This window comes from Pseudomonas sp. MPR-R2A5 (assembly GCF_058793055.1).
The window spans coordinates 1-56,663 of the sequence record NZ_JBXAFK010000040.1; the positions used below are offsets into that span (position 1 = coordinate 1).

At 57.6% G+C, this 56,663-nt stretch carries 51 protein-coding genes and 9 pseudogenes (1 of these 60 running past the window's edge); 26 read left to right on the forward strand and 34 right to left on the reverse strand.

Features of this window, described 5'->3' with window-relative positions; all coding sequences use genetic code 11:
- Positions 1-182 (reverse strand): annotated as a pseudogene (locus AC1Q6I_RS24680) (hypothetical protein); the annotation flags it as partial.
- Positions 183-351: 169 nt separating this feature from the next.
- On the opposite strand from AC1Q6I_RS24680, the gene AC1Q6I_RS24685 reads away from it, so the two are divergent.
- Positions 352-609, forward strand: coding sequence for a LasR-specific antiactivator QslA (locus tag AC1Q6I_RS24685; protein WP_102624238.1), 258 nt, complete (start codon positions 352-354; stop codon positions 607-609).
- A 41-nt stretch (positions 610-650) separates the two neighbouring features.
- On the opposite strand, the gene AC1Q6I_RS24690 is transcribed toward AC1Q6I_RS24685, so the two are convergent.
- Genes AC1Q6I_RS24690 through AC1Q6I_RS24730 form a run of 9 tightly spaced genes read right to left on the reverse strand, consistent with a single transcriptional unit; the run spans position 651 to position 8,118 of the window.
- Positions 651-3,404, reverse strand: coding sequence for a conjugative transfer ATPase (locus AC1Q6I_RS24690; protein ID WP_102624239.1), 2,754 nt, complete (start codon positions 3,402-3,404; stop codon positions 651-653).
- Positions 3,404-3,820 (reverse strand): TIGR03751 family conjugal transfer lipoprotein, encoded by a 417-nt coding sequence (locus AC1Q6I_RS24695; RefSeq protein ID WP_102624240.1) that lies wholly within the window; start codon positions 3,818-3,820, stop codon positions 3,404-3,406. The genes AC1Q6I_RS24690 and AC1Q6I_RS24695 overlap by 1 nt, the downstream gene beginning before the upstream one ends.
- Positions 3,783-5,300: a TIGR03752 family integrating conjugative element protein gene (locus AC1Q6I_RS24700; RefSeq protein ID WP_102624241.1), complete on the reverse strand. Its 1,518-nt coding sequence runs from the start codon at positions 5,298-5,300 to the stop codon at positions 3,783-3,785. Before AC1Q6I_RS24700 ends, AC1Q6I_RS24695 begins: the two co-directional genes overlap by 38 nt.
- Positions 5,290-6,102 carry a TIGR03749 family integrating conjugative element protein gene (locus AC1Q6I_RS24705; protein ID WP_102624242.1) on the reverse strand — a complete coding sequence of 271 codons (813 nt, stop codon included), beginning with the start codon at positions 6,100-6,102 and terminating at the stop codon, positions 5,290-5,292. The genes AC1Q6I_RS24700 and AC1Q6I_RS24705 overlap by 11 nt, the downstream gene beginning before the upstream one ends.
- Positions 6,099-6,740 (reverse strand): PFL_4703 family integrating conjugative element protein, encoded by a 642-nt coding sequence (locus AC1Q6I_RS24710; protein WP_102624243.1) that lies wholly within the window; start codon positions 6,738-6,740, stop codon positions 6,099-6,101. Before AC1Q6I_RS24710 ends, AC1Q6I_RS24705 begins: the two co-directional genes overlap by 4 nt.
- Positions 6,737-7,150 carry a TIGR03750 family conjugal transfer protein gene (locus AC1Q6I_RS24715; protein WP_102624244.1) on the reverse strand — a complete coding sequence of 138 codons (414 nt, stop codon included), beginning with the start codon at positions 7,148-7,150 and terminating at the stop codon, positions 6,737-6,739. Before AC1Q6I_RS24715 ends, AC1Q6I_RS24710 begins: the two co-directional genes overlap by 4 nt.
- A gap of 7 nt (positions 7,151-7,157) precedes the next feature.
- The gene (locus AC1Q6I_RS24720; protein WP_101270206.1) at positions 7,158-7,529 is read right to left on the reverse strand and encodes a TIGR03745 family integrating conjugative element membrane protein; all 372 of its coding nucleotides are present in this window, start codon (positions 7,527-7,529) and stop codon (positions 7,158-7,160) included.
- Between the two features lie 17 nt (positions 7,530-7,546).
- Positions 7,547-7,786, reverse strand: coding sequence for a TIGR03758 family integrating conjugative element protein (locus AC1Q6I_RS24725; RefSeq protein ID WP_102624245.1), 240 nt, complete (start codon positions 7,784-7,786; stop codon positions 7,547-7,549).
- Positions 7,783-8,118 carry an integrative conjugative element protein, RAQPRD family gene (locus tag AC1Q6I_RS24730; RefSeq protein WP_102624246.1) on the reverse strand — a complete coding sequence of 112 codons (336 nt, stop codon included), beginning with the start codon at positions 8,116-8,118 and terminating at the stop codon, positions 7,783-7,785. Before AC1Q6I_RS24730 ends, AC1Q6I_RS24725 begins: the two co-directional genes overlap by 4 nt.
- A 214-nt stretch (positions 8,119-8,332) precedes the next feature.
- Between AC1Q6I_RS24730 and istB the strand changes: the two genes are divergently transcribed.
- Both istB and AC1Q6I_RS24740 read left to right on the forward strand, forming a co-directional pair.
- The gene (gene istB, locus AC1Q6I_RS24735; protein WP_158244431.1) at positions 8,333-9,049 is read left to right on the forward strand and encodes an IS21-like element helper ATPase IstB; all 717 of its coding nucleotides are present in this window, start codon (positions 8,333-8,335) and stop codon (positions 9,047-9,049) included.
- Between the two features lie 218 nt (positions 9,050-9,267).
- Entirely contained in the window at positions 9,268-9,912 is a 645-nt protein-coding gene (locus AC1Q6I_RS24740) for a TetR/AcrR family transcriptional regulator (RefSeq protein WP_046481818.1), read from the forward strand.
- 73 nt (positions 9,913-9,985) lie between these two features.
- Here the strand turns inward: AC1Q6I_RS24740 and AC1Q6I_RS24745 are convergent, their stop codons facing one another.
- The 8 genes from AC1Q6I_RS24745 to AC1Q6I_RS24780 form a co-directional block, all read right to left on the reverse strand.
- Positions 9,986-10,507 (reverse strand): acyloxyacyl hydrolase, encoded by a 522-nt coding sequence (locus tag AC1Q6I_RS24745; protein WP_102624248.1) that lies wholly within the window; start codon positions 10,505-10,507, stop codon positions 9,986-9,988.
- A gap of 226 nt (positions 10,508-10,733) precedes the next feature.
- Entirely contained in the window at positions 10,734-11,267 is a 534-nt protein-coding gene (gene cysC, locus AC1Q6I_RS24750; protein ID WP_102624249.1) for an adenylyl-sulfate kinase, read from the reverse strand.
- A gap of 11 nt (positions 11,268-11,278) precedes the next feature.
- The gene (locus tag AC1Q6I_RS24755; protein ID WP_102624250.1) at positions 11,279-11,977 is read right to left on the reverse strand and encodes a hypothetical protein; all 699 of its coding nucleotides are present in this window, start codon (positions 11,975-11,977) and stop codon (positions 11,279-11,281) included.
- Complete coding sequence (locus tag AC1Q6I_RS24760; RefSeq protein ID WP_102624251.1) at positions 11,977-12,300, reverse strand: hypothetical protein; 324 nt, start codon at positions 12,298-12,300, stop codon at positions 11,977-11,979. The genes AC1Q6I_RS24755 and AC1Q6I_RS24760 overlap by 1 nt, the downstream gene beginning before the upstream one ends.
- 9 nt (positions 12,301-12,309) lie before the next feature.
- A complete protein-coding gene (locus AC1Q6I_RS24765) occupies positions 12,310-12,447 on the reverse strand; it encodes a hypothetical protein (RefSeq protein ID WP_158244432.1) in 138 nt (45 codons plus the stop codon).
- Between the two features lie 173 nt (positions 12,448-12,620).
- A complete protein-coding gene (locus AC1Q6I_RS24770) occupies positions 12,621-13,292 on the reverse strand; it encodes an aromatic ring-hydroxylating oxygenase subunit alpha (RefSeq protein ID WP_310592860.1) in 672 nt (223 codons plus the stop codon).
- Positions 13,219-13,470 carry a hypothetical protein gene (locus AC1Q6I_RS24775; protein ID WP_256581250.1) on the reverse strand — a complete coding sequence of 84 codons (252 nt, stop codon included), beginning with the start codon at positions 13,468-13,470 and terminating at the stop codon, positions 13,219-13,221. Before AC1Q6I_RS24775 ends, AC1Q6I_RS24770 begins: the two co-directional genes overlap by 74 nt.
- A gap of 41 nt (positions 13,471-13,511) precedes the next feature.
- Positions 13,512-13,946 carry an enolase C-terminal domain-like protein gene (locus AC1Q6I_RS24780; RefSeq protein WP_256581249.1) on the reverse strand — a complete coding sequence of 145 codons (435 nt, stop codon included), beginning with the start codon at positions 13,944-13,946 and terminating at the stop codon, positions 13,512-13,514.
- Positions 13,947-14,389: 443 nt separating this feature from the next.
- Between AC1Q6I_RS24780 and AC1Q6I_RS24785 the strand changes: the two genes are divergently transcribed.
- The 9 genes and pseudogenes from AC1Q6I_RS24785 to AC1Q6I_RS24825 all read left to right on the forward strand — a co-directional run.
- Entirely contained in the window at positions 14,390-14,764 is a 375-nt protein-coding gene (locus tag AC1Q6I_RS24785) for a 2-oxo acid dehydrogenase subunit E2 (protein ID WP_102624252.1), read from the forward strand.
- A gap of 145 nt (positions 14,765-14,909) precedes the next feature.
- Positions 14,910-17,342: a phosphoenolpyruvate synthase gene (gene ppsA, locus AC1Q6I_RS24790; RefSeq protein WP_102624253.1), complete on the forward strand. Its 2,433-nt coding sequence runs from the start codon at positions 14,910-14,912 to the stop codon at positions 17,340-17,342.
- A 19-nt stretch (positions 17,343-17,361) separates the two neighbouring features.
- Positions 17,362-18,713 (forward strand): annotated as a pseudogene (gene eno, locus AC1Q6I_RS24795) (phosphopyruvate hydratase).
- Positions 18,710-19,420, forward strand: a complete 711-nt coding sequence (locus AC1Q6I_RS24800; RefSeq protein ID WP_102624254.1) for a 2,3-bisphosphoglycerate-dependent phosphoglycerate mutase — start codon at positions 18,710-18,712, stop codon at positions 19,418-19,420. Before eno ends, AC1Q6I_RS24800 begins: the two are co-directional and overlap by 4 nt.
- A gap of 36 nt (positions 19,421-19,456) precedes the next feature.
- A complete protein-coding gene (locus tag AC1Q6I_RS24805) occupies positions 19,457-19,804 on the forward strand; it encodes a DUF3417 domain-containing protein (RefSeq protein WP_256581248.1) in 348 nt (115 codons plus the stop codon).
- Positions 19,713-20,729 carry an alpha-glucan family phosphorylase gene (gene glgP, locus AC1Q6I_RS24810; protein WP_256581247.1) on the forward strand — a complete coding sequence of 339 codons (1,017 nt, stop codon included), beginning with the start codon at positions 19,713-19,715 and terminating at the stop codon, positions 20,727-20,729. Before AC1Q6I_RS24805 ends, glgP (AC1Q6I_RS24810) begins: the two co-directional genes overlap by 92 nt.
- A pseudogene (locus AC1Q6I_RS24815) lies at positions 20,653-21,126 on the forward strand (DUF3417 domain-containing protein); the annotation flags it as partial. The gene glgP (AC1Q6I_RS24810) and the pseudogene AC1Q6I_RS24815, both read left to right, overlap by 77 nt.
- A gap of 136 nt (positions 21,127-21,262) precedes the next feature.
- A complete protein-coding gene (locus AC1Q6I_RS24820) occupies positions 21,263-22,087 on the forward strand; it encodes a glycosyltransferase family protein (protein WP_256581253.1) in 825 nt (274 codons plus the stop codon).
- Positions 22,088-22,282: 195 nt separating this feature from the next.
- A pseudogene (locus tag AC1Q6I_RS24825) lies at positions 22,283-22,902 on the forward strand (methyltransferase domain-containing protein); the annotation flags it as partial.
- A 134-nt stretch (positions 22,903-23,036) separates the two neighbouring features.
- Here AC1Q6I_RS24825 and AC1Q6I_RS24830 read toward each other — a convergent pair.
- From AC1Q6I_RS24830 to AC1Q6I_RS24850, 5 genes are all read right to left on the reverse strand, one after another.
- Complete coding sequence (locus tag AC1Q6I_RS24830) at positions 23,037-24,248, reverse strand: acetate/propionate family kinase (RefSeq protein ID WP_102624255.1); 1,212 nt, start codon at positions 24,246-24,248, stop codon at positions 23,037-23,039.
- A complete protein-coding gene (locus tag AC1Q6I_RS24835) occupies positions 24,245-25,672 on the reverse strand; it encodes a bifunctional enoyl-CoA hydratase/phosphate acetyltransferase (RefSeq protein WP_102624256.1) in 1,428 nt (475 codons plus the stop codon). The genes AC1Q6I_RS24830 and AC1Q6I_RS24835 overlap by 4 nt, the downstream gene beginning before the upstream one ends.
- A 41-nt stretch (positions 25,673-25,713) precedes the next feature.
- On the reverse strand, positions 25,714-29,307 hold the full coding sequence (gene nifJ, locus AC1Q6I_RS24840) for a pyruvate:ferredoxin (flavodoxin) oxidoreductase (protein ID WP_207238124.1): 3,594 nt from the start codon (positions 29,305-29,307) through the stop codon (positions 25,714-25,716).
- Positions 29,304-30,950, reverse strand: coding sequence for an NAD(P)-binding protein (locus AC1Q6I_RS24845; protein ID WP_207238123.1), 1,647 nt, complete (start codon positions 30,948-30,950; stop codon positions 29,304-29,306). The genes nifJ and AC1Q6I_RS24845 overlap by 4 nt, the downstream gene beginning before the upstream one ends.
- A 130-nt stretch (positions 30,951-31,080) precedes the next feature.
- The gene (locus AC1Q6I_RS24850) at positions 31,081-31,401 is read right to left on the reverse strand and encodes a hypothetical protein (RefSeq protein ID WP_256581246.1); all 321 of its coding nucleotides are present in this window, start codon (positions 31,399-31,401) and stop codon (positions 31,081-31,083) included.
- Between the two features lie 181 nt (positions 31,402-31,582).
- On the opposite strand from AC1Q6I_RS24850, the gene AC1Q6I_RS24855 reads away from it, so the two are divergent.
- A complete protein-coding gene (locus tag AC1Q6I_RS24855; RefSeq protein ID WP_207238122.1) occupies positions 31,583-31,843 on the forward strand; it encodes a hypothetical protein in 261 nt (86 codons plus the stop codon).
- Between the two features lie 220 nt (positions 31,844-32,063).
- On the forward strand, positions 32,064-32,294 hold the full coding sequence (locus AC1Q6I_RS24860) for a hypothetical protein (protein ID WP_102624257.1): 231 nt from the start codon (positions 32,064-32,066) through the stop codon (positions 32,292-32,294).
- A gap of 145 nt (positions 32,295-32,439) precedes the next feature.
- On the opposite strand, the pseudogene AC1Q6I_RS24865 reads toward AC1Q6I_RS24860, so the two are convergent.
- Positions 32,440-32,643: pseudogene (locus tag AC1Q6I_RS24865) on the reverse strand (IS5/IS1182 family transposase); the annotation flags it as partial.
- Between the two features lie 637 nt (positions 32,644-33,280).
- Between AC1Q6I_RS24865 and AC1Q6I_RS24870 the strand changes: the two are divergent.
- The 4 genes and pseudogenes from AC1Q6I_RS24870 to AC1Q6I_RS24885 all read left to right on the forward strand — a co-directional run bounded on the left by AC1Q6I_RS24870 (position 33,281) and on the right by AC1Q6I_RS24885 (position 35,909).
- The gene (locus AC1Q6I_RS24870; protein ID WP_368773270.1) at positions 33,281-33,565 is read left to right on the forward strand and encodes a transposase; all 285 of its coding nucleotides are present in this window, start codon (positions 33,281-33,283) and stop codon (positions 33,563-33,565) included.
- A gap of 134 nt (positions 33,566-33,699) precedes the next feature.
- Positions 33,700-33,918, forward strand: a pseudogene (locus AC1Q6I_RS24875) (IS3 family transposase); the annotation flags it as partial.
- Between the two features lie 237 nt (positions 33,919-34,155).
- Positions 34,156-35,343, forward strand: coding sequence for an MFS transporter (locus AC1Q6I_RS24880; protein WP_207238120.1), 1,188 nt, complete (start codon positions 34,156-34,158; stop codon positions 35,341-35,343).
- A gap of 134 nt (positions 35,344-35,477) precedes the next feature.
- Positions 35,478-35,909 (forward strand): annotated as a pseudogene (locus AC1Q6I_RS24885) (universal stress protein).
- A gap of 297 nt (positions 35,910-36,206) precedes the next feature.
- Here the strand turns inward: AC1Q6I_RS24885 and glgA are convergent.
- Together glgA and AC1Q6I_RS24895 are read right to left on the reverse strand one after the other, a co-directional pair.
- The gene (glgA, locus tag AC1Q6I_RS24890) at positions 36,207-37,793 is read right to left on the reverse strand and encodes a glycogen synthase GlgA (protein ID WP_258538750.1); all 1,587 of its coding nucleotides are present in this window, start codon (positions 37,791-37,793) and stop codon (positions 36,207-36,209) included.
- 229 nt (positions 37,794-38,022) lie between these two features.
- Entirely contained in the window at positions 38,023-38,364 is a 342-nt protein-coding gene (locus tag AC1Q6I_RS24895) for a c-type cytochrome (RefSeq protein ID WP_102624259.1), read from the reverse strand.
- Positions 38,365-38,738: 374 nt separating this feature from the next.
- On the opposite strand from AC1Q6I_RS24895, the gene AC1Q6I_RS24900 reads away from it, so the two are divergent.
- From AC1Q6I_RS24900 to AC1Q6I_RS24935, 8 genes and pseudogenes are all read left to right on the forward strand, one after another.
- Positions 38,739-39,281, forward strand: a complete 543-nt coding sequence (locus tag AC1Q6I_RS24900; RefSeq protein ID WP_102624260.1) for an Hsp20/alpha crystallin family protein — start codon at positions 38,739-38,741, stop codon at positions 39,279-39,281.
- A gap of 273 nt (positions 39,282-39,554) precedes the next feature.
- On the forward strand, positions 39,555-42,071 hold the full coding sequence (gene glgP, locus AC1Q6I_RS24905) for an alpha-glucan family phosphorylase (RefSeq protein WP_102624261.1): 2,517 nt from the start codon (positions 39,555-39,557) through the stop codon (positions 42,069-42,071).
- A gap of 382 nt (positions 42,072-42,453) precedes the next feature.
- Complete coding sequence (locus AC1Q6I_RS24910) at positions 42,454-43,530, forward strand: HlyD family secretion protein (protein WP_102624262.1); 1,077 nt, start codon at positions 42,454-42,456, stop codon at positions 43,528-43,530.
- Positions 43,527-46,274 (forward strand): ribosome-associated ATPase/putative transporter RbbA, encoded by a 2,748-nt coding sequence (gene rbbA, locus AC1Q6I_RS24915; RefSeq protein ID WP_102624263.1) that lies wholly within the window; start codon positions 43,527-43,529, stop codon positions 46,272-46,274. The genes AC1Q6I_RS24910 and rbbA overlap by 4 nt, the downstream gene beginning before the upstream one ends.
- 1 nt (position 46,275) lies before the next feature.
- Positions 46,276-47,391, forward strand: coding sequence for an ABC transporter permease (locus AC1Q6I_RS24920; RefSeq protein ID WP_102624264.1), 1,116 nt, complete (start codon positions 46,276-46,278; stop codon positions 47,389-47,391).
- A 155-nt stretch (positions 47,392-47,546) separates the two neighbouring features.
- Complete coding sequence (tnpB, locus tag AC1Q6I_RS24925) at positions 47,547-47,882, forward strand: IS66 family insertion sequence element accessory protein TnpB (protein ID WP_146015759.1); 336 nt, start codon at positions 47,547-47,549, stop codon at positions 47,880-47,882.
- Positions 47,883-47,963: 81 nt separating this feature from the next.
- Positions 47,964-49,291 (forward strand): annotated as a pseudogene (gene tnpC, locus AC1Q6I_RS24930) (IS66 family transposase); the annotation flags it as partial.
- Between the two features lie 578 nt (positions 49,292-49,869).
- Complete coding sequence (locus AC1Q6I_RS24935) at positions 49,870-50,496, forward strand: reverse transcriptase N-terminal domain-containing protein (protein ID WP_256581245.1); 627 nt, start codon at positions 49,870-49,872, stop codon at positions 50,494-50,496.
- Here AC1Q6I_RS24935 and AC1Q6I_RS24940 read toward each other — a convergent pair.
- From AC1Q6I_RS24940 to AC1Q6I_RS24975, 8 genes and pseudogenes are all read right to left on the reverse strand, one after another.
- Positions 50,385-51,116, reverse strand: a complete 732-nt coding sequence (locus AC1Q6I_RS24940; RefSeq protein WP_102624265.1) for a TIGR03747 family integrating conjugative element membrane protein — start codon at positions 51,114-51,116, stop codon at positions 50,385-50,387. The genes AC1Q6I_RS24935 and AC1Q6I_RS24940 overlap by 112 nt on opposite strands.
- A gap of 35 nt (positions 51,117-51,151) precedes the next feature.
- Positions 51,152-53,311, reverse strand: coding sequence for a type IV conjugative transfer system coupling protein TraD (traD, locus tag AC1Q6I_RS24945; protein ID WP_102624266.1), 2,160 nt, complete (start codon positions 53,309-53,311; stop codon positions 51,152-51,154).
- 8 nt (positions 53,312-53,319) lie between these two features.
- Positions 53,320-53,835, reverse strand: coding sequence for an integrating conjugative element protein (locus tag AC1Q6I_RS24950; protein ID WP_102624267.1), 516 nt, complete (start codon positions 53,833-53,835; stop codon positions 53,320-53,322).
- Positions 53,832-54,380 carry a lysozyme family protein gene (locus tag AC1Q6I_RS24955; RefSeq protein ID WP_102624268.1) on the reverse strand — a complete coding sequence of 183 codons (549 nt, stop codon included), beginning with the start codon at positions 54,378-54,380 and terminating at the stop codon, positions 53,832-53,834. Before AC1Q6I_RS24955 ends, AC1Q6I_RS24950 begins: the two co-directional genes overlap by 4 nt.
- Complete coding sequence (locus tag AC1Q6I_RS24960; RefSeq protein ID WP_102624269.1) at positions 54,362-55,081, reverse strand: TIGR03759 family integrating conjugative element protein; 720 nt, start codon at positions 55,079-55,081, stop codon at positions 54,362-54,364. Before AC1Q6I_RS24960 ends, AC1Q6I_RS24955 begins: the two co-directional genes overlap by 19 nt.
- 9 nt (positions 55,082-55,090) lie before the next feature.
- Positions 55,091-55,762, reverse strand: coding sequence for a chemotaxis protein (locus tag AC1Q6I_RS24965; protein WP_102624270.1), 672 nt, complete (start codon positions 55,760-55,762; stop codon positions 55,091-55,093).
- Complete coding sequence (pilL2, locus tag AC1Q6I_RS24970; protein WP_102624271.1) at positions 55,759-56,301, reverse strand: PFGI-1 class ICE element type IV pilus protein PilL2; 543 nt, start codon at positions 56,299-56,301, stop codon at positions 55,759-55,761. The genes AC1Q6I_RS24965 and pilL2 overlap by 4 nt, the downstream gene beginning before the upstream one ends.
- 106 nt (positions 56,302-56,407) lie before the next feature.
- Positions 56,408-56,663, reverse strand: a pseudogene (locus AC1Q6I_RS24975) (DUF5983 family protein) (it continues 490 nt past the right edge of the window).

Consider the following 56,663-nt stretch of genomic DNA (forward strand, 5'->3'; position numbering starts at 1 on the left):
AGGCCGACCTGGTAAAAGCACGGCCTGCCTGACGGCAGGCCGTTACCGGCCCGCACACAAAATATCTGACAGTCCCCCTCGGCCATGAGCGCCAGTTGCTCTTGGGTCAGGTTTTTCACGCGTCGCATCAAGCGGATGTTTTCCGACAGATGCAGACGAAGCTGTTCGTAGTTTTGAGTCATGCGCGCAAACTGCGCCTTGAGGGACTCTCAATCCACGGGATATAGTCTACATTGGCATTCAACTAGACCATTTGGTGTTCATGCCTGTTATCGAGCGTTCATTTGGTGTCGTTAAGCTTTTCGAGGTTGGATTCCACATCTAACAATAATTCAGACATCTAGGGTGTGTATGGACGAAAACTACATTTCAATTCCGACGGCGGATGGTTGCCCAAGTCTTCTGACGCCTTGGGGCAGCGAATTTGCCCCGATGATTGAACGTGGCGTGCAATGTGCTCAAGCTTGGCTTGATACGCCCGGGGAGACTCCACTGTGGTGGGCGCTGGCGCAAACCCGCAAGACCTTTCCCGTCGGCGACTGCCAAGATGCTTTTGAAGCCGGATTCTTGTTGAGGATTCAGCAGCGGCTTCGAGGCGCATCACAGTGACCTGTCGCTCGCTTTAGAGCGCGAGACCTGAATAAATTTCTTTATGCGGGTTCTATTCCTCGCGCTCTATCGATCCGATCAGCTACCCGGTAAGCCGCTTCCAACTCTGAACAGCCGTTGTCCTGCATCAATGTCCAACGCTCGGCTTTTTCCTCGGGCTCCGTCATGGCCAGGGCGAGATAGAGGCTAGGCGGTACAGCCCGAAACAGCGTTTCGAGTTTCTTCGACAACACCACTCCTTCAGTGTATTTTCCCGGTTCTTTGTTGGCGGAGAGCAGCAAGGCTTTCTGCGCCGGAGTGAGTTTCTTAAACCGTGCGATTTCTTCGATTTCCGCGGGCGGCATGTTCAAACAAATCCACCATTCGATCATGTTGAGCATGGTCTGCGCGGCCGCGGGAAAGTCGGCAAGGTTTTGCGTCGCCAGCCAGAACCACGCGCCAAGTTTGCGCCACATCTTCGTACCCTTGACCACGAACGGTGCCAATAATGGGTTTTTGGTGACGATATGGCCTTCGTCGGTGACCATGATGATCGGCCGCCCCAGGTACTGGTCGCGCTCGGCAAGATTGTTCACGGTGTTCATCAGGCTAATGTAGCTGATGGACATCTGGGCCTCATAGCCTTCGCGAGCGTAAGTGGCCAGGTCGACAATGGTCACATCGCTCTCGGGCCAAGGCGTGCCCTCGCGATCGAACAGTTCACCCTCGAACCCCTGGCAAAACAGGTCGATGGATTCGCCCATTTCCTGGGCACGCTCGCGACGCTTCTCCGGCAAGTGCGGGTCGGCGGCGACGCGCAGCAAGGCGTCGCGCACGTCGCGGGTCAGCACCTGACTGCCCGAGGTGACGCAGGTTTGCGCCGCATCGAGAATGCACTCGCGAATCAGGCTGCGATCGGCCCGGCTCAGGCGTGCTTCTTCCTTAGCCTCGCCGCCAGTGATCATCAGGCGCGCGGTGATTTCCAGTTCTCCGAGAATATCTCGCTGGTCTTCGCGACTCGCTACGGCTTCATCATCCCACTCATCGATCGATAGATTTGCCACCTGATCTGGTTGCTCTACCAGGCGGTAGGCATCGGCGAAGGGTGCAAGACTGACCGAGGCGCCAGGTTTTAACTGAACCTTGTTGACCGACAGACCCTGTGTCGCGAAGTAGTCACCCTGCAAGCCAAACGAATTGCCGGCCTCGACAATAACCAGCCGCGGGCGGTACACGGCCATGACCTGCATCAGCAGGGTGACCAGGGTGGCCGACTTGCCTGCGCCGGTCGGGCCGAACAACAGCAGATGACCGTTCATAGCCCGGTCCAGGCGTGACAACGGATCAAAGCTCAACGGCGAACCGCCACGATTGAACAGGGTGATACCCGGATGTCCTGTTCCTGTGCTTCGGCCCCAGACCGGAACGAGGTTCGCTAGGTGTTGAACAAACATCAGGCGGGTGTACCAGTTGCGCGTGTCGCGGGCCGGGTTGTAAGCCATCGGTAACCAACGCAGGTAGCTGTTGCAGGCGGCGATCTCATCGCCTTCGCGTACCGGTTGCAAGCCCGCACCCAGCAGCGCATTGGCTAGGCTGACCGAGCGCTGGTGCAGTTGCTGTTCATCGTCACCGCGCACGTAAAACGCCAGCGTGCCGCGGTACAGCTTGTGCTGACGGCCGATGATCGCGCGGGCTTCTTCGACATCCTGACGGGTCTGGGTCGAGGCCAGGTTTTCACCGATGGCTTTGCGCGCCAGGCGGTTCAACTGATCCTCAAGTACATCTTGGGGCTTGACCACCAAGGTCAGACTCATCACCGTACCTTCGGGTAACTGGTCGAACAGGGCATTCACCGCGTCGCCCTTGCGGTTTTCTCCGGTGAGTTGACCAATCAAGGGCGCCCGGCGCAGCTTATCCACTACCATGACCCGGTGTGGCTGATCGTCAAAAAACCAGAGTCCGTGCTGCACATCCGAACGCGGTTCGTTGAAGAACAGCCGCTCGGCAAAGTCATGATCGAAGGGCAGATCCAGCGACTCACCGTCACCCGACTCCGGATAGGCCACACGGCGGTAGAAATCCTCGGGGGCTTCATTGGTGAGCGTGGGCGCAGGATTGAACCAGGGCAATAACCAGGCATACAGACCTCGGCCATCGACTCGTGTTGATTGCACCCCGCACGCCTGCAACGAAGCACGGATACGTTCGCAAGCCTGTTGCAGCGATTGCACTGGGGTGAGTCCCGTCTCCTCAGCGTCAGACTCAAGCCAGCGATAGACCACCAGGCGCACCCTCCGGTTATTGCCACGCCAGGGTAGGCGGGTAACCACCTTATCTTCAAACAGACCACCGGGCTTGGCGATGGCCTTCAGATGGCGGCGAGTCAGTTCCAGGTACGCTTCGGTGAAGACAGTGCCTCGCGCGCTGTCCTGAATATAGTCGGTGAACCGGTTCAAGTAGAGGGTGAAGTCGTTGTCGTCCTGGCAGAAAAATTGCGCCACCCAAGGCGCTTGATCCAGCTCATCGAAACTGTCCTGCAGGGCATCTTCGAGGGCATCGCGAGCCGCCATCAGCCAATCAGGTTCGCGCCCTTCGGTGCCGATGGGCAGTAACTCGAACACCGCACCCACCGAGCGGTTGTCATCGAGCAGAAAACACTGTTCGGTGTCGAGGTATTCCACCCAAGGCTGGTGATCGGTGAAGCTGGGGTTGTGCGCATACAGTGCAGCTTCATCGGCCAAGGTGGCGCGAGGGCGCAATGGGTGGCGCCAGGCTTTCCACGCAGAAGTGCGATTGCCCGAATCGCCGGTACGCACTACAAGTCTTCCTGACGTTCACCAGGCAACGCGTACTGCACCTGTTGGTAGAACGGAAAGACGGTCGAGTAACCCGGGACTGGTGCCTGCTCGGTACCACTCAAATGCGGATACACGTAAAGCACTAGATCGGGATTGGGCAAGCGAGGGAACAGGTTGCGGATCTCGTTCGCCGCTGTACGCGTGTACGGTTCCTGGAGAACAACGGAGAAATCTGCTTGAGCCAACGGGCGGCGTAACTGCTGCCGAGCATCCAGCAGTTGCTGCTGAGTGCCTTGCGAACCGGCGCCGTTCCAGATGTCCAGCATGGTTTGCTCGCCATGGGGCAAAAGCGTGTCCTTGTCGGTGGAACACCCCGTCAGGACCCAGCAGATCAAGCTAATCCAGGTCAGGCAGGGAGGCATGGTCTTTTTCATGGCGAACGCTCCGGCCCTTGGGCTCGTAGTCGATGGTGATCTCATGGTCGAGGTGCAGTGCGACCTGGGCGGCCGGTGGCACGTACACTGCAGCGAAGGCTTCGCCATACAGTTTGTTGACCCACTCGCGGATGTCGCTGACCCCACCACTGAGAATTGAATTCAGCGCGCTATTGCCACTGCTATTGGTGACCCCGAGCGTACTGCCTCCCGAACTGATCATGCTGCTGTTGTTCCGCTCATCCCCGAGCAAGGCAGCGACACCCGCGCCGGCCGCGGTGATCAAGCTCTGGCTGCCGAGGTATTGTTGGGCGTTCGAGCGGCGCTCGCCGGCAATGCAAGGAATACCATACGGGTCGGACAGGTAGCCGAGTCCGCCACGGATCTTGTCGGAGTTCGAACTCTGGGTGGTGGAGGCATTGCGGCTGGCGACCGCCTTCGGCTGAGGCACCGTGCGGATGGTGCCATCGGTAAACACAAAGGTGATCGACTCGACCTGTCCGCGTACGCAAGACAGGGTCCAGTCACCGGACGCTGTGCCGCTCATCACGGCCCCCGCGACGTCCGGTAGGTCGATGCCGTTGGCCGTCAGGTTCTCGGGGCCGACCAGTACCTTGAAGGGATAGGGATCATTCACTGTGCCGTCCACCGGGACTCGGCCGATCAGCGCGGTCATGGCGACCGAGCCCATCAATGTCGCGTTTTCGGGAATGGTGTAAGCCGGCTTCGCGCCTTCGGTACGATCAGCGGAACGTGTCGGGTCACGCGCACCCTGGGTGACTTTACGTAGCTGTTTCTGGCTGCGATCAATCGCGTTATCGTTCAAGCCCTCCAGTGAGTTGAAGGCGGTAGGCAAGCGCAGTGCGGAGGAGGTCTTGGTTTTGCCTCGGGCGTCGGTGGACGGAGCATCCGAGGGTTCAATCCACTGCAGCGCATCATTAGTAGAATGCTGCCCTTCGAACTGAGCACCGTCGCCTGGCTCAAGCCCCAATCCGATTGGCATATCCTTGCCTTTGCCGCTCAGCCCCGACAACTGATCCTGCAATTGCGTCAGCAGACTGCGCGCCTGACGACTGTCTTGTTCCGCTTTGAGTCGGGCCTCGTTGGCTTGTCGACGGCCTTCGTCGACCTGCTGGGTCACGCTGCCAAGCGCCGTCTGGATACGCGAATCGACACTGTTCTCCCGTTCGCGCAGGCGGTTGTTTTCCGTCTGCAGCGAATCGTTGTGTTTCTTCAAACCGAGCATGTCGCTGCGCATGGCCTTCACCTGCCCGACTAGGGTGGCGACCGTGTCGCGTGGGGTATCGCCAGCAATGCCGAGCGACTTGGCTTGCTCGGCGGATAACTGAAGGTTGCCCTGATCCACTGGGTGCTCTGGAGAGGGCGTGCTGCCACCCGCGACCCAGCTTTTCAGGATGATCAACACCACGGCCAGCAGCGCCGCCGGTACCAGCCATTTGAGCAATGCGTTAGCGTTCATCGCCAGCACCTCGCGCAACGGGCGGAAGCAGCACGGCGTGTTCGAGGCCGGCACTGCGGGTGACGAGGTAGGCAATCGTGGTGTCTTCTGCGCTGCCGACAGGCCCGAGGAAAGCATGCTGGAAGGCCGCGGCGAACAGCTTGACCTGAAGCCGACGCGGATCGAGTTGCACCGTCTCTGGACCACGATTGCGCAGTTTCACCGCCGTCACCCAGTAATCACCAAGTCGCCAGGCGCCGATGGGTGTGCTGGACACGTTTTCGGTCGGCAGTAGGGTCGGCAGTTCGGTGCCCAGCTTGAGCGGCACGCGGCGTACACCGGGTAGGGACTCTACGGTGCGCAGCGGCGCGTACAGGCTCTGTGCGGCGTAGCGCGTCAAAGCGACCGGAATCGGCGTCCGCTCTGGAGCAGGGGCGGTGCTAAATTCTGCCTCAGCAGCCTGCGCCTGAGCATTCTTGAGAATACGCACGGGCTCCAGCGGTTGATCACCGGGCGTGGCCGCGATGTCCAGCAGGATGATCTCGTCCGTCGCGACCGATTGCAGTTGCAGGCGGGTCGGTGCAATGGCTTCCGACGCGCGCAGGTACAACGTGCCACCGGTTGATTGCACGCGTAGCTTGTCCGTCAAGGTTGAGGGCACGCCGACTCGAACAGCCTCATCGACAAAGACCACCCGCTCCTGATTGATCACCAGTGGGACCGCGAGGGGTAGGCGTTCCCAGTGCATCAGCTCGACGGCCTGCGCTGCAACTCCCCATAGCATCAGTGCGACGGTGAGTCCCAGGGTAGACATCCTCTTCATGGCTCACCTCCAGGCAGGGAGATTTTTTGCGGAGTGCCCTGATAGCAATCCAGCGCCAGCCCCCACTTGTTGCGTTCGGGATCCAGGTCAAAACGCACCACGCGTAGTGGATAACGCACCACCACCCGTTTCACCGGTTCGGCGGCGTAATACTCATCGGCGTTGAGGTCGAGCTTGACCAGCCAGCTGTCGCGATCGAGTTGCTTGACCCTGAGTTCCGGATCTTCGCTGTAGCCTCGGCCCAGAATTTCGTAGACGCCACGCACTCGCTGGCGCAGTTCACCAGCGGCCTTGCGGTACTCGTAGTCGCCGTCGAGGAAGGCCTTGCAGGAGGGTGTCAGGTAGGACTGCAAGCCATAGATAGCGCGGCGATAATCCTGCTCACCATCCGAGGGCCAGCGGTTGAGTTGGCCAAAGATGTACAGGGCAAAGGCATAGACATTCTCTGAGGGGATATCCCACCACTTGCGCGTGCTGCCCGAGCGCAGATCGGGGGGGACATGCACAGTCAGATCGGTCGGTGCCGAACGCCAGCCATACCAGAGTCCGGCACAGACCAGGGCGAGGACCATTACCGCCAGGCGTAGGCTGAAGATGTGGGCCTGCTGGGCATCCACCTTGTTCCGAAAACGACTCATGGCTGCCACCGGGGCAGGGCCGGGCGCAGTCGACGCGAACGGCGAACCGTCCAGGCGCCAGAGTGGAGAATCAAACTTCCGCGCCTCAGGCGCCAACGGCTGGCGAGTATCCATTCGAGCTTGCGGTACAACCAGGTCTCGGGGCGAGCCCGTTTGGCTCGACGCAGTAGCGTGCCACCGGCAAATAGCACCATTGCCATGCCTGCGATCATGCTGGTGGGCGCTACGGCAATGGAAGCGGTGGCGATCGCCAGAGGAACACCCAGCACCAGGCCGACGAGTGCGCCGGCGCCGAGCGCCACCCACATCTCATCATTGGTCAGACCACGCAATACGGCAGGGTCACGATTGAGTCGCTCCGGCAGAAAGACCAAGGTGCCGTCAGTAAGACGTTCGATAGTGTCGTTCATCCCGTCCTCACAAAATCGCGGCAGCCTTAGTCAGGAACCAGATGATGATCACCACCAGAAGGGCACCGATGCCAACCACCGCGCCGAGGTCTTTCCAGGTCTTGCGCTGGTTCTGCACGTCGGCATAGACCGTCAGGGAATGCCACGCCACACCCAAGAACGCGAGAAGGGCGATCAGCAGGCCGAGCAGGATGCCGCCGTCGTAGGCGTAGTTTTTAATCGTTTCGATCAACCCGGAACCTTCACCCCGCGAAGGTGCCTCCATGGTCGGTAGTTCGGCAAAAGCCAGGCTTGGACCGAGCACCAACAACAGACCGATCAGGCGCTGACTGGCGCGATCACGTAGGTTATTTTTTAGGGGGACAAGGTACTTGAGCATGATGGTGATCTCCGGTGTTAGGACAGGGTGAAGAACATCAGAACCAGCAATGTGAGCAGCACGCGCGCGGCGCTGCCGCCAAACGCGCCGAAGCGCACACTGCCTGTTGCCCATCCCCGGTATGCCGTCCACATCACCCAGGCACACCACAGCAAAACCAGGACGAGAACCAGGGACAGCCAGAGTGTCGAACTGCTTTGCGGTGAGAAGCCGGCGGCGTTTTGGAAGGCAGTGGTCTGGGCGTCGGTCATGCTCATGGCGAGGACTCTGCGGGCATAGTGTCGAGGCGGTAATCGCCGACCAATTCAGTGGGATCGCGAGGTTGAGCGCGGGAAGGGGACAGGTAACCCTGTATCCCTTGGCGGATACGCTGAATGTCCTGGATCAGTCGGGGGTAGTCGAAGCGATAGCGTTCGTTAGGTCCAGACGTGCTGGCTGCCTCAGCTTGCATTGCAAGGCGTTCGATAATGTTGAGCTGCTGCTGGATCAGGCTGAGCTGTTCCTGCTCATGAGCCGAGGCGGCATAGCTGCTGCCATCGACGATAGCCAGCGAGAACAGTAAAAAACAGCGAAAGACGGTAGTTGGCATGATTCTGGTCCATATGGATCTGGGAGCAGAATCAAGTCAGAAGTCGAATTATTCAGTAAAAAACATGAGGTCTGATAAATCGCTTTTTCTGGGGAGGTACCCCTGCCGAAATCCAAGGGGTTGCGAGCAGCATGATTTCGATCGTCCAACCCATGCCGGCGGAAAGCTTGCAGCATCCGCTATCGGTCTATCAGGCACTGCTCGAGGTGCGTCCATGAACCTTCAATATCTGCGCATCGAGTCTCTTTGCCAACAGTTCAAGCTGGACACTTTTGCGACGGACTGGCCGGCACTGGCCCAGCAAACCGCCGAAAAAGAAACGAGCTATGCCGACTTCCCGGAACAACTTCTACTGAGCGAGGATAGCGCTCGAAACGAACGGAGACGGCAAGCGCTGCTGCAACAGTCCGGGCTGCCGGCGGTGAAAACGGTTGAACAATACGACTTCAAATTCGCCAGCGGCGCACCGCAAAGTCAGATCATGGAATTGGCCGGTCTGGCCTTCATCGAGCGTAAGGAAAACGTCGTGCTGCTAGGGCCATCGGGTGTTGGCAAAACACACTTGGCTAGTGCGCTGGCTCATCGGGCAATCATGGCAGGCATTTCCACCCGATTCATTTCCGCCGCCGACCTGACGTTGCAACTGGTCGCCGCGCACCATCAAGGGCGCCTGGCTCAGCACTTCAGTCGCGTTATTCAACGCTCGAAACTGCTGGTAATCGATGAGATCGGCTATCTGCCGTTCGGACGTGACGAAGCCAACCTGTTCTTCAATGTCATCGTCAAACGGTACGAGCATGGCAGCGGGGTGTTGACCAGCAATTTGCCATTTAGTCAGTGGGCAACGACCTTCGCCGACGACTCGACACCGACCGCTGCGCTGCTGGATCTGACGGTGCTGTTTGAAAGTAACTCCCAGAAATCTCGCTAGAAGCGCGCTCTCAAAGTGAACCCATGGGCACTGCTTGGGTGCAGACGGTGCGCCGAGCATGGATGACTGTTCGTGGGCTTTCCACCTTGAGGTGCGGCTATATCTCCTTGAGGTTCAAAGGGGGTAAGTGCGAGCTACTAGACGGTAGGTCTAGTATTAAGCTTTAGGGGTAGACGGGTAAATGAGGCATACTGAATCGTCTACAGCGCAATCATCTTATGACCGAAAGAAAAAGCCCTCCATCCCCACGTCCGCCCCAGCAAGCAAGGGGGCGAGAGCGTGTAACAGCTATACTCGATGCCTGTGCTCGTATGATCGTTGACCAGAGTGTTACTCAGTTGACCATGCATGGTTTAGCACGTGAAGCGGGCACGTCCATCGGCTCGCTCTATCACTTCTTTCCTGACAAACAAAGGGTGCTTGAGGCTCTGGCCGAGCGACATGAGGAAGCCCTCTCTGCCATCACAACTCAAATAAGTGAACTAGATGACAGTGTGTGGGTAAAAGAAAGCGCAGAGGGGGTAATCGCTCACCTGATTGTTCCGATATTTGAGTACGTCGAAAAGCATAGAGATCTCGTTTCTATGATCTATCCGGTCGATGGCTCTTACCGCTTCAACAAGCCGGAACTGCGCATGAGAATCGAGGGCACGTATGCACACATGCTAGGACTGCGCTTGCCTAAGGTTGACGCTGATACCCGTCACGCATACGTACAGGCCCTAATGGCGTTACCAATGGGGATATTTCAAGTAGCGTGCGAAAACAGTCTTATGTCCAGACGGTTATTAGTTGAAGAACTGCCTAGAGCCCTGACCGCTTACTTAAAAGCGCTGGAAGAAATCCATACGAGTACGGGGTAAGCGTTCCGCTGATTATTCGGTCTTGCTCGGCCGCGTAGCAACTCAAGCAAGATCGGTCAAGTGTTGGCTTTTACTAAATATCGTGAGCGTAAAATAGCGAAAAGGATTCGATGCCATCGTTGGGTTCCTTAATGCCCACATTTGAGTAGTGGACAGCGCGGACGCCGATTTTCTGACCGCCCTTGAATTTCAGGCCGGCACCGATACGGTCTTCGAAATTGAACGAGGATCCCAGGTTCTGTTCACCAATTACAGTACTTGAAAAAACAGCAACGCCGATTCCCGCTTCTATGAATGGTTTGACCGATTCGCCTTGGAACTCGTAGACGAATACCGGAGCGAAGGATAACGAATGTCCAGCTGAACCGTTACTCCCAGCAGACCAGTACGTATATCCAGCGTCCCAATAGCCAGTCAGACGCCCGGTAGATGACTGCATCCATGATTGATCCCATTCCTGCCCGAGCGCGGCCCGATACGTTAAACCGCCTTGGCTAGTAGCTCCACCCGCAGCGGACAGCTCAGTGCCATTTGAGGAGGCCGCGAAAGTAGCCACGAAAAGCGCCGCCAGTGATGCTAAGAGGGTAGTTCTCATGTCTTGTCCTTGTGGTTCGTAGTAGTTATTTACAGGCCGGATTAGGCCTCATGGCCGTTATGGATGGTCATTCAGGTACTAGAACGACCAGTACATACGACTTTGATTTTCGCTCACGAGAGCCTTCTACCTCATAGAAGGCATCGTCCCACCCTTCTAAGCAGGTATTCTGACGCAGATTAGACGGGATCGTCTAGTTTTGTGGTGCGACAGTCTGATACGTATGTTATAGAGATGCAGTACCAATCCCCCAAACCCTACCCGCAGAGCCTCGGAGGGCTGTGATAAAGCCATAGACAGCGTTAAACGAGTAGGATATGGCAGTTGAGGAGGTGGTGCTGTCAATTACAATGTTGGGGGTCACCGGGCGTTCATAGGGCGAGTCAATGCCGGTGAAATTCTTGATCAGGCCTTTGCGTGCCTTGGCGTAAAGACCCTTGGGGTCGCGCCGCTCCAGGACATGCAGCGGCGCATCGATAAATATTTCAATAAAGTCGTCGGCGGCGAACGGCGCCCTGGCCATGCGGCGTTCCTGTTCGAAGGGCGAGATCAGGCAGAATAGGGTGATGACCCCGGCATCCACCATCAGCCTGCCGACTTCGGCCGTGCGCCGGATGTTTTCCTTGCGGTCGCTATCGGCAAAGCCCAGGTCGGCGGTTAAGCCTTGGCGCAGCCGGTCGTCGTCGAGCAGGCAGGTGTGCAACCGCTTACCGTGCAGGCCGGCCTGCACGCGGTTGGCAATGCACGACTTGCCACCCAGCCGCTATGGGCTCAAACTTTCGACAGACGTTCGGCCAGCCTGACGGCATGGGCATGCAGTTGCCTGGCATTCAATTGTCTATGCGGTGTCATCGCGACCAGGCTTTCAGGGGCTTGGTCCAGTAAGCGAAAGAAGTGTTGCTGCCATGATAGGCCCGGCGCGGTGGCAGTACTGGCGCGGCGGTTGCTGGCGATTTGATGCGTGCGGTTGCGCAGGCTCGCATTTCGCGCAAGGGTTGCCAGTTGCGCACCGATTTGCGGGGCCTGAGCGCCAGGGTTGGACGGATCGATGGCAATCAGGGGCAAGTCAAGGGCCCTGGCCGATGGCGTGTCAGGTGCCATCAGGCACAGGAACCGCTGACGCGCCTGCGCGGGGGAGCAATAGGCGATATTCTCGTCGGTCGTCAGCAGCACCAGTGGCCCGTCCCGTCGTGGTCGGTCATGCAGGCACTTGAGGTGATCCGCTGCATCAGCCAGCCGTTGCCAGGTGGCGGATAGCTGGAAAAACCGATAAATCGCCTGCTTGTCCCGCGCCGTTTGTTCCACGATCTTAGGGAACTCCATGGCCGAGTGTGTTACCAGGGCGAACCCGGGTGAGCGCTCGGCCTCATCATGCCAACCTTTGAAAAACTGCCATTGCGCAATCTGTTCCGGCTCCCATGACAGCAGTCGTGGGGAAAAGTCGATATCGGCAAAATCGCAGAAACGCATCAGGGTGCCGTGGGTATCCCCATTAAGTCGGCGTCACTGTCCAGGTACAGCACTTGGTCGCTGGGGCAATGCTCCAGTACTAGATGATGGGGACGCGCCAGCTCATCGAAACCCGACTCAGCGGCATCGAAGTAAGTGGTGCCGCCGCCCTGGCTGACGCGATAAAGTGACTGCATGACATCCAGTGGCTGGCGTACCAGAAAGACATGCTTGAAACCCGTCAACCAGGCGCCATCAATGGCCTGGAAGTCGAAGAAATAGGCGATCTCTTTGGAAAATTGCCGTTGCTGGGGCAATGCGGGGCGTTGGCACAGCAGGGCCATCGCTTGGCTTTAACGGGTGATGCCCACGGAGCCTTGTTCGGCCTGCCGGGTGCGCTCGACCAGCGCATGCTTTGCGGGAAAGTGCTGCAACAGGAAGAGTTCCGACAGCTGTTCATGCAGCACCCTCACGTCTGGGTGTTGCATCACGGCCCGCTCGAAGGCGGTCGAACAGCTCCTGGAAACGGCCCAGAGAATTACGTGGGCAGATGAGATGACGTCAGCATAAACAGCTCCTGGGCAGAGCCTGTACACGTGAGGTGTCTAGAGCTCGCCTGCGGGGTTTTTCAGCGCAATGAAACCCGACAGCAGAATAAGGACATTCATATAGCCCCCGGGTACACCTCCAGGCAAAAGTTTGGCCAAAGGTACCAGGCACCAAACTGACGGGACTGCAGTGATGTTTCCTTCGTCATATACCCTTGATTCGCTCCACTGTCGTGGCTGACTTGGGCGTGGTAATGCTCATGGATCGCCAAGTGGTAACTCTTGAGATCAAGGGTGGCCATGGACAGTGTCGGATGGCGCATCGGGCAGTGATAACACTCCGAGTAGTTTTCCACCGAAACTTTCCAGTTGGACTGCACGCTATAGTCCTTGGAGTAGGCGTGGGTCAATTTTTCCGGCTCCGAGGCAAAAGACCTTATGGAGTCTTCCAGACCGGGAAGCAGGGTTTGCATGGATGCGCAGTTACTGTCGAAGTTGATAAAGATAAACCCGCAAAACACCTCAAGCCGGATGGGTGCGGGTTGCGCCTGCTCGGTACAGAAGTCGTTGAGATGTTCGGACTTTCGCGCGCGGACCAACTGGCCCTGGGTGTTATAGGTCCAGGCATGGTAAGGACAGGTCAATAGCCCGGGCACATGGCCACGCCCCTCCACGAGCCGGTGTGCACGCTGCTGGCACACATTGTGGCATGCCTTAAAGTCGCCCGCCGTCCTTGTCTTTGACCACCAGGGCACTCTGGCGGCCCAGGTCCCGGACGTAATAGTCACCGGCCTTGGCCAAGGCTGAAACGTGGCAAACGTACTGCCAGGTCTTATAGTAAATCAGCTCCTTTTCCTGCTCGAAGAGCCGGCTATCCACATAGTGTTCGCTGGGCAAGGTGAAGGATGCAAAGGGATCGGCGTCGAAGCTGCGAGCCAGATGCAAGGATGATGGGGCGCTGGACATGGAGCCTCCATGGATCAACATGGTGGATAGAACCGGGGCGCTCAACTGTACTGGGCGACCGGAGATTTGAAATGCCGGGGCTCTAGTTCGAGCCCCGGCCCCGGGTTGTCCAGTACATACGCGCGGCCCTGGCGAATATCGAACCCACCCGTGGCCAGTTGCACATCATGGTGCCGGTAGCAGTTCCAACTCGCACGATGAAAGCGTGCCGGCGTCGCGGTGGCCAGGTGCATGACGGCGCGGTCCGAAACCAGGGTGCCGCCGACGTCCTCGATGTTCATCTGGATACCGTGATGGATGCAGAAGTCACGCAGTTGCCGGGCCTTGATCAAGCCACCGACCCGGGCGATTTTCAGCCCAATGACCTGGGTGATGTTATGGCGTTGGGCATACACAAGGTCTGCCAGGGTTACGATAGACTCATCGAGGATAATTGGGTTGCGAGTCAGCTCGCGCACGGCGCGGCACTGATCCATGGACTCACAGGGCTGTTCGAAACATACTTAGGATCCTGCGCGCTGTTCATCACCGCCACAGCATCGTCCACCGTCCAGACGCGATTGACATCGAACGTAATCACCTCGCCTGACAGGCGTTGCGCAATCAGGCTGTATCGCTTGAGCGGTAGGACGTCAAGCCTTAACGTATGCCCGGGGACTGGTACGCGAACTGGGCATTGAATTGCATCAGGTCACTGCCGCCAGCGATGGTGTTATCCGTGCGTCGCAGGTTCTCGCGGCTGCCCTGTTCCCAATCTGGATGCCGGCCCTGTCTAGAGCTATAAGCTATTTACCTCCGCGTACAGGACAGTGGCGTGAATAACATGATCGCCCCGCTTGGCACACCCACCTTCCGCGTCAGCCCGCTTGCCGATAGCGCTCTAAAGGCGATGGCCCATGCGTAACAGCAATCACTCACTCTGCTCCTGGCTAGGGCCTGTGTTCTGTGTGTACGGAAGCAACCTCATTTCAATTCTGTCTATACTCCGTTCACGCTGGTAGTGCGCAAGCAGGTAGACGTTGGGATTGCAGTGGATGTTCCCGGCGGGCGGCTCAGGCCGGTGTTGCTAGACGCCGCCAGACGTCCCTTCGATGAACTGGGCGAGGACGGGCGTATCCTGAGTAACAAGATTAAAAGAAATCGCCTGGGTCCAGACGATTATTGGGGCGCCACCTTCTATCTCTCCAACCTCGGGGTCTTTGAAATGATCACCCATTTTGATGCCATCATTCCGCCGGGGCCTCCGCGATTCTGGTGCTTGGGGTGGAGGAAGCAAACGGCAAGGCCGAGTTGACCCTGAGCTGCGACCATCGGGTGGTATTTGGCGCCGATGCAGCGCGTTCTCTGGGAACACTGTCGGGCTAACTTTCCAATCCAGAATCCATGGCTACAGAAGCGGCCGACAAAGCTGACCCCCCTATCAAAGGAGAAGCATCGTGATGCATTCACACCTCCATATCCGCTGGTTCAAAGAGCTGGGTATCAACGATGTACCGCTGGTCGGTGGCAAAAACGCATCGTTGGGAGAGATGTACCAAAACCAAACGGCTGAGGGTGTACGCATCCCCAACGGTTTTGCCGTTACCGCTGAGGCATATCGTTATGTGCTTGAACACAATAGGGCCTGGCAACCCCTGCATGAGGTACTTGATGGACTCGATCCTGACAACATCAAGGATTTGCAGGCGCGGGGGGAAAAGGCGAGGGCAATTGTATACGGCTGTGCAGTGCCGGAAGATCTAAAGACGGCGATATTGCAAAGCTATGCCCAACTTAAACAGGAATACGGCGAAAACATTTCATTGGCGGTGCGTTCCTCGGCGACCGCCGAGGATTCGCCGGAGGCGTCATTTGCCGGGCAGAACGACACCTATCTCAACATCGACAGTGACGATGATTTGCTTGATGCCTACAAACGTTGCCTGGCTTCCAACTTTACCGACCGCTCCATCCACTACAAATACGACAATGGCTTTGATTACTACAAGGTCTATCTCGCCGTCGTGGTCATGAAAATGGTGCGTAGCGATATCGGAGCCAGTGGCGTGATGTTTTCGCTGGATACGGAAACAGGCTTCAGGGATGTCGTCTTCATCAATGCCGCGCTGGGGCTTGGCGAGAATGTCGTGCAGGGTACGATCGATCCCGACAGTTTCTATGTGCACAAACCCAGCTTTCTTGAGGGTTATCGTGCCGTCTTGAAGCGCAGCCTGGGTAGCAAAGAAAAGAAGATGATTTTTACCGACACGCTCAATACCGGTAATATCGCGGTGGAATACACCGAGAATATTGACACACCCAGCGAAGAACGAACCCGCTTTTGCATCTCTGATGCGGATGTCATTGTGCTGGCCGACTATGCCATCAAAGTTGAAAACCACTATTCGAGCAAAGCCGGTTTTTACAAACCCATGGATATGGAATGGGCCAAAGACGGGATCGACGGCCTGTTATATATGGTGCAGGCGCGACCGGAAACGGTGGCGTCGCAAAAGAAAGGTAGCGTGCTTGAAATTTACCATCTCAAGCAAAGATCGACAGTCCTGCTGAGGGGCAAAGCGGTCGGCACCAGAATTGGCGCTGGCAAGGCGCGTGTCATCAACGATGCCAAACATCTAAGTGATTTTCAACCGGGCGAGGTGCTGGTCTCAGATACCACGACACCGGACTGGGAACCTGTAATGAAGACCGCCGCGGCTATTGTGACGAGCCGGGGCGGCCGTACCTGCCATGCCGCCATCGTGTCGCGTGAACTGGGCATTCCCGCCATCGTGGGAGCCGGAAACGCGGCAGAGGAGATCAAAGCCGGCACGCTGATCACCATCAGTTGCGCCGAAGGCGAAACTGGAAATGTCTATGAAGGCATTCTGGGTTTTGAAATTCAGCAAACCGATCTCAGCCAGTTGGGACATCCCAAAACAAAGATCATGATGAACCTGGGCAATCCCGATCAGGCCTTCAGTCTTGCCTCGCTACCAGTGGATGGCATTGGCTTGGCGCGTATGGAATTCATTATCAATGAATATATCAAGGTACATCCGATGGCGCTCGTACACCCGGAAAAGGTGGATGACGCAACACGTGAAAAGATCGCCGCCCTGAGTATCGCTTACAATGATCCTACGGATTTCTTCGTCAAGACCTTGGCCGAAGGCGTCGCCACAATTGCTGCGGCGGTGTATCCAAGACCCTGCGTAGTGCGCATGAGCGACTTCAAAAGCAATGAATACGCGACCCTGCTGGGCGGTAAGTATTTCGAGCCGGAAGAAGACAACCCGATGATCGGTTTTCGTGGAGCTTCCCGTTATACCCATCCTGCTTATGCCGAAGGTTTTGCGCTGGAGTGTGCGGCAATGAAACGGGTGCGCGACGAGATAGGCCTGACTAACGTCAAGTTGATGATCCCTTTTTGCCGCAGAGTGGAGGAGGGCGAAAAGGTGTTGGCGGCGATGGCCAGTCATGGCCTCAAGCGCGGAGAAAACGGACTGGAGGTCTACGTCATGTGCGAGATCCCCAACAACGTCATCCTGATCGACGCCTTCGCCAAACTGTTCGACGGGTTCTCCATAGGCTCCAACGACCTGACCCAATTGACGCTCGGCGTGGATCGCGATTCGGAAATCGTCGCCTTCGATTTCGATGAACGCGATCCGGGTGTGAAACAGATGATTCGCCTGGCGGTGGAGGGCGCAAAACGCAATGGCCGCCACACCAGTATCTGTGGACAGGCGCCGTCTGACTATCCCGAGATGGCGGAATATCTGGTGGAGATTGGCATCGACTCGATAAGCCTCAATCCGGACGCAGTGCTCGCCACGACTCGGCATGTTCTGGCGGTGGAAAAGCGTCTGTCACTCAATCGCAAATCGTAAATCCATTTTGCTGAGGAAAATGCATCATGAATCAGCAGGCTATTACGAAAAGGAGTCAGAATTGAGCAGTAGATTTGCCATCGGTTCGCTCATGGCACGCGAGATTCTCGATTCCCGAGGCAATCCCACTGTGGAGGTGAAGTGTGAGCTTCAGGACGGTAGCTTCGCCCGCGCTGCCGTGCCTATCGGGGCCTCGACCGGAAACCGGGGGGCGGTGGAACTGCGCGACGGCGATGCCAAATGTTATCGCGGCAAGGGCGTTTTGCAGGCGGTGGCCAATGTGAATGAGATCATCATGCTGGCGCTCATGGGGCTGGATGCGCGCCAGCAGGCAGTGATCGATCAGACCATGATCGAACTGGACGGGACACCTAACAAAGCGCGCCTGGGAGCCAATGCCATCCTTGGTGTCTCGCTGGCCGTGGCGCGCGCAGCCGCTACTGCAGTGGTTTTCTGTTGTATCAGTACCTCGGTGGCCCGGGTGCCACGCGTCTGCCGGTGCCGCACATGAATATCCTCAACGGCGTTCTTCACGCTCATTGGCAGGGTGTGGACTTTCAGGAATTCATGATTGCCCCCTACGGCGCAGACAGTTTCAGCCAGGCACTCGAATGGGGCAGCGAGATCTATCACGCGTTACAGGTACTGCTGGAAAAGAAGGGCTTGTCCGTCGGCGTTGCTGATGAAGGTGGTTTCGCCCCGAGGATGTCTTCCAACGAGGAGCCCTTCGAGCTGATCGTGCAGGCGATTCGCAGTGCGGGTCTAAGGCCGGGGCAGGATGTCGGCATTGCTTGCGATCCAGCCTTCAGCGAGTTTTATGAGGATGGCCAATATCATTTGTGCAGCGAGGACCGAAGAGAGGACTCCACTGCGATGGTCGCGTATTACGCCAAGCTGATCGACAGCTATCCGCTGGTGTTGCTGGAAGATGGTATGGCTCAGGACGACTGGTCGGGCTGGCAGCAGCTTAATCAAGCTTTGGGGGATCGCATCCAACTGGTGGGCGACGATGTGTTCTGCACCAACCCGGAAATCATCGCCCGTGGTATCGAAGAGAATATAGCTAACGCCGTTCTCATCAAACTCAACCAGATCGACACCCTGATGGAAACCATCGCCGCCACCCGCCTGGCTCGTAACCACGGTTGGGGGGCGTTTGTCTCGCACCGCTCGGGAGAAACGGTAGACAGCTTTATCGCCGATATGACTGTAGCGTTGGACACCAGCCATCTCAAAACTGGAGCGCCTGCGCGCGGTGAACGGGTAGAGAACTATAACCAACTGCTGCGCATCGAACAGCAGTTGGGCGTAGCAGCCACCTATGCTGGCACTGAGGCCTATGTGCTTAAACCGCAGTGGCAAGCATCGTGAGCCGATTGTTTCTGGTCAGGCACGGCCAGTCGATCTGGAACCTGCAAAACCGTTTTACCGGTTGGGTGGATGTTTCGCTCAGCCAACAGGGCGTGATTGAAGCGCAACAGGCGGCGGCATTGCTGACCAACGAACATTTTGATGTGGCCTTTACCTCCACCCTGTTGCGGGCGCAGGACAGCCTGTATGAGATACTCAGGCAGAACCACCATTGCGCGCAATATGTGCGGGTGCATGAACAGAGCAGTGAATGGTATGAATACTTCAGGCCGACCGAAGGCGATGCGAATGAACTGAAAATCCACGTCTCGGAAAAACTCAACGAACGTTACTACGGTGATTTACAAGGCCTGAAAAAAGACTGGGCCAACCAACATTACGGCGCAGAACAGGTGCATCTGTGGCGCCGCAGTTACGATATTCCACCCCCCAATGGCGAGAGTCTGCAAATGACCGCGGCAAGAACCCTGCCTTACTACCAGGAGCGAATTGTCCCGCATCTTCAGAACGGTGAGAACGTGCTGATTTCCGCCCACGGAAATTCCCTGCGTTCCATCATTATGCACATCGAGCAGATGACGCCGCAGCAGATTGTCGACTACGAGTTGGCGACCGGCGTCCCCCACCTGTATACATTCGATGATGATTTACGACTCATCAATAAACTGATTATTTCTAATCATGTGCCTCATGGCACGAATGATTAAGATCCGCAAAACTGCCGATTGCATCGAGGTGTCGACGTGTATGCGTTCTTGCCACGCGAGTTGCCGGAGCAACTCTCCACATTAACCGAGCTCGCGCTTAACCTGCGCTGGACTTGGAATCATGCACTCGACGGCCTGTGGAAAGCGATTGACCCAGAACTATGGGAACGTACCCATAATCCATGGATGATTCTGCAGAACGCTTCGCAGCAGCGTCTTGACGAATTCTGCCGAGATGCCACTTTCTCGCAGAAGCATGCGCGCGCCATCGAAGAACATAGGCGTTATCTCGATGACTCAGGCTGGTATGCACAGCGGCAAGCGGCAAGCGGCAAGCGATTCGGCGCGGATCGCTTACTTCAGCATGGAGTTCGGTCTGAGTGAGGCCGTTCCGCTCTACGCTGGCGGACTCGGTGTGCTTGCAGGGGATTACTTTAAGACGGCGAGCGATATGGGCGTTCCGATACTTGGGGTGGGTTTGCTATATCAGGAAGGTTATTTTCGGCAAAACATCGACGCGGAAGGCAGGCAGCATGAGGCCTATCCTTACAACGAACCGACCAGTCTGCCGATTCAGCCTACTATCGGAAATGAAGGCGCATGGCTGAAAATCGCGCTGGAACTTCCCGGTCGCACTTTGTATTTGCGTGTATGGCAGGCCATCGTAGGACGTACGCGCCTGTACCTGCTGGACAGTAACGATCTGCGTAATGGTGCCAACGACCGCGGTATCACCTCTAAGTTGTACGGCGGCGGTTCGGAAATGCGTTTGCTCCAAGAAGTGGTGCTTGGCATCGGCGGCTGGGCGGTACTTGACGCACTTGGTATCAACGTAGACGTGTGCCACCTTAACGAAGGTCATGCCGCACTGCTTGTGCTGGAGCGTGCCTGTCGCTTTATGCCCAAGATGGGAATATCGTTTTGGGAGGCATGGTGGGCAACGCGTGCAGGTAATGTATTCACAACGCATACGCCCGTAGCTGCAGGTTTCGACGCATTTTCACCCTCGCTTATTTATAAGTATGCGCGCGAGTATCTCGAAGACTGTCACATTTCATTGCGCGAATTTCTTGCGCTGGGCCGGCGTGATCCAGCGAACGACGATGAGCCGTTCAACATGGCTTTTCTTGCATTGCGTGGGTGCGCTCAGTGCAATGCAGTGAGTCGTTTGCATGGCGAGGTCAGCCGTCGACTGTTCAGTCGATCTCTATCCACGCTGGCCGCTTCAAGAGATACCTGTAGGGCATGTTACCAATGGTGTCCATGTGCCATCCTGGGACTCAGTGTGGTCCGATCACCTGTGGACTAGCACCTGTGGTAAGGAACGTTGGCTTGGCACGGTGGAGTCTCTCCCAGCGGCGGTCTCCAACAGTGACGATATGGCCTTGTGGACGATGGCCTCCGAGCAACGCCGCGATCTGGTGCATTACACGCGTAGCCGCTTGGCATGGCACCTTGGACAGCGTAGTGAGTCACCGCCGCAGGTTGAAGAAGCCGCGCAGGTGCTCGATTCCAATTGCCTCACGCTCGGTTTCGCACGGCGATTTACCGACTATAAGCGACCGAATCTGCTGCTGCGTGACCCGGAACGCCTGAGGCGTCTGCTAACCGATGAGCATCGTCCGGTACAACTGATCATCGCCGGTAAAGCCCATCCCAATGACGAGCAGGGCAAGCAACTGATCCAGGCATGGATGGAGTTTGTTCATCGTCTGAATCTACGAAGGCATGTCGTGTTCCTGGAGGATTACGACATCGAACTGGCACCAACATTTGGTGCAAGGCGTCGATGTCTGGATCAATACACCGCGGCGACCATGGGAAGCCTGCGGAACCAGTGGTATGAAAGTACTGGTCAATGGCGGACTGAACCTGTCCGAATTGGACGGCTGGTGGGCGGAGGCGTACCAGCCTGCCTGCGGATGGGCGATCGGCGACGACTCCCCCAGCGACGATGTAGCCGACGCCGAGCGCTTGTACAGCCTGCTCGAAGAAGTAGTACCTACCTTCTACACACGTGACACGCAGGGAATTCCACGTGGTTGGGTGCAACGCATGCGCGCCAGCATGTCGCAGTTGGGGCCGCAATTCAGTAGCAATCGCATGTTACTCGAATACCTTGATCGTTTTTACCAACCGGCGATCCAGGCTTTCCGATGCCGCAGCAAGGACAAGGCCGCGCTCGCACCTGCGCTTCATGCGTGGCAGAAGGCGGTTACCTCTGGATGGGACAAAATACATTTCGGCACGGTCGATGCGAAACACGACGGCGACCAGTTGCACATCAGCGTGCCGGTCTATCTGGGGGAGATCGCACCGGAATGGGTAAGGGAGGAACTCTATGCCGCCTTGTGCGATGAACACCCGGCAGAATGCCTGCCGATGAACTCCGTCGGCCCCATTCCCGGTGCCATTCAGGGTTTATCTTTTCCATCACGGTCGCTGCAACGCGACCTGCGGATCATTACACCCCACGGGTGCGCGCCTGGCACTCAGACGCCTTTCTGCCTGCGGAAAATGCACTTATTGCATGGCAACGTTGAGGCTGACTCGCATTCACTTGAGCGATCTCAATATAGATTACCCACGAAGGCCTTTTTTAATTCACCGCATAAGTCGCTGCCTGCACTAATTCCATACCTGGCCTTTGATCTAAGCAGCACATAAGAAGGCATCGGTATGAGTTTTTTAGCCGGTATGATCTTGATGTTCGTCAACTCCCTAGGTGGTCTTTGGCCACAGAAGCTCATGAAAAACATAAGCAAATGTGGTGTATAAATTACTTACGACCATGAAACCGACAGCCACCCGCAGCGTCCCCGTAAATATAAAAATTGTCACGAAGTCCAGGCACATAATTAGGTCCTTAAAAACCGATACCCAGACGCCACCGTGAGTGGCATCGACAGTTCCGAAGACATGATCACGGCAGCCAGAAAACGCCTGCCGGACCTGCATGAGGTCGACGATATCGAAGCCTGGGAGCCCAATCAGCGCTACGACGCCATCCTTGCCAATGCTTCCTTGCAAATGGGCGCCCAACCATGAAGTGCTGTATCCCCATCTGGTGAACCAACTGACACCGGGTGGGAGCATTGCCATCCAGACCCCTGATAACCTGGAAGAGCCAGCCCACCGCATGGCCCGCGAAATTGCGGCGAACGGACCTTAGGCTGACAAGATTGGCGAGATAAAGCCCCCCACGCCTTAGCGCGGGTTACTACTACGATCTGCTGACGCAGTATTGTCGCCGGGTCGATGTATGGCGCACGACCTATTTCCATCCGCTGGCCGGAGCAGAAGCTGTGGTCGAGTGGTTCAAAGGCTCGGCGCTGCGCCCGTATCTCGGGCCGTTGAATGAGGATGAGAAAAAGGGATTTTTGGATCGGTGTTTAAATGCGATGGAGGCTGCGTATCCAGCGGCTTCCGATGGCGTTGTTCTGCTGCCGTTTCCTCGATTGTTTACTGTGACGGACAGGTGAGAGCGACGTTTAATCCTCGCCTGTCGCAAAGTCAGGAACGCAGGTTGCTGGCATATCTGTTATTCCACCCAAAGGAATGGGCACCAAAAATCTGTCTATAAAGCCCTGGCGTCATCTAAGCCTCCCTCTGTTACTTACTGTTGCGGGTTGGCTGGCTCGGTCAGGCGGAGGGCATCGAGCGCCGTGACCCATTCTTCGTTGGTGGGCTCGACCACCACCTTGACTCGGCTGGCCGGGGTCGAGATCACTGAGGCATTGGCCTGGTTGGCGGTTTCGTCCAGTTCGACGCCCAGATACTGCAGGCCCGCACACATCCGGGAGCGAATCGCCACGTTGTGTTCGCCAATACCTGCCGTGAACACCAGCATGTCCAGGCCACCCAGGGCCGCGATAAGGGCACCGGCTTCGTGGATGAAGCGGCGCAGGTACAATGCAAGGGCCATGGCCGCTCGAGGCTCAGTGGCTTCGACTTCGAGCAATGTGCGCGGGTCGCTGGAAATGCCGGAAACGCCCAGCAGACCAGACTCGTGATACAGAATATGGCTGACCCGCTCCAGGCTCAGTTTCCAGATTTCCATCAGGAAAATCACCGCGCCAGGGTCCATAGCCCCGCAGCGTGAGCCCATCATCAAACCGTCCAGCGCTGAGAAACCCATGGTGGTGGCGACGCTTCTCAAGTCCCGCATGCCGCACAGGCTGGCACCGCTGCCCAGGTGCGCGACCAGTGTCCGGCCACGCGCTTGATCGCCATAGCGTTCGGCCAGGGCGATGGATTGGTAGCAATAGGAAAGCCCGTGAAACCCATAACGACACAGGCCGTTCTCCCATGCCGACCAGGGCAGTGGCAGGATTTTCTCCACGTCCGGCAAGGTCTGATGGAATGCGGTATCGAAGCACACCACTTGTGGCAGGTCGGGGCGGGTTTGCAGCAGGGATTCGATGGCTTCCAGGGCGAAGGGCTGATGCAGCGGGGCTAGCGGGATGTAGCTTTTAAGGTCGGCCAGCACCTGTGCGTCGATCAACACCGGGTTTGAATATTTGACCCCTCCATGCACGACGCGGTGGGCGATGGCCCTGATCGAACGGCCTCCCAGTTGAGTTCGCACCCGATCACGAATATGCCCAAGGGCATCGTGATACGGCTGTTTTTCATCGAGGCTCAGTGGCTGATCGTCGCCACCGTTTTCGCTGATCACCGGGTTTGGCCCCGTGATGCCGTCGACCTTGCCGCGCCATAGTGGTGTGCGAGCCAAAGGGCTGCGGGTCGCGTCGAACAGGGCGAACTTGATGCTCGACGAGCCCGCATTGAGGACCAGAATCACTTCACCGTTATCCGTGTCGCTCATGGCGGGGTTACCCGATAGTGATGGGCGACCAGCGCGGTAATGGCACAGGACGCGATGCGCGCTTCCCCGGAGTCGGCGCGACTGGTCAGGACAATCGGCACTTTGGCGCCAAGCACGATACCGGCGCTGGAGGCACCACCCAGGTACTCCAGTTGCTTGACGAGCATATTGCCGCTTTCCAGATCAGGCACGACGAGAATGTCGGCTTTACCGGAAACCGGTGAGTGAATACCCTTGATGCGCGCCGCCGCCAAGGAGATGGCGTTGTCGAACGCTAGCGGCCCGTCAAGGACCGCGCCAGTGATCTGGCCGCGATCAGCCATCTTGCACAGCGCTGCTGCATCGAGCGTGGCGGGCATGTTGGCGTTTACTGTTTCCACGGCAGCCAGGATCGCCACATGGGGATTGCTCACGCCGAGGATATGCGCCAGATCGATGGCGTTGCGCACGATGTCCACTTTGTCGACCAGGGCCGGCACGATGTTGATCGCTGCATCGGTGATGATGAAGGGGCGCGGATAAAAAGGCGTTTGCATCACGAAGCAGTGGGTGATTCGCCGCTTGGTACGCAGTTGCGCCGCCGACGGCACCACGGCGGACATCAATTCGTCGGTGTGCAGGCTGCCTTTCATCAAGGCTTCGACCTGACCGTCACGGGCCATTTCCGCGCCACGCAGGGCGGCTGCGTGGCTGTGGGGCACGTCTTCGATGGTGAGACCGGAAAGGTCGTGGTTGCCCTTGGCCGCCAACGCTTCGAGCTTAGCTCTTGGGCCAATCAGGATCGGATCGATCAACCCAGCATCGCGGGCATCAAGGGCCGCCTCGAAACTCACTTCGTCGCAAGGATGCACCACCGCGACGCGGATCGGTTCCAGTTCTTCGCAGGCCTGTAACAAACGATTCAGGCCGTCGGCGCTGTGGCGCAGTTCGATGCCCGGCAGACTGGCCCGATGCACATCGATATGCTCGCTGGCCGCGCGGACCAGGGACTCACCTTCCAGCACTACCACGCAGTCCTGATTAATGCCGGTGCAGGCCAACGTGAGCAGCTGCCGCGCTTCGTCGCGAGCAGTAACCATCACCGAGACCCTCAGCGTGTCGCCGATGCGTACCGGGGCGAGGAACTTGAGGGATTGCCCCACGGGCACCGACCCCGGCCCTGGCAACCGCGTACCAATTAACGCCGAAATCAACGCACCCCCCCACATGCCATGGGCGAAAACAGTGTTGAAGTGGGTGGTAGCGGCAAACTCCGGATCGACATACAGCGGGTTCACATCACCGGAGACCAGTGCGAACAGCTGGATGTCCTGAGCGGTCAGGGTGCGCTCCAGAGAGGCTGACTCGCCGATGACGATTTCCTCGAAGGATCGATTATGTATTCGTTCCAGATCGTTGGCGTTGATGGGCATGGAGCTGGTCATGGATTTGATCCTGAATACGGGGGGTTGGCAGATATCTACAGTCAACCCACAATCACTGGTTCAACCGGCGTATGTGACCAGAACCGGCTGCCGTCGCGGGCGGCGAGGTCTTCGTATTGGCGATACTTCTCGTCGACCCAGCGCTGCGCGGCATCGAGCAAGTCGACGGCGGTCTTGGCGTCGGTACCGGCCAGGGAACTGTAGCGGGTTTCGTTATACGCGTAGTCCTTGAGGGTGATAGTCGGACGTGGCGAGTCGAGCTGGAACGGGTTGGCGCCGACCTTGCGCATTTCCGGGTTGTAGCGGAACAGCGGCCAATAACCGCTGGCGGTGGCCAACTCCTGCTGATGCATACCCTGGCGCATGTCGATGCCGTGGGCGATGCAGTGACTGTAGGCGAGGATCAGCGAAGGCCCGTCGTAGGCCTCGGCCTCACGGAACGCTTGCAACGCATGCTGTGGATTGGCGCCCATGGCGATTTGCGCGACATAGACGTTGCCATAGGCAATCGCCAGCATGGCCAGGTCCTTGCGCGGCACTCGTTTGCCGGCCGTGGCGAATTTTGCCACCGCGGCCAAGGGCGTGGCTTTGGAGGACTGGCCGCCCGTGTTGGAATACACCTCGGTGTCGAGCACCAGCACATTCACGTCGCGACCTTGTGCAAGCACATGGTCAAGGCCGCCGTAGCCAATGTCGTAGGCCCAGCCATCGCCGCCCACCAACCAGATGCTTCGGCGCACCAAATGATCGACCACAGACAACAGATCCGCTGCGCGCTCGTCCTTGCCTTCAAGCTTGAGCAGCTTGACCTTGAGTTCAGCGACACGCTCGCGTTGAGTGCGAATTTCTGACTCCTGAATCTGTGGCGCGTTGGTGATGGCCTTGGCCAGTTCTTCTCCCACCAGCGGTGCCAGTTCGGCGACCCGGCGCAGGGCCAGGGCGACGTGCTGGTCCGCCGCAAGCCGGTAACCCAGGCCGAATTCGGCGTTGTCCTCGAACAGTGAGTTGGACCACGCCGGACCACGGCCTTCGTGGTTTTTAGTCCAAGGCGTGACCGGCAGGTTACCGCCATAGATCGATGAGCAGCCGGTGGCGTTGGCTATTTGCAGCCGGTCACCGAACAGCTGGCTGAGCAGCCGCAGGTACGGCGTCTCGCCACAACCGGCGCAGGCACCCGGGAACTCGAACAGCGGTTGCAGGAATTGCACGCCGCGAATGTTGGAGAAATCCACCAGCGAACGATCGTTGACCGGCAGGGTTTCGAAGAAACGGATATTGTTGCGTTCGCGCTCCAAAATCGGCAGCTTGTCGACGATATTCAGCGCCTTGACCGCAGGATCGGTGGGGCTGATTGCCGGGCAGGCTTCGACGCACAGGCCGCACCCGGTGCAGTCTTCCAGATAGATCTGCAACGAGAAGCGCGCTTCCGGGTAGCCACGGGCATTGATCGGTGCCGAAGGGAAGCCCTCGGGTGCGCGGGTCAGCCGGTCTTCATGGAAATAGCGGGAGCGAATCACCGCATGGGGACAGACGAAGCTGCATTGTCCGCACTGAATGCACAGGTTTTCGTCCCACTCGGGCACGGCATCGGCGATATTGCGCTTTTCGTAGGCGCTGGTCCCGGAAGGGAAGGTGCCATCCACCGGCAACTGGCTGACCGGGATGTAATCGCCACGGCTGGCGAACATTTTCGCGGTGAAGGTCTGTACGAAAGCGGGCGCAGCCTCGGGCACCAGCGCCGACAGTTCAGTGACGCTGCTGATGCTGGCCGGCACCTTGACTTGATGCAGGCGCTCCAAGGCGCCATCCACTGCGGTGAAGTTCATCTGCACCACGTCTTCGCCTTTGCGACCGTAGCTTTTGCGGATGGCTTTCTTGATCTGGGCGATCGCATCTTCCCTGGGCAGCACCCCGGACAGGGCGAAGAAGCAGGTTTGCAATAAGGTGTTGGTGCGCGTGCCCAGACCCAAGTCGCGGGCTGCTGCTGAAGCATCGATGACGTAGAAGTCGAGTTTCTTTTCGATAATGCTGGCTTGCACCGGCCGTGGCAGATGCGCCCACACCGTCTCGGCGGTGTACGGCGCATTGAGCAGGAAGGTCGCTCCTGGCGCGGCCAGGACCAGCAGATCCTGACGCTCCAGAAAATCGAACTTGTGGCAGGCGACGAATCCAGCCTGTGCAATCAGGTAGGGTGCATGGATCGGCTCCGGGCCGAAGCGCAGGTGGGAGATGGTTTGCGCGCCGGACTTGTGCGAGTCGTAGACAAAATAACCCTGGGCATACAGGTCAGTGTCTTCACCGATGATCTTCACGCTGTTCTTGTTCGCGCCCACTGTGCCATCGGCGCCCAGGCCGTAGAACACCGCGCGGGTGACGTTGGGTTTCTCGATGCTGAAGGTCGCATCCCACGGCAGGCTCAGGTGGGTGACGTCATCGTTGATACCAATGGTGAAACTGTGCAGCGGCTGCGGATTAAGCAGGGCGTCATAGACGGCCTTGACCATCGCCGGAGTGAAGTCCTTGTTGGAAATGCCGTAGCGACCGCCGACCACCAACGGCAAGCTTTGCCGCTCACCGCGGGAAAACGCGTTGGCGAGACTGGCGACTACGTCCAGATACAACGGCTCGCCGGTGGCGCCAGGTTCCTTGGTTTGCTCCAGTACTGCGACACGCTGCACCGAAACCGGCAGCGCAGCGAGCAGGTGCTCGGCGGAAAATGGGCGGTAAAGGCGCACTTGCACGACGCCGACTTTTTCGCCCGAGGCGTTCAATACCTTGACCGTTTCGCGAACTGTTTCCGCCCCGGCACCCATCAGGATGATCACTCGGGTGGCGTCTTGCGCACCCTCGTATTCGAACAACTGATAGTGGCGGCCGGTAAGTTTCTCGAAGCGCTGCATGAGGGTTTCGACAATGCCGGGGACCGCCTGGTAATAGGGGTTGCTGGCTTCCCGGGCCTGGAAATAGGTATCGGTGTTGTGCGCGGTACCACGGATGAACGGGTGTTCGGGGTTCAAGGCGCGATCGCGGTGGGCGCGAATCAGTGACTCGTCGATCAGATCGCGCAACACACTATCATCTAGCAACTCCACGGTGTTGAGTTCGTGAGAGGTGCGAAAGCCGTCGAAGAAATTGAGGAATGGCACTCGCGATTGCAAGGTCGCGGCGTGAGCGATCAAGGCGCAGTCATGGGCTTCTTGAACCGACGCGGCGCTGAGCAGGGCGAAGCCGGTCATGCGCGCGGCCATGACATCAGAGTGGTCGCCAAAGATCGACAGTGCCGAAGTTGCCAGGGAACGGGCTGCGACGTGAAACACCGTCGAGGTCAACTCGCCGGCGATCTTGTACATGTTGGGCAGCATCAACAGCAGGCCCTGGGACGCGGTGAACGTGGTGGTCAGCGCCCCGGATTGCAATGCACCATGCACCGCTCCCGCAGCGCCGCCTTCGGCTTGCATCTCCTGAACCAGCGGCAGGTTGCCCCAGAGGTTGAGCTTACCGGCGGCCATCCATTCATCGGCCAGTTCGGCCATGGTCGAGGACGGGGTGATCGGGAAGATCGCGCACACTTCGCTGAGTTTGTAGGCGACCAGGGCCACGGCGGTATTGGCGTCCATCGTGCTGCGCTTGTTCATTGGGGACTCTCCACAACTGCAGCGGCATCGGCCGCCATGTCAATGGCGTGGCAGGGGCATTGATCGAAACACACTGCACAACCTGTGCAGAGGCTCATATTCACCTCGTAGCCGGCTTGTGGCCCGAGCTTGATGATAGCGTCCTCGGGACAGGCAGCGAAGCAGTTGTCGCATTCGTAGCAATTGCCGCATGACAAGCAGCGACGTGCTTCATGCTGTGCCTGGGTGGCGCTGAGCCCACCGACTACCTCGGCAAAGTCGACACGATCATCCAGCCCCAGGGATTTCTGCTGCGAGGGCAAGGCATCAGTGTAGATCGGCAGGTGCAGGTCTTCGAAATGCACCAGACGATGACGTTCGGGGGCCGCCCAGGTCTGGCCGTTGAACCAGGCGTCGATATGCCGTGCAGCGTGTTTGCCATGGCCGGTGGCCGTGGTCACGGTGCGATTGCCGGGGGTGACGTCTCCACCGGCAAATAATCCGGCATGGCCGGTCTGCATGTCTGGACCAACGATCAGCGTGCCGTCTGCTGCGAAAACCAGGTCAGGGACCGAGCGCAGAAAGTCGGTGTCGCTGGTCTGGCCCAAGGCCAATATCAACGCATCGGCTGGCAACGTTTCGAACTCGCCGGTGGGACGGGCTTTGCCATCCGCATCCAGCGACATTTTTTCAACTTCGATGCTTTGCCCGTCGATGCCCTTAATGCTCGACAGCCAGCGGATCTTGATGCCTTCTTCCAGCGCTTCTTCGGTTTCGAAGGGTAGGGCCGACATGTGCGCGCGGTCGCGGTGATAAATGATCATCGCGTCCTCGGCACCCAGGCGACGAGCGGTACGTGCCGCGTCGATGGCGGTATTACCGCCGCCATAAACCACCACCCGACGGCCCAGCAGCGGCTTTTCCCCGGTACCGGCGGCGTGTAGCAGATTGACAGCGTCATACACCTTGGCTGCGTCACGGGCCGGGATGTCGATGTGTCGCCCGACTTGCGCGCCAATCGACAGCAGCACGGCATCGAAACGACCGTTGGCTTGTTCAAGCAGCACATCCTCGACCTTGCGGTTGAGCAAGATGCGGATGTCAAGGGTTTCCAGGCGAGCAATCTCCTGATGCAATACATCGCGCGGCAGACGATAGGCCGGGATACCGAAATGCAGCATGCCGCCTGCTACCGGGCCTGCCTCGTGAATTTCCACCGCATGACCGCGCATCGCCAGATGCCAGGCAGCGGACAGTCCGCACGGCCCGGCGCCGACGATCAGCATGCGCTTGCCACTGGGGGGGGCGGCCTTGGCGGTCCAGCCGTGTTCCAAGGCCAGGTCGCCGAGGAAGCGCTCGACCGCATGGATGCTGACGCTGCTGTCCAGTTCATTGCGATTGCAGGACGTCTCGCAGGGGTGGTAGCAGACCCTGCCGTGGATGGCGGGGAACGGATTATCAGCGATCAGGCTTTGCCACGCAGCCTGATAGTCGCCCGCCTGAGCTAGAGCCAGCCACGCCTGAACGTTTTCCCCGGCCGGACAGGCATCGTTACAGGGAGGCAGCAGGTCGTGATAGATAGGATGGCTGATACGCACGGCACCTGTGACCTGACGCTTGGTCAGGTCGACGCCGGGACTCATGTCATGGTTCAAGGATTTCATGGTGGGCCTCTAATCGGCTAAACGGACTGGCCAGATCGTTCTAGTTTTAGGGGGTGTCGATTACAGTCGGGCTTGCTTTTACGTGGCTTTTGGCCGGTTTCGATAAAGAATACGGCCAGGACGATGGCGATCACGATACCCCCAGTAACCAGACGCCTGCTTCCTGGAACACCAGCAGGGTCAAGGCGTTTCCGGCGGCGATACGTGCCAGCAGATGGCCGAATACCGGAGTGAGCAATACGCTGAAGGTGAACACCAGAAAGTTGATGGCGCCGGTGGCGCTGCCTTTGACGTTGTCTGGATTGACTTTCTTGATGATCGAGTAGGGAATCATCGCTGCGCCCGAGCCAATGCCGAGCAGCAGGCCAAGCAGGTAGTGGGGCGCAATGCCAGTCGGCAGATAGAGAATCGCGGCACTGGCAGCGAGCGTCAGCAGCTCGCCGCCGATCAATACCGGTTTGCGACGTCCGAGGTGATCGGAGATATAGCCCAGCAGCGGACAACAGAGGGATCATGCTGCTGACCACCGGTCTGGTGTCGTGGCATTTGGCGGACACACACATGACCCAGATGGCAATGATGAACAGGCAGACGGTGGCTATGAACCAGAACTGCTGCCAAGGGATCGTACCGTGGATGATCGGGCCTACCGCGAACTGACCAACCAAGCCCCCCAGCATGCCGAAGCACTGAGTGAAATCTGCTGCAGTGGCCAGATCGCGGGGTGGGGGGCTGTGGGGCGCCAGGTAGACCGCGCCGGTGAAGGCGCAGGCCGAGCCGGCACCCTGCAGCAGACGCCCGAATTGCGCGATCTGCAACTCGCCCAAGCCAAACAGTGCCGCGCCGATGGCAACCAATGCACTGACCGCCACGACATCGCGGCCGAATGCTGACGTCAGCTCCGGCATCATCACGCCGGGAGCAGAGCGTAACGTGTACTGCACGAAGTAGAAAAGGGCGCAGAACAACCATGTAATGACGAAACCCATATGCAGTTGCTCGGACCGCGCAGGGACAGTTCCTGATAGAATAGGAGCATGATGATGGCCTTAATGGCAGTGATAACGAAACCTAGTCCTGCCATATGAGCGGTAATTTGCTCTAGATCAAGAAATGCGCAAGTCAGGGCTGGTAACGCTGTTCCTGAACGGTTATTTGTGGTTTTACCGATCAGTTGGAATAGTAGATACCGCCTTGACCTTGCCCTGGACTTCGGTGGGTGACGGGCCGGAAGATGTACACACACTTGATGGTCGACTCGCGGAAGGTTTCGATGCCTTTTCTGCGGCTCTTGAGGACTGCACCCGCTACGCCGGGCAGTTCGTCGGTCTGGCCTGGACCTAGGAAACGGGAACGGCCTGACCGTAGGCGCTCAATCCATCCGCAACCCACTGGCCTTCTCAAAACGTGTACCTGCTTGCAGCGCCCGTGCAACATGATCTGATCACCCAGTGCCAGGCCGTCGCGACGCGACAACGAGGCCACCCTATTTATTCTTGGTCGAAGTCGATGCGTGAATAATCGTCGCGTCAACAATAGTGCCTTGACGAAGTATCAGGCCCCGATCACCCAGATAGCCGTTAATGACTTCCAGGATGCCTCCTGCACGATGGTTTTTCTCCAGCAGACGGCGAAAGTTGAGGATCGTGGTTTCGTCGGGAACGCGCTCCAGGCTCAGCCCGCAAATTGGCCTGGGCGTTGATACGCATCTGGATATCCATGTTGGTGTCCTGATCAACGTAAACGGACAGCTTTTAGGTACGCTCGCCGTGAAACTCAGGTGAGTGGATACCTTAAGTTGCTGGCTTGGGCTAAATCGTTCGGGGCGTTCCAGCGAGCAGGTGTCAAAAGCACTGGCACTGGCACTGGCACTGGCACTTGCGGTGCTGGATTGGCGCAGGTACTTCGCAACCACGATATTGCTGTTTTAGAAGTCAATCGTCCTGATTGAACCAAACGCAGACTGGAGGGAAAATCCGATCCTACCGATGCGGAAAGTGCGGCTCGTTCAGTGTTATCGGGTAGCGCCACGGCTGTTGTTAAAACCCATTCAGGAGCGGCTGAGGCAATGAGAGAAATTTTCGTTGTCCGCCGAAGTACGGCGAAAGCCAAAACACAGGCGATCAACCAGATCAGATCGTTGTTGGTCAGTGCACCACAAGAGATCAGGGAACAGCTCTGGGATACTAAAGCTGCCGACTGCGTCGGTAACTGCCTGCATCTTGGTTCGTTGGGGGTGACCCCATTTTCTGGTCGCTTTGACTACGTCACTTAGGCTTTTGGCGAGGCGCTGGACGGCCCTCGCGGTGGAGCTGAAAGAACTCGATGACATGCTGAACTCTCTGGCTCAGCAGTACGCACATCATCTTCGTAATCAATTCGGTGTGGATCCCCAGTCGGCGGCAACCCTGATCTCCGGTGCCGGCGATAATCCTGAACGCCTGAAGAGTGAGCCAGCGCTGGCTGCGCTTTGCGGTGTCAGTCCGCTACCGGCGTCATCCGGAAAGACCGTTCGCCACCGCCTGAACCGTGGCGGGGTCGATCCGCCAACAATACGTTGTGGACGATCGTCATGGGGCGTATGCGCAGTGATCCACAAACCAGGGCCTACGTAGCGCGTAGAACGGCTGAGGGACTGTCATCCAAGGAAATTCAAAGATGTGTGAAGCGCTACATCATTCGAGATTTGTACCCCCTGATTTTGGCCGATTTGAATGAGTCGAGGCACGTTGGTTGGCATGGTGGTGTCAATGCTGCTATCGAGCATTTCTTACTGAATCTCAAAATGGAGCGCGTATGGCAGTGTGACTATGCGAACCATGCCGAAGCCGTCAGAGATATCACTGACTACATTGTCGGGTTCTACAACAGCGAACGGCTGCACTCAACGCTGGGATACATGCAACCCACCGTCTACGAAAGGAATAAGGCCGAGGAACGACCTATCGCGGTGTCCAGAATTTGTTGATCACTACATTTTGATCACCACGCAGGTCTGGATTAGCTTCAAAATAGCGCTCACCCAGAGCAAATATTGGGCAAAACAATCTCAAATGATTCTCTCGTTTTTTCTGAACCTGGAATGCTCCCGTTCGGGCCAAGGGCAACCTCTTTGCCCCCCTTCCTGATGGGTTCCGCTGCTATACGCTAATGCGCCTGCATGTGTGCATACTCCCAGAGAGACCCGAACCGAGAGAACTTCCTCGTGACACGACCTTCCAGTGACAAGCGCCAGCGACTCCATCCAGATGTGCTCAAGCTTGGCTTGGTCAGTTTTCTCACCGACATCAGCTCTGAAATGATTTTCTCAGTCTTTGCAATTTTCTTCACCACCGTGGCGGGCGCATCTAGTGCTTTGCTGGGGTTGATCGAGGGCCTTGCAGATTTTTCGGCTTCATCACTTAACTACTTAGCTGGCTGGCTGTCGGACCGTAGTGGCAGACGCAAATGGTTCGCCTCTGCCGGTTATTGCTTATCTACGCTGGCCAAACTCATCTTGCTGATGTCGTCATCCATTGTTGGGTTAAGCATTTTTCGCGTCATCGAGCGGCTGGGGAAGGGCTTTCGCGGTCCGCCGCGCGATGCTTGGCTGTCATCCATCGCGGAAAAGGGCACACGAGGTTATGCGTTCGGCGTGCACAAGGCTCTCGATAAATCAGGAGCCGTGCTGGGGCCTCTCGTTGCCTATGCTCTGCTGTCGTGGCAGGGGGAGTCTGCGAACACCTACAGGATGCTATTTCTGGTGGCTATGGTGCCCGCAATAATCAGCGTAGTAGTGCTTGCGCGCATCCCGGATCACCCCGTCGTCGCCCATGAACGCGAAAGCGTGCTCAAGAATTGGCACCTGCTCAGTTCCGGATTTAAGCGTTTTTTGTTGCCCGCAGGTGTGTTTGCGCTGGCATATTTCAGCCTCGGGTTCATTTTACTCAAGGCGCATGCCGTTGGTTTCAGCGTGACTGAAATCGTGCTGCTCTATGCCCTTTTCAATACCATCTGCGTGTTGACGGCTCCTCTGGTGGGCCGGTTGGGTGACAGGGTGGGGCGCAGCCTGATCGTTATGTTGGGGTATGCGGTCTACGCGGTTATCAACCTGTGGCTGGCACTGGCCGATAGCCGTTGGGAGGTAGTGGTGGTGCTCGCCATCTACGGTTTTTTTTATGCGATTGACGAGTCGCAGAGCAAGGCATTTATCGCTGACCTAGAACCTGAACGGCGAGCTACTGCAGTGGGAATTTACAACTTTGCAACCGGTGTGTTGTACCTGCCGGCCTCTCTAATGGCGGGCGCCTTCTGGAGTATTACACCGAGTCTGGCGTTTGCCGTGGCTGCAGCACTGTCTTTAGCTGCCATGATGATTTTTGCTGTGGTACGACCAGAAGAGCGCCGGTCCTGATTCATCACATGGTCGGTGAGATTGTGGGCGCAAAAATGATGAGAACTTGAGCTAGATCAATTCATCTCCCCTCCATGGTGTCTATCGCTGTACGAGTGGGCTATGTTGGTTAAACACATTGGCGGAGATCTGAAATGCGCAAGGTTCTGGTTGCTTTTGATGGCTCGGAACATTCGATACGTGCTTTGCAGTACGTCATTGATTCTGCTGGCGAAAGTGCGCGGCCCATAGAGGTTCATGTTCTCAATGTCCAGCATGGACCAGTCATCTACGGGGACTACACAACGGCCAGCATGATTGAGGACATCAACGATAGTCTTCGGGTCAAGGCTGGGAGTGTGCTTGAGTAGGCAGTGGCTTTGCTGCAGGCTGCCAGCATCACCCATGAGACTCATGTGGCGCTCGGCAATGCGGCGGAGCAAGTCAGTGAGGCGGTCAAGCGACTGGCTTGCGATACCGTGGTCATGGGCACTCGTGGCCTGGGTAGTTTCGGCGGGTTGCTGTTGGGCTCGGTTGCGAACCGGGTCATTCAAGAGGTAGCGGTGCCGGTGATACTGGTGAAGTAATCGAAATAAGCGGCAGGAGTCATAACAGTGATGAAAGAGCTTTCTCTCTGCAAGGTATACCAGTTGCTTGAACCGGCCCCGGTTGTCCTGCTGACGACCTTCAGCGGAGGAGGCGTAGCTACCTTGTGGCGCATGATGGTCGAGTTTGCGCCGCCATGTGTAGCTTAGTTGTAAGCAGCGCTGATTAGAGCTTTAGGGCGTTACGTAAGGCTAAGGAATGCATCATCGCCATTAGGTAGGAACATGGTTGCATTGTACGAATGTATGCGTGATCTCTCTGTGCGTCGCCCTCATTGTTCAATAACGGAGCGACAAATCCGTGCCAAGCCTCAACAATTCCAGATAGAGCTCTGCATAGGGTTTTATGGCTTGATGCCAATTGAACGGTGCGACCATGGCTCGGCAACGCATGGCATTGAGCAGCTCGGGATTGGCGAAGACCTTGATCGCCCGCGTCAGCGCTTCGGCGTAGCTTTCCACGGTCGACTCCTCGAACAGAAAACCGGTCACGCCATCCTCAATGGTGTCAGCCAGCCCCCCTGTTTTTCGGGCCACCGGCAAGGAGCCGAAACGTTGGGCGTACATCTGGCTCAAGCCACAAGGCTCATAACGCGAAGGCATCAGCAGGAAATCGCTGGCGGCAAACATGCGCCGGGCATCCGTCTCGTTGAACCCGATGCGCACACCGATCTGGCCAGGGAAACGCAGGGCCAGCTCGCGCATGGCGTCCTCTTCCTCCGGTTCGCCGCGACCAATGATCGCAATTTGCCCGCTTTGATTGACGATATGCTCGGCAACACCGATGGTCAGGTCCAGGCCTTTCTGGAAGACCAGGCGCGATACCACGGCGAACAAAGGGCCCGTGGAAGGCTCAAGTTCAAACAGCTCGCGCACATGGTCGGCATTGATTTCCTTGCGCTGCCATTCGTTCGGAGCAAACCGGCAAATCAAGTGCTCATCGGTTTCCGAATCCCAGCTGGCGTCGATGCCATTGGGAATCCCGCTGAGCAGCCCTTGGCTGGCCTTGCTTTGCAGAAAGCCTTCCAGGCCACAGCCAAAGGCCGGCGTGGTGATTTCCTTGGCGTAGGTCGCGCTCACGGTGGTGATGTGGCTGGCATACGCTATGCCTGCCTTGATGAATGAGAGCTTGCCGTAAAACTCTATGCCGTCGGCGCCCAGCGCCTGGTCAGGAATCCCCAGTTCGCGGCTGGAGCCGGTGCTGACCGTGCCTTGATACGCCAGGTTGTGGATGGTGAAGATGCTCGGTGTGGTCTGACCCCGCCAACGCATATACGCCGGGGCCAATCCGGCAGGCCAATCGTGGGCGTGTACCAGTTCCGGGCACCACTGGGTTTTTACCGCCCCGGCGGCGAAGTCGGCGGCGGCCAGGCCGAGGCGGGCGAAGCGGATATGGTTATCAGGCCAGTCACGGCCGTTGTTATCACCGTAAGGTGTGCCTTCACGTTCGTACAGATCAGGGCAGATCAGCACGTAAATGACCAGACCGTCTTTCATGTCCATCCGCCCGATCTTGCACGGTGGCAGGGCTGCATGACCGCCCAGCTCGCTGATGACATGGATCGGGTTACCGCTATTGAGTACTTGCGGGTAGCCGGGAATCAGCACGCGTACATCGTGCAGGTGGCGCATGGCTCGCGGCAGTGCGGCAGACACATCGCCCAAACCTCCGGTTTTCACCAGATCAGCCAACTCTGAGGTCACGAACAGAATTTTTCTTCTGTTGGTCAGGATAATACTTGGCTGCTGTGAAGTCGGCAGTTGCAGCAGTGAAATACCCTTCGAAGGGAAGGCCTGCGGAGGGATCGGCTCGCTGGCCGGCGGGTTAAAACGCCCTCTCTTCTGGGGAGTGGCTGCAACGCCCATAATTTTTTCCTTTCAATATCATCAAGAAACCGAGGGAGCATGGATGCTCTTTTGTTAATGATGCGAACGCTTGATAGTAAACAGGACGTTCAACGGGTCTCTTTGTTCGAAAACCGTCACTGTGTATTTTTCAATCAAGCAGCATAAAAGAGCGTGCATTGGTTATTAGGTGATCGCAGAAAAACATTGATATCTATAGATAATTAACAAATAGCCTCATCCGCAAGCCTCAGCGAATGCTCAATACATAATCGATCAACTGCTCAGCTTCTTCCTGACTAACGGGAGTGCGCGCATTGGCGGAGGGCATTTTTATGGATCCCCAATGGTAGGGAACAGAGGCGGTGTCTGTGCCGGTTTGGACGACACGAACAAGCATGGGCCTGGCATTTTTAAGCCCATGGAAACGGCGGGAAATATCGCGAAAAGATGGCCCTATCGTTTCAGTCTTCACGCTGTGACAGGCAGTGCACCCCTTGGCGTCTGCCAACGCCGCCCCTTCCGTAGCGTATGCGGTACCGACCTGGGCAAAAATGATAATTGACGCTATGCACAACGGCTTATTTATCATTATTAGTTCCTCTATTGTGCGCACTCGCGCTTTGCACTACCCCTGCCTACCGCTGCTATGAAAGGAGTACCCGATTGCAGGCAGACTTGCATGGGCCTGTTCTGCGAGTGTTGATCTGGATCAATGAGCGCCCTTTGAATACTGATACCCGTAAATCGGGGCGTGTACGTGCGCCGTCTGTGGTATCGGGCCAGGGTCGCGGCGCCGCATGGAGGCCATCCAAATCGTCCATAAACGCCATCTTTGACTTCGATCAAGCGCCGTTCGCGAGCAGGGGCAACAGTATTGATGTGACGCGGCATGGGTACTGTCACGCAACGTCAAAAGATACCTTTGTTTATCAACGTAATAACAGTCTAAAGAGGAGTTCTGTCATGGCTCATTCCCTTAAAAAAATGCCTTCCCAGGTCAATGAACAGAACCGGGATGTAGCGATCAATACGGACGCATGGCATCCGTTTGAACAGCTTCGTCGTCAATTCGACCATCTGTTCCAGGACTTCAATAATCTGCCTTCGTTGTTGTCCTCGAAGCGTGGTGGATTTGACCTTGAGCCTCTTTTCTCGGGTGATTTTGTCGGACTGCAATCGCCAGCTGTCGACATTGTTGAAAACGAAAAAAGCTTTGAAATCACGGCCGAAGTACTTGGCGTGGACGAAAAAAATCTGACGGTGAAAGTCGTCAGTGGCGATTTGCAGATCAAAGGCGAAAAAAGAGAGAACAAGGAAGACAAGTCCGGGAACTATCACCTGACCGAGCGCCGCTATGGGTATTTTGAACGGACCTTCAGCCTGCCCAAAGGGGTGGACGCGGATAAAATCCAGACGCGCTTCAGCAAGGGTGTATTGACCGTCAATCTGCCGAAGAAACCTGAAGCGATGAAGCCTGAGAAAAACATCAATATTGAGCTGGGCTGACGTTTCCGGCGCTGGTCCATGATCCGGCTGGCGGGCGATGCCTGTGCTTTTACGGCATTAAGTTTCGTTCCGCCAGTGATCCTCGACGTTAACAGGGCTCCGCCCATTGAGGTGTGCAATGGCACTGCGTCAACGGTTACTGATGATTGCGCCTTGCAAAATGACTCACAGTCCGGCGTTTGAAAGAGCTGCTGCCTTGGTCGGGGCAATGGATGCATCACTCTAAATCGTCGCTTTTGCCTATTTCGATACGATTTACTCAAGGGTCTACCCATGCCGTCTCATAGTAATCCTCCTGATTCAAACCTCGAAATCTTGCGCCAACTGGCGTTTGACCAATCCATTCGCTGGTCGAGCTTGAATGACGATATCTGGCGTAGTTTGGACAACGAGTTATGGGAACTGACCCACAACCCGTGTCTGGTGCTCAATGCCATTTCTGAACAGAAGCTCAACGTTCTGTTGGCCGATAGTCATTTTCATGCGCGGGTCACCAGCGTTGTCAAGATCCACCGCAGTATCCTTGCTCAGCCCACGTGGTTTGAACGCGAACACGCGGACACGGATTTGCATCAAGTGGCTTACTTCTCCATGGAGTACATGCTCAGCGAGGCGCTGCCGATTTATTCGGGCGGCCTGGGCAATGTCGCGGGTGACCAGTTGAAAGCAGCCAGCGATCTGGGTGTTCCGGTGGTGGCTGTCGGCATGCTCTGGCAGCATGGGTATTTCCGCCAGGAAATCGGTATTCAGGGTGACCAGCAAGCCTTGTACCCGGTCAATGACACGCGCCAATTGCCGGTGGCGCCCTTGTTGCGCCCGGATGGCAGCTTGTTACGTCTGTCTGTGCAATTGCCAGGTCTGACGGTCTGGGTACGGGGTTGGCAGGCAACGGTGGGACACAATAAATTGTTGTTGCTCGACTGTAACGACCCCGCCAATCCATCTCCGATGCGGTTGATCACGGCTGAGCTGTATGGTGGCGATGCGGAGATGCGTCTGCGCCAGGAGATGGTGTTGGGTATTGGTGGATGGCGTTTACTAGAGGCGGCGGGTTACACGCCGGATGTCTGTCATCTCAACGATGGGCACGCCGCTTTCGCGGTGCTTGAACGGGCCCGCAGCTACATGCAAGCGAACAAGGTCGGTTTCGATGTCGCGATGACCGCCACCCGGGCCGGTAATGTATTCACCACCCATACACCGGTCGAGGCCGGTTTCGACCGTTTTCCCCCGGAGTTGATTGGCAAATACCTGGGGCGTTATGTCGAAACTGAACTGGGCCAGCCTTTGTCGGCCATTCTGGCGCTGGGACGGCAGAATGCTGACGATGCGCAAGAACCGTTCAATATGGCGTTTTTGGCCGCGCGTTGTGCGGGGGCGGTCAATGCAGTAAGCCGCCTGCATGGGGCAACCAGCCGCCATATTTTTCAGAATCTATTTCCGCGCTGGCCCAGCGACGCCGTGCCGATCGGGCATGTGACCAATGGCGTCCACTTGCCGACGTGGGTGTCACTGGAAGCCGAGGCGCACTGGCAAGTCTTGCACGGCGGTGATTTGCCTTGGCGCGGCACTAGTGAATCGCAGGTCAGCGAGCTGTTGGGGCAGGTCGATGATGCGTACCTCTGGCGTTTTCGCGAGCAGGCCAGGACGCTGCTGTTCGAATTTGTCCGCACGAATCTGGCGCGCAGCGAAGCCATCCATGGCGCCTCGCTGGAGGCCATCGAATCGGCGGGCGCCTTGTTCGATCCACGGGTATTGACGCTGGGCTTTGCCAGACGTTTCGCCACGTATAAACGGCCCAATCTGCTGCTGCAAGACCCCGACCGCCTGCTGCGTATTCTCAACCATCCAACCCGGCCGGTGCAGTTGCTTATCGCCGGCAAGGCGCATCCGGCCGACATCGTCGGGCAGCAGATGATTCGTGACTGGCATGCGTTTATTCGCCGTCCGGAGGTCAACGGGCGTGTGGCGTTCCTCGAAGACTACGATATGCGTGTGGCGCGCCATCTGGTGCAGGGGGTCGACGTTTGGGTCAATACCCCGCGCCGTCCATGGGAGGCCAGCGGCACCAGTGGGATGAAAGTTTTGGCCAACGGCGGGTTGAACCTGTCCCAGCTCGATGGCTGGTGGGCCGAAGCGTGTGCGGAGGAGGTGGGCTGGGGGATCGGCGATGGCGCCGAGCATGCTGACGATTACGACAGTGTCGACGCTACTCAGCTCTATACGTTGCTTGAGGATCAGGTGGTGCCCGCGTTTTATGAGCGTGATGCAGAGGGCATTCCCAAGCAATGGATCAAGCGCATGCGTTGCAGCATGGGAACGCTGGTGGCACAGTTTTCTGCCGATCGGGCCGTACGCGACTATGCCCAGGATTATTATTTACCCGCCGCGAGGAGTTACCGGGCGCGTATGGCCCATGAGAGCAAACTGGCTGCCCAACTCACTCGCATGCGCGAGGAGTTGAATGCTCGCTGGGGCAATATTCGCTTTTTGCAATTGCAGCTGCAAAGGCAAGCGGGGCGTTACAGTGTCACGCTGTACTTAGATCTTGCAGGCCTGACTCCAGACCATCTGCGTGTGCAGCTATACGCCGAAGGCCCGAATGGCGGTGACGCTGAAGTTCAAGACATGGTGATCGATTCTGCGGTACTGCCTGATGGTGTTTTGATCTACCGTGCTGATATGCCCGACAATCGCCCGGCAGAGGCTTACACCGCGCGGGTGATCACCAACGTCTCTTCGGGCTTGATGGTTCCCTTGGAGAGCAACCTTATTGCTTGGCAAAAATAATGGTTCACGTGTACCAAAAAGAGGTAGGAAGCTGGATTTGAAGTAAATCAAGCTTCGGCCAAGAAGCTCTTTAAAGTTGCTCGTCTCCGGTTTCTCTATCGATCATTTCTAAGCGCCAAGTCAACAGAGCTTAGCCCTACGTCAAATGTCCTCACGACAACGACAACGACAACGACAACGACAACGTCTACTCTGGTTGCGGGGAGGGTAGAGACTTTGATTACTTAGGCTTTCCATGATCTGAGCCCAATGCAGAGCTGGCGAAGCAGTGGTATGTTTCCTCACTATACAATAGCTACACGCAGATCCATTCTGCGCATTTTTGCTGAATTCAGCTATAACCCCGTAACCAGTTGGCGTACTCACAAGTAAGGGTTAATTGATGAAGCTGGAACTCAACAAACGACTGATCAAGTATGCGATTGGGGGTGTCGTTGTCGTCGGCGTGGGCCTATTGGTCTGGATGCTGCTGCGCCCGACGGGCTTGGGGGAGGGGTTTGCCAGTGGCAATGGCCGCATCGAGGCCACCGAAATCGATGCGGCGGCCAAGTTGGCCGGTCGAATTCTGACCATCAGCGTCGATGAAGGCGATTTCGTTCAACCGGGGCAGGTCATTGCGATGATGGACACGCAAGTGCTGCAAGCCGAGATCAAGCAGGCCGAGGCGCAAGTGCGCCAAGCTGAAAACGCGGTGCTGACTGCCCAGGCGATAGTGGAGCAACGCAAGAGCGAAAAACAGGCCGCCGAGGCTGGCGTCAATCAGCGGGTCGCCGAACTGACGGCGGCCCAGAAGCATTACGGGCGAACCGACGAACTGGTCAAGTTCAACGCCGTCGCGCGCCAACAACTGGATGACGATCTGGCTTCCCAGCAAAGCAAGGAAGCAGCCTTGGCCTCGGCTCGTGCGCAAGTGTGGTCAGCTCAGGCGGCCATCATTGCGGCCAAGTCCCTGGTCATCGAGGCCGAGTCCTCCGTGGAGGCGCTCAAGGCCGGGGTCGATAGCTTGCATGCCGATCTCGTTGACAGTGAGCTCAAGACTGACCGTCAGGCTCGCGTGCAATACCGCGTGGCCCAGCCAGGTGAAGTGTTGGCTGCCGGTGGCAAAGTGCTCAATCTGGTGGACCTCAACGACGTCTACATGACCTTCTTTCTGCCTACTGCACAGGCCGGGCGCGTGGCGATGGATGCCGATGTCCGGTTGATTCTGGATGCGGCGCCGCAGTATGTGATCCCGGCGAAAGTCAGTTATGTTGCTAGCGTTGCGCAATTCACCCCCAAGACAGTGGAAACCTCCAGCGAGCGGGAAAAGCTGATGTTTCGGGTCAAGGCGCGCATCGATCCAAAACTGCTGGAAAAACACCTCGATCAGATCAAGACCGGCTTACCCGGCGTGGCGTATCTGAAGCTTGATGCTAATGCCCAGTGGCCAGACACACTTCAGGTCAATGTGCCGCAATGACCGAAGCCAATCCGATGGTGGCGCAGCTCGATAAGGTGAGCTTGCACTACGGTAAAGTCTGCGCGCTGGATGATGTGACCCTGCACATCCCGGCCAACCGTATGATTGGCCTGATCGGTCCGGATGGCGTTGGCAAGTCCAGCTTGCTGGCCTTGATCTCGGGGGCCAGAAAGCTCCAGCAAGGTACGGTGCAGGTGTTGGACGGCGATATGGCCAGTGCCGAGCATCGACGTCAGGTTTGCCCGCGCATTGCCTACATGCCTCAGGGCTTGGGCAAGAACCTGTACCCCACCTTGACCGTCTTCGAAAATCTGGATTTTTTCGGTCGCCTGTTTGGCCAGGACGCCGCCGAACGCAAGCGGCGGATCGACGATCTGGTGCAAAGCACCGGGCTTAAAAGCTTTACCGATCGCCCGGCCGGCAAGCTCTCTGGCGGCATGAAGCAGAAGCTGGGGCTGTGCTGCGCGTTGATTCACGACCCGGATCTGTTGATTCTCGATGAGCCCACCACTGGCGTCGATCCCTTGGCCCGTAATCAGTTCTGGGAGCTGATTGCCCGCATTCGTGGCAATCGCCCCGGCATGAGCGTGTTGGTGTCCACCGCGTATATGGACGAAGCCCAGCGTTTCGACTGGCTGGTGGCCATGGACGCAGGGAAAATTCTGGACACTGGTACCCCTGACGACCTGCTGAAACAGACTCACAGCCAAAACCTGGAGGAAGCCTTTATTGCGTTGCTTCCGGAAGAAAAGCGCCGTGGCCACCATACGCTGGTGATACCGCCCCGGACCACGAGCGGTAGCGAAGCCGCAGTGGCCATCGAGGCTCACGGCCTGACGTGCCGCTTCGGCGATTTCGTGGCCGTCGATCATGTGGATTTTCGTATCGAGCGTGGTGAGATATTCGGCTTCCTCGGCTCCAATGGCTGTGGCAAGTCGACCACGATGAAAATGCTCACCGGCTTGCAACCGACCACCGAAGGGCAAGCGTTGCTGTTCGGTCAGCCGGTCGACCCGAAAGACATCGAAACCCGGCGCCGTGTGGGCTATATGTCCCAGGCGTTTTCGTTGTATGGCGAACTGACGGTGCGACAGAACCTTGAGCTGCACGCGCGGCTGTTTCACATCCCGGCCGACAAAAAAGGCCCGCGCATCGAGGAAATGCTCAAGCGTTTCGACCTAGATTCGGTCGTCGACAGCTTCCCCAATGACTTGCCGCTGGGTGTGCGTCAGCGTCTATCGCTGGCGGTCGCCGTCATCCATAACCCGGAAATACTGATCCTCGACGAGCCCACTTCCGGTGTCGATCCGGTGGCGCGCGACAATTTTTGGGAGTTTCTGATTCAGTTGTCGCGTGAGGAAGGGGTGACGATTTTCATCTCGACCCACTTCATGAACGAAGCGATGCGCTGCGACCGTATTTCCATGATGCATGCCGGTCGTGTGCTGGACAGTGACACGCCCCAGGCGCTGATGACCAAGCGCGGCCTGCCGACCCTTGAAGAGACGTTCATCGCTTATCTGCAGGACGTCGCTGATCCACAGGCGCCGGCACCCGCGCCCGTCGATACCCCGCAGGCAGCGGCCGACCCCCTTAGCGACAGCAAGGCGGCGTTCAAGTCCCGCTTCAGCCTGCAGCGCCTGCTCAGCTACAGCCAGCGTGAGTCCATGGAGCTGCGCCGCGATCCGTTTCGCGCGACGTTGGCCCTGTTGGGCACCGGGCTGTTGATGCTGATCATGGGTTACGGCATCAACCTGGACGTGGAGAACCTGAGATATGCCGTGCTCGATCGCGACCAGACCGGTGCCAGCCAGGAGTACGCGCTCAACCTCTCCGGTTCGCGTTACTTCTCCGAGAAAACCGCGCTGCGCGACTACACAGACCTCGATAAGCGGTTGCGTAGCGGCGAGATCAGCCTAGCGGTGGAAATCCCGCCCAATTTCGGTCGCGATCTTGCGCGCGGCAGCAGCCCCGAGATCGGTTTCTGGGTTGACGGTGCCATGCCGACCCGCGCGGAAACCATCAAGGGCTATGTGGCCGGCATCCATAACAGTTACTTGCAGCAGCACTTGCTGGAGACAGGCAAGGTCAGTAGCAGCCCGGTGAATATTGCCTTGCGCTATCGCTATAACCCCGATGTCCAGAGCCTGCCGGCGATGGTGCCAGCGGTGATTCCGCTGTTGCTGATGTTGATCCCGGCCATGCTCACGGCCTTGGGCGTGGTCCGTGAAAAAGAATTGGGGTCGATCACTAACCTCTACGTGACGCCCGTGACCCGCCTGGAGTTTCTGCTGGGCAAGCAATTGCCTTATATCGCCTTGGGGATGATCAACTTTTTCATGCTGGTGCTGCTGGCCGTGCTGGTGTTCGGCGTTCAGGTCAAGGGCAGTATGTTGACCCTGACCGTTGGCGCGTTGCTGTATTCGATCTGCTCGACGGGCCTGGGTTTATTGATGTCCTCGATTATTTCGAGCCAGATGGCGGCCATCTTTGGCACCGCTATCGTGACCCTGTTACCGGCGATCCAGTTCTCCGGGCTGATCAATTCGGTTTCGTCGCTGGAAGGGGTGGGCGCCTTTATCGGCAATATTTATCCCACCACGCACTTCCTTACAATCAGTCGCGGTGTGTTCTCCAAGGGGCTGGGGCTGGCCGACTTGTACACCTACTTCATTCCCTTGCTGGTCGCTATTCCGGTGTTGACTCTGCTCAGTGTCGCGGGCCTCAAGAAGCAGGAGAAATGAGATGCTGAGTCTTTCTAATATCCTGCAATTGGGCATCAAGGAACTGCGCAGCCTGTATCACGATCCTGCGTTATTACTGCTGATTGCTTTTTCGTTTATTGTCGGGGTGTATTCGAGTGCCACCGGCGTTCCCGAAATCCCGCATCGCGCCAGCATCGGTGTGATCGACGAGGACCAGTCGCAAGCGTCCAACCGCATCGTCAACGCCTTCCAGATGCCTTATTTTCTCAAGCCGGTGCCGATCGATTTCACGCAAATGGACCGTGGCATGGACGCGGGCATTTACACCTTCACGCTAGATATCCCGTCCCGGTTCCAACAGGATCTGCTCGCGGGGCGCCAACCCACGGTGCAGGTCAACGTCGATGCGACCCAGGTCAGTCAGGCGTTCACGGGCGCCGGGTATATCCAGCAGATTATCGGCGCCGAGGTCGGCGAGTTTCTCAAGCGCTATCGCAGCGTCGAGGTCGATGAAGTCACGTCCATCGTGCACATGGAGTTCAATCCCAATCTGGTAACGAGCTGGTTCGGCGCGATCAATGAAGTGATCAACAATATCACTATGCTGTCGATCATCCTCACCGGCGCTGCACTGATCCGCGAGCGTGAGCATGGCACCATCGAACATTTGTTGGTCATGCCCATCAGGCCGTTCGAAATCATGGTGTCCAAGGTCTGGTCGATGGGGTTGGTGGTGTTGGTGGCTGCTGGCTTGTCGATGTTTTTTGTGGTCGAGAAATGGTTGCAGGTTCCGATCCATGGCTCGTTTGCGCTGTTCCTGGGAGGGGCGGCCTTACACCTTTTCGCCACCACCTCTATCGGAATTTTCTACGGCACGCTGGCGCGCTCGATGCCTCAACTGGGGCTGTTGATCATTCTTACGCTGATCCCCCTGCAAATCCTCTCCGGCGGCGTGACCCCGCGCGAAAGCATGCCTGTGGCGGTACAGAACATCATGCTGGCGGCCCCCACCACCCACTTCGTCGAACTGAGCCAGGCCATCCTGTTTCGGGGTGCCTCGTTTTCCGTCATCTGGCCGCAACTGCTGGCTCTGACAGTGATCGGTAGTATTTTCTTTGTGGTTGCCTTGTCGCGGCTGCGCAAATCATTGAACTAGCCATAGACTTTTCCCTCGATCCACTTGGTTAGCTCATCATGGCCTTGCATCGAAACGATTTAGCCATCCGGCCAACACACCTTCCTGACACCGTCGCTTGAGGCGATGGTGTCCAGATCAGCTGCCTGCGCGACCTTTCTTCGAGACTTGTTGCGATGATCCGCATCGACTCTATCTGGCTCGCCACCGAGCCCATGGATATGCGCGCCGGCACTGAAACCGCGCTGGCGCGGGTGGTTGCGGTGTTCGGTGCGGCGCAGCCGCACTGTGCTTATCTGTTTGCCAACCGTCGCGCCAATCGTATGAAAGTGCTGGTGCACGACGGGTTGGGCATCTGGCTGGCGGCGCGCCGCCTGCATCAAGGCAAGTTCTTCTGGCCGGGTTCTCGACATGGCTCTCAGATGGAATTAGGTGCCGAACAACTGCATGCCCTGGTGCTGGGTTTGCCTTGGCAAAGAGTTGGGCCAAGCGGCGCAATTTCCATCATGTGATGTCCGGCACGACCAACCAGGCCGTGCAATTGTCCGATGAGCCTATCGTCGGTTTTGGCCTGTTCTGGCAAAATCGGCGGCATGACTTCGCTCCCCAATCTCGACCAACTAAACCCTGAACAACTGCGCGCTCTGGCGGCGCAGTTGATGCAACGTGTCGAGAGTCTCGATCAGAAAGTCGAGACAATGGGCAAGCAAATCCACCACCAAAAAAACGGTCAACGAGAAACTGGCCCACGAGATTGCACAGCTTAAGCGTTTCAAGTTTGCCAAACGCAGCGAGCAGTTAAATCCGCAGCAGGCCAGCTTGCTGGACGATCTGATCGATACCGATATCGCCGCCATCGAAGCCGAGCTTGAGGCGCTGCAACCTGCGCCGGTTTCGACCGAGACTCGGCAAAAAACCTAAACGCACCACGTTTCCGCCGCAGTTTCCGCGCACCCTGATCCACCACGAACCCGACAACAGCCACTGCCAATGCGGCTGCGCCCTCAAGTGTATCGGCGAGGATGTCAGTGAGAAACTCGACTACACGCCAGGCGTGTTCACCGTCGAGCGTCATATCCGTGGCAAGTGGGTCTGCGATGAGTGCGAAACCCTGATCCAGGCACCGGTTCCGGCGCAGGTCATCGACAAAGGTAACCCAACCGCTGGGCTGCTGGCCCACGTCATGATCGCGAAGTTCGCCGACCATCTGCCGCTTTATCGTCAGGAATCTATTTTTGGTCGAGCAGGCCTAGCCATCGCCCGATCAACGTTGGCGCAATGGGTCGGCAACTGTGGTGTGCAGTTGCAGCCGCTGGTCGATGCCCGGCGTGATGCAGTCCTTGAACATTGTGTGATCCACGCCGATGAAACGCCGGTACAAATGCTGACGCCGGGCGCTAAAAAGACTCACCGAGCCTATGTCTGGGCCTACGCCACCAGCCAGTTCTCGGACTTGGCGGCGGTGGTTTACGACTTCAGCCCCAGCCGCGCCGGAGAACACGCACGCAATTTCCTGCAAGGCTGGAAGGGCAAGCTAGTCTGCGATGATTTTGGCTACAAGGCCAGCTTTGCACTCGGCGTGACCGAGATCGGATGCATGGCGCATGCACGGCGCAAGTTCTTCGAACTACACGCCACCAACAAGAGCCAGCTAGCCGAACAGGCCTTGCGCTACATCCAACTGCTGTACGAAATAGAGCATGAAATCCGCGACCTGGAACCGGATTTACGCCGCCGAATACGGCAAGAAAAAGCCGTACCGGTGATGGACGCTCTGCATGCCTGGATGATCGCCCAGCGCCAGATCGTGCACGACGGCTCGGCGATCAGTAAAGCTCTGGATTACAGCCTCAAACGCTGGACGGCGTTGTCTCGCTATCTCGAAGATGGGGCCGTACCCATTGACAATAATTGGGCCGAGGTGAGACACGAAGTCGCTTACAGAAGTTGTTCCCCTTTGAGGGAACCACCCGTGTCACCGGGTGAATCTAGAAGGCTGAATCAAGAGCGCTTTCGACAATGTGACGAGGCGCCGCAAGGTGTGGGGTACTAATCGTGAGAGGCGTTCTCTTCTGGCAGCCATGGCCGGACAAGGGCTAGATAGTCGGTATGTTGAACACATGTGAACCTGCGCAAAGATCGTTAAATTGAACGAGCGGAAATGGCTTATACGCTCGAACCAAAAGGTAGCGAAGGTGGGAACAGCGTTTTTCTGCACGCGCGTTCGTGACCCACATGCCTCCCGGACGATAGCAGGCACCTAACCCGACGTACTTCAGTAAGCGGAACGTCGAAATCCCATATCGCTCCCCTCGGGGACAGCCATTTGCAAAAACGGTCCATGGCGGTGCGGGCGAAGGAACGAGGAAAAAGCGAACGCCATCCTGTAATGGGTTGGATAGAGGTTGAAACATCACTTCACGCGAAAGCGGGCAGACGTCCTCATGGTCTCTCTTCAACAAGAGAGTATGTAGAACCCTTTCAGCGAAGGGAGGGCAAATGAACGCAGCAGCATTGGCGTGTGCACCTTCCGGCACGTCGTGGGACGGCATCAATTGGGCCGACGCTCAACGTCGAGTAAGAGGGCTGCAAGCGCGTACTGTGAAGGCTGTACAAGACGGCAGGCATAATAAGGCGAAAGCCCTGAAATGGCTGCTGACTCACTCGTTTATGCGAACACAGTCCGGCCTTCTATGCCGCCGACAAGTCTTCCTTCGAGGGGATGAACCTAATGGCTGCCCCATTGGTGCAGTCATTAGGTTGTCGGAAGGCGATACGCAGGCATTTGATTGGGCTGGCTGCGCGATCAAAGTAGAGTTTTTACCAGCGGATGATTCGGACGAAACGGCTCGAAGAAGGGCACTGCTTGCTGGAAGGTTAGCGGTACAGGAACACTTGGAGCAGTACCTAGTTGCCCTGCCGAATGTGCAGGGCATTCTCTACGATCATAGGGCCGTGGAGGCGGCTGATTACATTTGCATCACGAAAAATGCTGACGAGCACGTGTGTCGTACTCAGATATATTTTTTGAACGTCGCCGCCGTGATTGCCATGGTCACCTCAAGCAACACGGAGCAAGGCAGAAATACCGTCATTGGATTGATCGAAAAGGGCAGGGACAGATAAATGACCCAAGGCACGACCAGCAGTGGTATCACTGCTCGTTTAGCCCGGTGATAGACAAAGCTACTTTCTCGACCCGCCCCGAATTTGCGCAGATCGCGGCGCATCAAGCCATCCACAAAACCAGTGAACATGGCCAACAGAAACAGGGGGGTGGCCAGGACCAGAATGGTCAGGCGCACCACGAAGGTGAAGGTGACATACACCGCCGCCAGAACGAAGTCTTCAATGCTCACGTAGAACTGATTGATCCAGCTCCAGAAACCGTTGTTCTGGCTCGGCCCCCGCGCCTGCTGAGCAAAATCCGCAAAGCCGGTCTTGACCAGCAACCACTGATAGAGGAAATCCTGCAACTGGACACTCGTTTGCCCTGGCTGCTGGATGAGAAGTGAGGATTTGAAGTGCTCGCTGAGCCACCCCAGTTCGCTGGTTAGCATGGCCTGACTGTGTCTCCAGCCCTGATCGCCCCAGAATAGGATCAGCCCGATGAACTCGATCAGGATTGAGCACAGTAACGAGGCGATCAGTAAGCCGATAATGCGTAAGATCAGGCCAACCGCCGAGACAATTAGCCCTGGGCGCTGGATCGGTTGCGGCGGGGGGCTGTTAACTGAAGTCGCCATCCTTTACTCCGATGCGGGATGAAGGGCTGACGTCGTCACGGCACCTCCTGAGTGGGAGCACTCGAGCCCCCCGCCTCGACAGAGCTAGGCATTCCTAATCGATCTGGATCAAAGTCGAGCGTTGGACCGCCGCCGCTTGCGCCCCACCATTGCCCGGCTTGCTCGTTGTAGGTGGCCCGCATTCGTTGGGTGAGTTCCTGCAGGTCCTTGGGCATGGCATCGTCGTTGGAGGTTTTGGGCAATGGCATGCGGACTTTCCACAGCTGACCACCGGCCTGGAAGGAGAACATTTGCCCTTTGGGCAAACTGACGATATGAGCTGGCTCGATCAGCGGCACGCTGGTGCTGCTAACACGGTCCTGCGAGGATGAAGTGAAGTCTGTATTGGCTTCAGGATCGGAGGTGTCAGTCGCACCCGACACCAGGGTTCTGGTTAGCACGTTGACCTTGGGCAACTGCTGGGTGAGCAGTTCAGCGGTGGCGGTTTCACGCACTCGGAGCATCTGCAGGGTGTTGAAATTGCCGATCACCTGGCCGGCCTTGGCACGATTACCAATGCGCGCTTCGATATCGCTGAGGGTTTGGGTGTAGGCGGTTACCTGGATACCGGCACCGCCGCCTTTATTGATCAACGGGATGAATTCATCTCCCATCAACTCGTTGAACTCGTCAGCGTGCAGGTTGATCGGCAGCTTGTCACTGCTGCTGCCCGATGGGGGCAGGCCATGGTCGATGCCATGTTTGTAGATATGGCCGGCGACCGAGACCAGATCGGCGAACATCGAGTTGCCCACAGCGGCGGCCACCTCGGCATCGGTCAGCGCATCCAGACCGACGTAGACGATGCCGCGCTTACGGATGATCTGCATCCAGTCGAAGATCGGCCGTGGGTCATTCAGGTCGGTGTAGTTGGGGGCCAGTAACTGGGCGGTCTTGCCAGTGGTGAGTTTCTCCAGCAGCGGCAACAGCGAGGCGACTATTTTGTCGAAGTAAGTACGGTCATACCGCACTGCTGAGCGCAGTCCGTCCATTACCGGATCAAATACCCGCTTCACCGCCAGGTACTGCTCGATGGCCACCACACGCTTTTCGCGCCCGATCATATGCCGGGGAATGTTCTTCTCGTTGAGTTTGCCTTCAAGCTGGACGATCACTTCCCACGCCTTCGGGTCGGTCTTGGCGAAAAACTGCTGGGCATATTCGATGAACAGTGCGTCGATGTTGACCACATGTCGCTGGATCTGCAGGTAGTCCGGACGTCGGCCCAGCTCGATCAGGGCGCGGGCGATGATGTTGACGAAACGCCAGGCGAACTCACGGAAGGCCGCAGAGTTACCTTCACCGCTGAGCTGCCCAGCAATGCGTGACGCCACTTCCGAAATGCGTCCGAAACGTCCCACGGCGTTGTAGCGAGCAGAGATCTCTGGCCAGCCCAGATGGAACACATAAAACTCCTTTTCTCGACCAGCGCGTTTGGCTTCGACATACATGCGCTTGAGTAAATCGGCATCGCCTTTCGGATCGAAGACGATGACGACCTCGTGTTCGATGCGATGAATGTCCTGGGTGATGTAAACCTCGGCGAGCCGGGTCTTCCCAACACGGGTAGTGCCCAGCACGAGGGTATGTCCGACCCGTTCGCCCAGCGGCAAACTGACTTCCGTTTCGTCGGGCTCGACCCCATGCAACAGCGGCGAGCCACCGACCGGGGGTAAAGGGCGCATCGGATTGAAGGCGCTGTTCCAAGCCGTGACACGGGCCAGTGTCGAGAACGGAAACGGTGCATGTTCCAGGCGACGTTCGAGTCCACGGGCCAGGCGGTAACGGGTCGGTTGGTCGACATAGTGAACGACAGCCGGATCCTGGGCCTCGACCAAGCGCTGGGTGTGCAGACGGGTCCAGCGAAAGCCGCGGCCCATGAACAGACGTTTGCGGCTGACCGGAATCTGCCGACTGGTCAGCTCGTAGCGGGGCAGCCGGCGGATATTGCGCCGATAACGCAGCACTTCCCAGGCTTGGCGCAGTCGGATCAGGCCGAACAGGGTATAGGCCAACGCCGCAACCAGACCGATCTCGGGCGACAGGGCCACAGCCCAGGGCGAGTACATGCACAGCACTGCGGCAGCGATGCAGATCGCTACGGTGTACAGCTCCACCGCTGGCCGGAGCTTGGATTCCATCGCATGCTCGGCCATGACCTGACTCACTGTTCCAGTGAGGTAGCGGTGATCAAGACGGGGTAGTGCTCGATCTGCAAGCGGGTGGCGATGTCGTTACCGTTGACCGGCAGGATGGTGATGTTCGGAGCGGCTGCTCGAATCCGGGCCAAAGCTTCGGTGTCGGCCACTTCGACGGCGAGGCCGGCGGCGCCCATTTCCTGCAGTTCAGCCGCGCGTTGACGCAGCCAAACCAGCGATTGGGGATCCTCACCGACCAGAAAAAATGGCCGCAAGCCCGGCATGTTCAAGGCGCGGGGCGTGATCTGGCCGGGGCTCAAGTGAACGCTGCGGACGGGCAGTATCCAGGTTTCATCGGTAAACATGGACAGGTCCGCATGCATGGCTCGATCAGACTGGGTCTTGTTGTTTATTGGCGGCCTGGCAACTTGAAAATGGGGTCGAGTGAAGTCGCAAGGCTGATCCCCGGCTACGGTCAGTTCCGGCTGGGCGAAAGGTGCCAAGAGCAGAATGAAATAACAGGCGATGGGGATTCGCTTCATGGTGGTGTGCCCTGTTTGAAAGAAACCAGCAACCGTTCGAGTTGCCGGGAAAAGCCGGCGCGGTAACGCGCGGCCGGTGTTCCTCCTGCCGGGCGGTGATAGCGCCCGGCAGCCAACACCCAAGCACCGGTGGCGACGTGATGCTCCTGCAACAGCGCGGCGGTCACGGCGAGATTGCGGTAGGGGTCGAGGGCTTCACAGGGGCTGGAAAAACGTTGCCCGTGGTAACCCAGGTTGGTTTGCCCGAGCCCGACATCGACCCGCTTGGCGTCATGTCGGGCGAGCGCCTGAAGCAAGGCGTGACAGGCGGCCTGGCGAGTGGCGAAGCGGTAGGGTGTTCCGGCGATGTTCAGGGTCCAGGGCCAGGGCAGCAGTCGACCACGGACGCGGGTACCACTCTCCTGCAGAGCAATCGCGAACAGCACCGTAGAAGGGATGCCGGCGTTATGCGCCGCCAGTTGATAGGCCGGAGGCGGAAGTTCGTCCGCCTGGGCGGCGAGCATCGTCAGCAGGAGCGCAAGACCACTCAGTCGAGGCGTTGCCATTGTCTGTTCACCTGGTGAAATGTGGCGGGCAATGGCCCCGGAGCACCCAGGCTGAACCAGCGACCACGGTCATGGTTCAGGGTGATCTGCCGGCGTTGAACCTTGGCCGGATCGATGTCCGCTTGCCGAGCCCAGCTACGGACGCGTTCATCCTCGCCCTGGCTGCCCACCAAGTAGATATCGAACGCCGTGTCACTGCTTTGCAGACGTTGTGCTTCAGCGGTACATGCCGGGCAGTGGTCCTCCACAAACAAAGCTGGACGCGGCATGGCCGAAGAGCTGGTAGGGGACGAAGATGCCATGCCCTGGATCGGCGGCAGCCGGGGAAACAGCTTGGCCCAGGCCGCGGTGTAAGCGTTTTGGTAAGCCAATTCGCGCTCGGCGCGTTTGGCTTCCAGCGCTACCTGTAATTCGGCATAGCGCTGACGCTCTTGGTCGGTCTGGGCCTCGACCCCGAGTGCGGTCAATGGATCGAGGTTCGGGCTCCAGAAACCGCGCGTGCCGGCTTGGATCTGTTCGAAGCGCGTCCACTCCTGCTCGGTCAGCCCCCAGTTCGCGGCTTGCGCTGTGTGGGAGCGTTCCAGAGGAATTGACTGTGTGTCCTGGGTCAGTGACTGGACCGTGGTGGTATCACCCACCGCAGAGCCGATGGCAAACATCGACGTGAGGCAGAAGACGGCGGGCAGAAACACTCTGTTCATGATCGCTGCTCAAGGGAGTTGCACGGTCTGGTCTGGCTGAGCGGCCACCGCGAAGATGGCTGAGTTTGGCTCCAGTATTTTTAGGTGCCAGGCCCCGAGCTGCTCGCCGCTATGCAGCAGCCGAACATCGCTGAGCGAGCGACTGTCATGGGGTGCGATTGCCAAAAAGCGCTCACCCCCGCGAGACTCGACACTCAGCACTGAGAACGGTGGTGAGAGGGGGACGGGCTTGGGACGAGCCTTCTGTTTCGGCTTGATCGCGGAAGGCGATGGCGGCGGGGGTGATGGCTGGGTCTTGTGCTCCTGGAACTGCTGCTCGACCTGTTCAAGGCGTGCGCGCAGCGCTGTCATGTCCGCTACGGTGGCGCGGTCTGCCAGACCATCGCGCAGTTCCTGTATCTCTTGCGCCCATTGATCCAACATCGGATCGAGGGTATTGGCCTGTTGCTCACCGCTATCGACCATCTGCTTCAGGTCTTTCAGTGCGTACTGCAACTGCTCCTGGGCATCCTTGATGGCGCTTGAATCATGTTGCAGGGTGTCCAGGGTTTGTCGGTATTGGGTGTTCGCGCTCTGTAGTTCGGCCACGCGCTGATACTGGTTATACAAACCGCCGCTCAGGCCGGCAATTGCCAGACAAAGAAGCCCGACAATGAGGGTTTGAAACGTCGAGACTTTCATGGCCTTGCCTCCAACTGATGGGGCGAAACGGGTGTGATCAGCGCGACGCCGGCCTCCGTTTTCTGCGGCTCGAAGCAGACCGAACGGCTGACTTCATCGGTCGTGAGTTGCCAGGCGTGGCCTGCCATCACTTGTAGCGCGCGGCGCAAAGAGATCGGGCCGAGCCGGTAATGGGCTGCAGGCAGAGGCCGGGTAAATAGCACCTTCACCGACGCGGAAACTGGACAGAGCGAATAGCCCGAGCGCTGCAATATGTACTGCAACGCATCCTGCACCGAAGGGTTCAGGCTGGACGGGATGTTCACTTCAATGATTTGAGCGAGAAGATCACGTTGTTCCGCAGTGGGCTCGGTGCTGACCAGCGTATAGCGGCCATAACGAAGTTCTGCCGGATGGCTTTCTTCATCTGTGCCCCTCGAGTGCTGTGCCTGATTGGAGCGACTGCCGATTTCTGGATGGGTCGGCAATGGGTTGTGGATTTGCGCGGTGCAGGCGCTCAACAAACCCAGCAGGCAGACAGGCGTGAATAAACGCTCCATGGAAAAAACCTCGTGTCAGATTCAGTGCAGAACCTGACATGAGGCGAAGGAGCGATTCAGTGAGAAAGTTGATTCAAGGTGGGTCGTGTTAACGCTGAACACGTTGCTATTCATCAAAAATGGCGAGCCCATCCAAAACGGCAGCGTCGGGGTCGAAGATCAACAAGCGCACATCCGCCAATGCCGCGAGGCACAGCACCTCGATCAACGCTACTGGCGTACCGGCATCGAGTTGCTCTTGCCTCAGCGATGAGTAAGGACGGCCCTCAATCTTCACCAGGTTATCGTCGGTCCATGGCGTGCCGACCAGTTTGCAACCGATGCCACAGCAATCCGACAACGTGAACAGCTCGAACAAGAGG

Bases quoted from the DNA above. Each gene is read 5' to 3' on its own strand.
- AC1Q6I_RS24870 (WP_368773270.1), top strand. From the start codon at position 33,281: ATGCTGAACTCTCTGGCTCAGCAGTACGCACATCATCTTCGTAATCAA.
- AC1Q6I_RS24780 (WP_256581249.1), bottom strand. From the start codon at position 13,946: ATGGATCAGTGCCGCGCCGTGCGCGAGCTGACTCGCAACCCAATTATC.
- AC1Q6I_RS24965 (WP_102624270.1), bottom strand. From the start codon at position 55,762: ATGAAAGTCTCGACGTTTCAAACCCTCATTGTCGGGCTTCTTTGTCTG.
- tnpB (WP_146015759.1), top strand. From the start codon at position 47,547: ATGATCCGCATCGACTCTATCTGGCTCGCCACCGAGCCCATGGATATG.
- AC1Q6I_RS24910 (WP_102624262.1), top strand. From the start codon at position 42,454: ATGAAGCTGGAACTCAACAAACGACTGATCAAGTATGCGATTGGGGGT.
- AC1Q6I_RS24830 (WP_102624255.1), bottom strand. From the start codon at position 24,248: ATGAGCGACACGGATAACGGTGAAGTGATTCTGGTCCTCAATGCGGGC.
- AC1Q6I_RS24955 (WP_102624268.1), bottom strand. From the start codon at position 54,380: ATGGCAACGCCTCGACTGAGTGGTCTTGCGCTCCTGCTGACGATGCTC.
- AC1Q6I_RS24730 (WP_102624246.1), bottom strand. From the start codon at position 8,118: ATGCCAACTACCGTCTTTCGCTGTTTTTTACTGTTCTCGCTGGCTATC.
- nifJ (WP_207238124.1), bottom strand. From the start codon at position 29,307: ATGAACAAGCGCAGCACGATGGACGCCAATACCGCCGTGGCCCTGGTC.
- rbbA (WP_102624263.1), top strand. From the start codon at position 43,527: ATGACCGAAGCCAATCCGATGGTGGCGCAGCTCGATAAGGTGAGCTTG.
- AC1Q6I_RS24895 (WP_102624259.1), bottom strand. From the start codon at position 38,364: ATGATAAATAAGCCGTTGTGCATAGCGTCAATTATCATTTTTGCCCAG.
- AC1Q6I_RS24845 (WP_207238123.1), bottom strand. From the start codon at position 30,950: ATGAAATCCTTGAACCATGACATGAGTCCCGGCGTCGACCTGACCAAG.
- AC1Q6I_RS24920 (WP_102624264.1), top strand. From the start codon at position 46,276: ATGCTGAGTCTTTCTAATATCCTGCAATTGGGCATCAAGGAACTGCGC.
- AC1Q6I_RS24760 (WP_102624251.1), bottom strand. From the start codon at position 12,300: ATGGCCCTGCTGTGCCAACGCCCCGCATTGCCCCAGCAACGGCAATTT.
- AC1Q6I_RS24710 (WP_102624243.1), bottom strand. From the start codon at position 6,740: ATGAGTCGTTTTCGGAACAAGGTGGATGCCCAGCAGGCCCACATCTTC.
- AC1Q6I_RS24935 (WP_256581245.1), top strand. From the start codon at position 49,870: ATGAACGCAGCAGCATTGGCGTGTGCACCTTCCGGCACGTCGTGGGAC.
- ppsA (WP_102624253.1), top strand. From the start codon at position 14,910: ATGCATTCACACCTCCATATCCGCTGGTTCAAAGAGCTGGGTATCAAC.
- istB (WP_158244431.1), top strand. From the start codon at position 8,333: ATGAACCTTCAATATCTGCGCATCGAGTCTCTTTGCCAACAGTTCAAG.
- AC1Q6I_RS24940 (WP_102624265.1), bottom strand. From the start codon at position 51,116: ATGGCGACTTCAGTTAACAGCCCCCCGCCGCAACCGATCCAGCGCCCA.
- AC1Q6I_RS24705 (WP_102624242.1), bottom strand. From the start codon at position 6,102: ATGAAGAGGATGTCTACCCTGGGACTCACCGTCGCACTGATGCTATGG.
- glgA (WP_258538750.1), bottom strand. From the start codon at position 37,793: ATGGGCGTTGCAGCCACTCCCCAGAAGAGAGGGCGTTTTAACCCGCCG.
- AC1Q6I_RS24900 (WP_102624260.1), top strand. From the start codon at position 38,739: ATGGCTCATTCCCTTAAAAAAATGCCTTCCCAGGTCAATGAACAGAAC.
- AC1Q6I_RS24725 (WP_102624245.1), bottom strand. From the start codon at position 7,786: ATGAGCATGACCGACGCCCAGACCACTGCCTTCCAAAACGCCGCCGGC.
- AC1Q6I_RS24685 (WP_102624238.1), top strand. From the start codon at position 352: ATGGACGAAAACTACATTTCAATTCCGACGGCGGATGGTTGCCCAAGT.
- AC1Q6I_RS24715 (WP_102624244.1), bottom strand. From the start codon at position 7,150: ATGAACGACACTATCGAACGTCTTACTGACGGCACCTTGGTCTTTCTG.
- AC1Q6I_RS24720 (WP_101270206.1), bottom strand. From the start codon at position 7,529: ATGCTCAAGTACCTTGTCCCCCTAAAAAATAACCTACGTGATCGCGCC.
- AC1Q6I_RS24960 (WP_102624269.1), bottom strand. From the start codon at position 55,081: ATGAACAGAGTGTTTCTGCCCGCCGTCTTCTGCCTCACGTCGATGTTT.
- AC1Q6I_RS24695 (WP_102624240.1), bottom strand. From the start codon at position 3,820: ATGAAAAAGACCATGCCTCCCTGCCTGACCTGGATTAGCTTGATCTGC.
- AC1Q6I_RS24700 (WP_102624241.1), bottom strand. From the start codon at position 5,300: ATGAACGCTAACGCATTGCTCAAATGGCTGGTACCGGCGGCGCTGCTG.
- glgP (WP_102624261.1), top strand. From the start codon at position 39,555: ATGCCGTCTCATAGTAATCCTCCTGATTCAAACCTCGAAATCTTGCGC.
- AC1Q6I_RS24835 (WP_102624256.1), bottom strand. From the start codon at position 25,672: ATGACCAGCTCCATGCCCATCAACGCCAACGATCTGGAACGAATACAT.
- AC1Q6I_RS24820 (WP_256581253.1), top strand. From the start codon at position 21,263: ATGAAAGTACTGGTCAATGGCGGACTGAACCTGTCCGAATTGGACGGC.
- traD (WP_102624266.1), bottom strand. From the start codon at position 53,311: ATGGCCGAGCATGCGATGGAATCCAAGCTCCGGCCAGCGGTGGAGCTG.
- AC1Q6I_RS24745 (WP_102624248.1), bottom strand. From the start codon at position 10,507: ATGAGAACTACCCTCTTAGCATCACTGGCGGCGCTTTTCGTGGCTACT.
- AC1Q6I_RS24755 (WP_102624250.1), bottom strand. From the start codon at position 11,977: ATGCGTTTCTGCGATTTTGCCGATATCGACTTTTCCCCACGACTGCTG.
- AC1Q6I_RS24740 (WP_046481818.1), top strand. From the start codon at position 9,268: ATGACCGAAAGAAAAAGCCCTCCATCCCCACGTCCGCCCCAGCAAGCA.
- AC1Q6I_RS24860 (WP_102624257.1), top strand. From the start codon at position 32,064: ATGCGCAAGTCAGGGCTGGTAACGCTGTTCCTGAACGGTTATTTGTGG.
- pilL2 (WP_102624271.1), bottom strand. From the start codon at position 56,301: ATGGAGCGTTTATTCACGCCTGTCTGCCTGCTGGGTTTGTTGAGCGCC.
- AC1Q6I_RS24950 (WP_102624267.1), bottom strand. From the start codon at position 53,835: ATGAAGCGAATCCCCATCGCCTGTTATTTCATTCTGCTCTTGGCACCT.
- glgP (WP_256581247.1), top strand. From the start codon at position 19,713: ATGACTCAGGCTGGTATGCACAGCGGCAAGCGGCAAGCGGCAAGCGAT.
- AC1Q6I_RS24775 (WP_256581250.1), bottom strand. From the start codon at position 13,470: ATGTCCAGCGCCCCATCATCCTTGCATCTGGCTCGCAGCTTCGACGCC.